The 56,170-nt window shown below is 63.0% G+C and carries 53 protein-coding genes (1 of these 53 cut by a window edge); 36 read left to right on the top strand and 17 right to left on the bottom strand.

The features are described 5' to 3' along the window. The 9 genes from H6B31_RS06495 to H6B31_RS06535 form a co-directional block, all read right to left on the bottom strand. Positions 1-608 (bottom strand): DUF2812 domain-containing protein (locus H6B31_RS06495; protein WP_204897813.1); only part of this gene is annotated, 608 nt, incomplete at its 3' end. Between the two features lie 15 nt (positions 609-623). After that, positions 624-1,916, bottom strand: a complete 1,293-nt coding sequence (locus H6B31_RS06500) for a DUF2812 domain-containing protein (RefSeq protein ID WP_204897814.1) — start codon at positions 1,914-1,916, stop codon at positions 624-626. A gap of 177 nt (positions 1,917-2,093) precedes the next feature. Then, positions 2,094-3,368, bottom strand: a complete 1,275-nt coding sequence (locus H6B31_RS06505) for a DUF2812 domain-containing protein (protein WP_204897815.1) — start codon at positions 3,366-3,368, stop codon at positions 2,094-2,096. A 56-nt stretch (positions 3,369-3,424) separates the two neighbouring features. Continuing rightward, a complete protein-coding gene (locus H6B31_RS06510; RefSeq protein ID WP_204897816.1) occupies positions 3,425-4,750 on the bottom strand; it encodes a DUF2812 domain-containing protein in 1,326 nt (441 codons plus the stop codon). 55 nt (positions 4,751-4,805) lie between these two features. After that, positions 4,806-6,059: a DUF2812 domain-containing protein gene (locus H6B31_RS06515; protein WP_204897817.1), complete on the bottom strand. Its 1,254-nt coding sequence runs from the start codon at positions 6,057-6,059 to the stop codon at positions 4,806-4,808. 44 nt (positions 6,060-6,103) lie between these two features. Next, positions 6,104-7,357 (bottom strand): DUF2812 domain-containing protein, encoded by a 1,254-nt coding sequence (locus H6B31_RS06520; RefSeq protein WP_204897818.1) that lies wholly within the window; start codon positions 7,355-7,357, stop codon positions 6,104-6,106. A 113-nt stretch (positions 7,358-7,470) separates the two neighbouring features. Continuing rightward, a complete protein-coding gene (locus tag H6B31_RS06525) occupies positions 7,471-8,682 on the bottom strand; it encodes a DUF2812 domain-containing protein (protein ID WP_204897819.1) in 1,212 nt (403 codons plus the stop codon). Beyond that, complete coding sequence (locus H6B31_RS06530; protein WP_204897820.1) at positions 8,679-8,993, bottom strand: PadR family transcriptional regulator; 315 nt, start codon at positions 8,991-8,993, stop codon at positions 8,679-8,681. The genes H6B31_RS06525 and H6B31_RS06530 overlap by 4 nt, the downstream gene beginning before the upstream one ends. 216 nt (positions 8,994-9,209) lie before the next feature. Continuing rightward, entirely contained in the window at positions 9,210-9,692 is a 483-nt protein-coding gene (locus H6B31_RS06535) for a DUF4830 domain-containing protein (protein ID WP_204897863.1), read from the bottom strand. A 177-nt stretch (positions 9,693-9,869) separates the two neighbouring features. Between H6B31_RS06535 and H6B31_RS06540 the strand changes: the two genes are divergently transcribed. The 6 genes from H6B31_RS06540 (at position 9,870) to H6B31_RS06565 (ending at position 16,185) form a co-directional block, all read left to right on the top strand. Continuing rightward, positions 9,870-10,586, top strand: coding sequence for a pseudouridine synthase (locus tag H6B31_RS06540; RefSeq protein ID WP_204897864.1), 717 nt, complete (start codon positions 9,870-9,872; stop codon positions 10,584-10,586). A 121-nt stretch (positions 10,587-10,707) separates the two neighbouring features. Then, positions 10,708-11,799 (top strand): PucR family transcriptional regulator, encoded by a 1,092-nt coding sequence (locus H6B31_RS06545; RefSeq protein WP_087291132.1) that lies wholly within the window; start codon positions 10,708-10,710, stop codon positions 11,797-11,799. Positions 11,800-12,109: 310 nt separating this feature from the next. Then, positions 12,110-12,799 (top strand): cell division ATP-binding protein FtsE, encoded by a 690-nt coding sequence (ftsE, locus tag H6B31_RS06550; protein WP_087291134.1) that lies wholly within the window; start codon positions 12,110-12,112, stop codon positions 12,797-12,799. Then, positions 12,783-13,673 carry a permease-like cell division protein FtsX gene (gene ftsX / locus H6B31_RS06555; RefSeq protein WP_204897821.1) on the top strand — a complete coding sequence of 297 codons (891 nt, stop codon included), beginning with the start codon at positions 12,783-12,785 and terminating at the stop codon, positions 13,671-13,673. The genes ftsE and ftsX overlap by 17 nt, the downstream gene beginning before the upstream one ends. A gap of 135 nt (positions 13,674-13,808) precedes the next feature. Further along, the gene (locus H6B31_RS06560; protein ID WP_204897822.1) at positions 13,809-15,044 is read left to right on the top strand and encodes a murein hydrolase activator EnvC family protein; all 1,236 of its coding nucleotides are present in this window, start codon (positions 13,809-13,811) and stop codon (positions 15,042-15,044) included. Between the two features lie 394 nt (positions 15,045-15,438). Next, the gene (locus H6B31_RS06565; RefSeq protein WP_346014043.1) at positions 15,439-16,185 is read left to right on the top strand and encodes an MBL fold metallo-hydrolase; all 747 of its coding nucleotides are present in this window, start codon (positions 15,439-15,441) and stop codon (positions 16,183-16,185) included. Positions 16,186-16,239: 54 nt separating this feature from the next. Here the strand turns inward: H6B31_RS06565 and rpsI are convergent, their stop codons facing one another. Next, positions 16,240-16,644 (bottom strand): 30S ribosomal protein S9, encoded by a 405-nt coding sequence (gene rpsI, locus H6B31_RS06570; RefSeq protein ID WP_087291347.1) that lies wholly within the window; start codon positions 16,642-16,644, stop codon positions 16,240-16,242. A 17-nt stretch (positions 16,645-16,661) separates the two neighbouring features. Continuing rightward, positions 16,662-17,093 carry a 50S ribosomal protein L13 gene (gene rplM / locus H6B31_RS06575; protein ID WP_087291349.1) on the bottom strand — a complete coding sequence of 144 codons (432 nt, stop codon included), beginning with the start codon at positions 17,091-17,093 and terminating at the stop codon, positions 16,662-16,664. A 270-nt stretch (positions 17,094-17,363) separates the two neighbouring features. On the opposite strand from rplM, the gene H6B31_RS06580 reads away from it, so the two are divergent. The 5 genes from H6B31_RS06580 (at position 17,364) to H6B31_RS06600 (ending at position 21,936) form a co-directional block, all read left to right on the top strand. After that, on the top strand, positions 17,364-18,140 hold the full coding sequence (locus tag H6B31_RS06580) for a tRNA 2-thiocytidine biosynthesis TtcA family protein (protein ID WP_204897823.1): 777 nt from the start codon (positions 17,364-17,366) through the stop codon (positions 18,138-18,140). 120 nt (positions 18,141-18,260) lie between these two features. Beyond that, positions 18,261-18,965: a coenzyme F420-0:L-glutamate ligase gene (locus H6B31_RS06585; RefSeq protein ID WP_204897824.1), complete on the top strand. Its 705-nt coding sequence runs from the start codon at positions 18,261-18,263 to the stop codon at positions 18,963-18,965. 288 nt (positions 18,966-19,253) lie between these two features. Then, positions 19,254-20,624: an MATE family efflux transporter gene (locus H6B31_RS06590; protein ID WP_346014044.1), complete on the top strand. Its 1,371-nt coding sequence runs from the start codon at positions 19,254-19,256 to the stop codon at positions 20,622-20,624. Positions 20,625-20,664: 40 nt separating this feature from the next. Then, positions 20,665-21,489 (top strand): histidinol-phosphatase, encoded by an 825-nt coding sequence (locus H6B31_RS06595; protein WP_204897826.1) that lies wholly within the window; start codon positions 20,665-20,667, stop codon positions 21,487-21,489. Between the two features lie 15 nt (positions 21,490-21,504). Next, positions 21,505-21,936 (top strand): HAD family hydrolase, encoded by a 432-nt coding sequence (locus H6B31_RS06600; RefSeq protein ID WP_204897827.1) that lies wholly within the window; start codon positions 21,505-21,507, stop codon positions 21,934-21,936. Positions 21,937-21,986: 50 nt separating this feature from the next. Here H6B31_RS06600 and H6B31_RS06605 read toward each other — a convergent pair whose 3' ends face one another. Beyond that, positions 21,987-22,391, bottom strand: a complete 405-nt coding sequence (locus H6B31_RS06605) for a NifB/NifX family molybdenum-iron cluster-binding protein (protein WP_204897828.1) — start codon at positions 22,389-22,391, stop codon at positions 21,987-21,989. Positions 22,392-22,527: 136 nt separating this feature from the next. On the opposite strand from H6B31_RS06605, the gene H6B31_RS06610 reads away from it, so the two are divergent. The 6 genes from H6B31_RS06610 (at position 22,528) to yajC (ending at position 30,169) form a co-directional block, all read left to right on the top strand. Next, a complete protein-coding gene (locus tag H6B31_RS06610; RefSeq protein ID WP_204897829.1) occupies positions 22,528-23,661 on the top strand; it encodes a DUF4317 domain-containing protein in 1,134 nt (377 codons plus the stop codon). Between the two features lie 151 nt (positions 23,662-23,812). Then, on the top strand, positions 23,813-25,288 hold the full coding sequence (locus H6B31_RS06615) for a cobyric acid synthase (protein WP_204897830.1): 1,476 nt from the start codon (positions 23,813-23,815) through the stop codon (positions 25,286-25,288). Continuing rightward, positions 25,285-28,338, top strand: a complete 3,054-nt coding sequence (locus H6B31_RS06620) for a tetratricopeptide repeat protein (RefSeq protein WP_204897831.1) — start codon at positions 25,285-25,287, stop codon at positions 28,336-28,338. Before H6B31_RS06615 ends, H6B31_RS06620 begins: the two co-directional genes overlap by 4 nt. Positions 28,339-28,396: 58 nt before the next feature. After that, positions 28,397-28,648 carry a TfoX/Sxy family protein gene (locus H6B31_RS06625; RefSeq protein WP_204897832.1) on the top strand — a complete coding sequence of 84 codons (252 nt, stop codon included), beginning with the start codon at positions 28,397-28,399 and terminating at the stop codon, positions 28,646-28,648. Positions 28,649-28,658: 10 nt separating this feature from the next. Then, entirely contained in the window at positions 28,659-29,801 is a 1,143-nt protein-coding gene (gene tgt / locus H6B31_RS06630; RefSeq protein ID WP_204897833.1) for a tRNA guanosine(34) transglycosylase Tgt, read from the top strand. A 92-nt stretch (positions 29,802-29,893) separates the two neighbouring features. Further along, a complete protein-coding gene (yajC, locus tag H6B31_RS06635; RefSeq protein WP_087291372.1) occupies positions 29,894-30,169 on the top strand; it encodes a preprotein translocase subunit YajC in 276 nt (91 codons plus the stop codon). Between the two features lie 102 nt (positions 30,170-30,271). Here the strand turns inward: yajC and rpoD are convergent, their stop codons facing one another. The 3 genes from rpoD to H6B31_RS06650 form a co-directional block, all read right to left on the bottom strand. Next, complete coding sequence (gene rpoD / locus H6B31_RS06640; RefSeq protein ID WP_242972819.1) at positions 30,272-31,618, bottom strand: RNA polymerase sigma factor RpoD; 1,347 nt, start codon at positions 31,616-31,618, stop codon at positions 30,272-30,274. Next, positions 31,615-33,381 (bottom strand): DNA primase, encoded by a 1,767-nt coding sequence (gene dnaG, locus H6B31_RS06645; RefSeq protein WP_204897834.1) that lies wholly within the window; start codon positions 33,379-33,381, stop codon positions 31,615-31,617. Before dnaG ends, rpoD begins: the two co-directional genes overlap by 4 nt. 1,006 nt (positions 33,382-34,387) lie before the next feature. Continuing rightward, positions 34,388-34,594 carry a helix-turn-helix domain-containing protein gene (locus H6B31_RS06650; protein ID WP_207752269.1) on the bottom strand — a complete coding sequence of 69 codons (207 nt, stop codon included), beginning with the start codon at positions 34,592-34,594 and terminating at the stop codon, positions 34,388-34,390. Positions 34,595-34,673: 79 nt separating this feature from the next. Here H6B31_RS06650 and H6B31_RS06655 point away from each other — a divergent pair, with 79 nt between their 5' ends. Then, positions 34,674-34,937, top strand: coding sequence for a DUF6809 family protein (locus tag H6B31_RS06655; RefSeq protein WP_204897835.1), 264 nt, complete (start codon positions 34,674-34,676; stop codon positions 34,935-34,937). Positions 34,938-35,001: 64 nt separating this feature from the next. Here H6B31_RS06655 and H6B31_RS06660 read toward each other — a convergent pair whose 3' ends face one another. Together H6B31_RS06660 and H6B31_RS06665 are read right to left on the bottom strand one after the other, a co-directional pair. Continuing rightward, positions 35,002-36,006, bottom strand: a complete 1,005-nt coding sequence (locus tag H6B31_RS06660; RefSeq protein ID WP_204897836.1) for a deoxyguanosinetriphosphate triphosphohydrolase — start codon at positions 36,004-36,006, stop codon at positions 35,002-35,004. A gap of 105 nt (positions 36,007-36,111) precedes the next feature. After that, positions 36,112-37,296 carry an FtsW/RodA/SpoVE family cell cycle protein gene (locus H6B31_RS06665; RefSeq protein WP_204897837.1) on the bottom strand — a complete coding sequence of 395 codons (1,185 nt, stop codon included), beginning with the start codon at positions 37,294-37,296 and terminating at the stop codon, positions 36,112-36,114. A 125-nt stretch (positions 37,297-37,421) separates the two neighbouring features. Here H6B31_RS06665 and tsaE point away from each other — a divergent pair, with 125 nt between their 5' ends. From tsaE to H6B31_RS06755, 18 genes are all read left to right on the top strand, one after another. Continuing rightward, positions 37,422-37,853: a tRNA (adenosine(37)-N6)-threonylcarbamoyltransferase complex ATPase subunit type 1 TsaE gene (gene tsaE / locus H6B31_RS06670; protein ID WP_204897838.1), complete on the top strand. Its 432-nt coding sequence runs from the start codon at positions 37,422-37,424 to the stop codon at positions 37,851-37,853. Between the two features lie 710 nt (positions 37,854-38,563). After that, entirely contained in the window at positions 38,564-39,274 is a 711-nt protein-coding gene (gene tsaB, locus H6B31_RS06675) for a tRNA (adenosine(37)-N6)-threonylcarbamoyltransferase complex dimerization subunit type 1 TsaB (protein WP_204897839.1), read from the top strand. Positions 39,275-39,310: 36 nt separating this feature from the next. Beyond that, positions 39,311-39,952, top strand: coding sequence for a uracil phosphoribosyltransferase (gene upp / locus H6B31_RS06680; RefSeq protein WP_087288124.1), 642 nt, complete (start codon positions 39,311-39,313; stop codon positions 39,950-39,952). 240 nt (positions 39,953-40,192) lie between these two features. Beyond that, positions 40,193-41,242, top strand: coding sequence for a D-alanine--D-alanine ligase (locus H6B31_RS06685; RefSeq protein WP_204897840.1), 1,050 nt, complete (start codon positions 40,193-40,195; stop codon positions 41,240-41,242). Positions 41,243-41,248: 6 nt separating this feature from the next. Continuing rightward, a complete protein-coding gene (locus H6B31_RS06690; RefSeq protein WP_204897841.1) occupies positions 41,249-42,643 on the top strand; it encodes a UDP-N-acetylmuramoyl-tripeptide--D-alanyl-D-alanine ligase in 1,395 nt (464 codons plus the stop codon). A gap of 201 nt (positions 42,644-42,844) precedes the next feature. Further along, positions 42,845-44,764, top strand: a complete 1,920-nt coding sequence (locus H6B31_RS06695; protein ID WP_204897842.1) for an ABC-F family ATP-binding cassette domain-containing protein — start codon at positions 42,845-42,847, stop codon at positions 44,762-44,764. 31 nt (positions 44,765-44,795) lie between these two features. Next, on the top strand, positions 44,796-45,434 hold the full coding sequence (locus H6B31_RS06700; protein ID WP_204897843.1) for a YdcF family protein: 639 nt from the start codon (positions 44,796-44,798) through the stop codon (positions 45,432-45,434). Between the two features lie 37 nt (positions 45,435-45,471). Continuing rightward, complete coding sequence (locus H6B31_RS06705; protein ID WP_204897844.1) at positions 45,472-46,167, top strand: MBL fold metallo-hydrolase; 696 nt, start codon at positions 45,472-45,474, stop codon at positions 46,165-46,167. 794 nt (positions 46,168-46,961) lie between these two features. Continuing rightward, the gene (gene prfA, locus H6B31_RS06710; RefSeq protein ID WP_204897845.1) at positions 46,962-48,026 is read left to right on the top strand and encodes a peptide chain release factor 1; all 1,065 of its coding nucleotides are present in this window, start codon (positions 46,962-46,964) and stop codon (positions 48,024-48,026) included. A gap of 117 nt (positions 48,027-48,143) precedes the next feature. After that, positions 48,144-48,401 (top strand): hypothetical protein, encoded by a 258-nt coding sequence (locus H6B31_RS06715; protein ID WP_204897846.1) that lies wholly within the window; start codon positions 48,144-48,146, stop codon positions 48,399-48,401. 11 nt (positions 48,402-48,412) lie between these two features. Beyond that, positions 48,413-49,066 carry an HAD family hydrolase gene (locus tag H6B31_RS06720; RefSeq protein ID WP_204897847.1) on the top strand — a complete coding sequence of 218 codons (654 nt, stop codon included), beginning with the start codon at positions 48,413-48,415 and terminating at the stop codon, positions 49,064-49,066. Then, positions 49,059-50,606 (top strand): L-threonylcarbamoyladenylate synthase, encoded by a 1,548-nt coding sequence (locus H6B31_RS06725; RefSeq protein ID WP_204897848.1) that lies wholly within the window; start codon positions 49,059-49,061, stop codon positions 50,604-50,606. The genes H6B31_RS06720 and H6B31_RS06725 overlap by 8 nt, the downstream gene beginning before the upstream one ends. Before the next feature lie 653 nt (positions 50,607-51,259). After that, positions 51,260-51,613 carry a DUF4180 domain-containing protein gene (locus tag H6B31_RS06730; protein WP_204897849.1) on the top strand — a complete coding sequence of 118 codons (354 nt, stop codon included), beginning with the start codon at positions 51,260-51,262 and terminating at the stop codon, positions 51,611-51,613. A 104-nt stretch (positions 51,614-51,717) separates the two neighbouring features. Further along, the gene (locus H6B31_RS06735; protein ID WP_204897850.1) at positions 51,718-52,281 is read left to right on the top strand and encodes a helix-turn-helix domain-containing protein; all 564 of its coding nucleotides are present in this window, start codon (positions 51,718-51,720) and stop codon (positions 52,279-52,281) included. Positions 52,282-52,285: 4 nt separating this feature from the next. Further along, positions 52,286-52,900 carry a dephospho-CoA kinase gene (gene coaE, locus H6B31_RS06740; protein ID WP_346014045.1) on the top strand — a complete coding sequence of 205 codons (615 nt, stop codon included), beginning with the start codon at positions 52,286-52,288 and terminating at the stop codon, positions 52,898-52,900. A 3-nt stretch (positions 52,901-52,903) separates the two neighbouring features. Next, positions 52,904-54,313 (top strand): aminopeptidase, encoded by a 1,410-nt coding sequence (locus H6B31_RS06745; RefSeq protein ID WP_204897852.1) that lies wholly within the window; start codon positions 52,904-52,906, stop codon positions 54,311-54,313. 492 nt (positions 54,314-54,805) lie between these two features. Then, positions 54,806-55,903: an SLC13 family permease gene (locus tag H6B31_RS06750; RefSeq protein ID WP_204897853.1), complete on the top strand. Its 1,098-nt coding sequence runs from the start codon at positions 54,806-54,808 to the stop codon at positions 55,901-55,903. Between the two features lie 87 nt (positions 55,904-55,990). After that, positions 55,991-56,170, top strand: partial view of a helix-turn-helix domain-containing protein gene (locus tag H6B31_RS06755; RefSeq protein ID WP_204897854.1) — the 5' portion only. The gene runs 558 nt beyond the window's last position; only the first 180 of its 738 coding nucleotides appear in the window; it begins with the start codon at positions 55,991-55,993; the stop codon falls past the right edge of the window.

Genomic DNA, 56,170 nt, shown 5'->3' on the forward strand with positions numbered 1-56,170 from the left:
GAGAAGGGGCCGGGGCGGGGCGGGAGGGGATCTCCCTCCTGCAGCCGCCGGCGCAGGTCCTGAAGCACCCGGTTTGCCCGTTTAGCGTCCCAAAGATCCAGAAGGGCCAGGGGGATGAAGCCCACAAAAAGGATAGGGATGCCGTTCTCCCAAATCCGGGGCATGAAACAGGGGAGCTGCAGGATACATAGAAACAGGACAAAAATCCCGAATGACACTTCCAACCGCAGGTTTCTGACTGCGGTACGGACAAGGGGCTCCAGGGCCAGCTCCAAGGTCTGGGGGTCCGGATTTGGCTCCGGGGCCTCCGGATCGTCGGTGGAAAAGAGGACCAGGGAGGAGGAGGCCCAGCCCTCGCACTGCCAGCCGAAGCTGGCGAACAGCTCCACCAGGTCCTCCGGCGGCTTTTGGAGGAGAAACTCCCGCTCACGGCCGCAGCAGGGCTGAATGCGGAAACGCCGGGGCCGGGGCTCCCCCCGCCGGAATCGGGCGGTCCAAGATTTCAGCCGCTCCAAATACAGTCCCTTGCCGGCCATCTCCTCCAGCCACCCCTCTATACCGGGCAGGTCATAGGTGGGGACAGGAAGCCATTTTCGGACATGCTTCATGGAGAAATACACCTCCTACGAGTTTGGCGTGAGCATGGCGGCAATTTCGTCGTACCAGTCTGTCAGGTCCAGGGCCCCATTGTAAGTCAGCCGCAGCACCCGGTTCCCCTCCAGGGCGACCACGTCCCAGTTTGCTTCCTCCCGATGAACCAAAAATTCCTCCGCGCCGGGAACCGTTTCCCGCTGGAAGTCCAGTTGGTCCGGGGCGGAATCACCGATGTTCCGATCCCGTGCGATCTGCTGGGTGAGGTCGGCCAGCTGGGCCCAGGCCTGTTCCGAACCGGCCGCTATGTAGTAGTACAGGTCCATCTGCCCGTGCCCCGCGGCTCCGGTGCCCCCCTGCTGAACGATGTAATAGGTCTGAATGGGGGAGAAGATCGGGTTGCGCTTCATAGTTGCCGCATTGTAGTAGATGGTGATGTCGGCCTGCTCGGCCATCTCAGGGGAGAGGTCTACGTGTTCGCTGGCGGTCCAATCCTCCCAAGGCGTCCAGCCGCCGTCCCCCGCCATCTCCTCCAGGGTGAGCAGAGAGAAGTCCGGCTGAAATTCCTCCAGAGGGATGTTCTTCTCCACTTTGTCGGTGAGAGAGGCCAGCAGGGCTGCGGACATGCCCGTCAGCAGCAGGACCGCGGCGGCGCGGGCAAATAGCCGCTGGAGCCGGTAGGGCCAAAGGGGGAGGCTGGGCCGCACCGTCTGGTCTCTGCGGGCCCGGCGGCGGAGCAGGACCACAGTCAGGAGATCGCTTCCCAGGATCAGCACCTGCAGGACCCACAGCAGGGCCAGGAAGACCCGGAATAGGGTGACCAGGGGGGCGGCCAGGTGGGGGGATTGATGGAGGTCCATATCCATAACCGCGATGGCTGTATACAGCCATAGATTCAAGGCGAGGAGGAAAAGATAGGAGAGCAGGTTGCCTTTTGGAAAGCGCAGGGCGTACCGTAAGGAGTCCGGGTCGGTGTAGGGCTCCTGGGCCTCCGGATCGTCGGAGGAAAAGAGGTACAGGGTGGTCCAGGACCGGCCGAAGCTCCCCTCGTAAGTCCACCCCGCGCCGGCGTACAGTTCCAGCAGCTCCTGGGACGGCTCCTCCCGCGCCTGCTGCTGCCCCTGGGCGGGACACACCCGGTACCGGCGGTGGGGGTGGGGCTCGTCCCGGCGGAATTTGACTCGGGCCAGGGAGAACAAGTTCTGCTGAACGCGGTGCACCAGAAACCCCTTCCCGGCCATCTCCTCCAGCCAGGACTCAAAGCGGGGAAAGTCCATGGGGCTCACCGGGGACCACTTGGTGACCCGATTCTTTTGTTTCCCCATCGTTCGTCACTCCTTATTTCAATTTTGATGTTTGCCCGTAGCATGTTTCCCAAGGTAGAGGTTCGGGGCGCGGCGGCCCGGCGCGCCCTTGGCAGGGGTGTCTCTGGCGGCCGCCTATGGCCGAACTCTTTGGGATAAAACGAGCTGGGCAGGGCGGGGGCTTGCCCCTTCCGCCTGTCATTCCTCCGGCGTGAGCATGGCGGCAATCTCATCGTACCAGCCGGTCAGATCCAGCGCGCCGGAGTACCGCAGGGCCAGCACCCGGTCCCCCTCCAGGGCGACTACGTCCCAGTTTTCTCCTGCCCGGCGGACCAGAAACTCCTCCGCGCCGGGAACGGTTTCCCGCTGGAAGGGGAGCTGGTCGGGGAGGTAGGAGAGGAGGTCGCCGTCTGGGCTCTGGAGGTCCTGAACCAGGCTGGCCAGGAGCTCCCAGGCGGCCTGGGCGTCGTCGGAGACAAAGTAGTTCAGGTCCATGCTGGAGTCCCCGCTGGTGCCGTAGCCCGCCTGGCTGACGTCGTACCACATCTGGACGCCCCGGCCGGGGTCCTGGTACACGTCCGCCGCATTGAAGCGGAGGAGCTGGTCCGCGACCTCCAGGTCGGGCTCCGGCGTCCAGCTCCCGTCCCCCTCCATCTCCGACAGGGTGAGCAGGTCAAAGTCGGGGTCGAACTGCTCCAGGGGCAGGTCGCTGTTGATGCGAAAGAGCGTGAAAATCAAGGCGAGAGCCACAGCCAGGAGCCCCGTCTGGAGGAGGGATAGAAGGGAGGAGAAGAAACAGCGGGCGGCGAACAGGGCGGAGGGCGGAGCGGGCCGTACCGTGTCCCGCCGCCGGATCTCCTGCCGAAGGGCCAGAACGGTGAGCCAGTCGATCCCATTCAGAAGGAGGGAGATCAGCCAAAGGGCGATCAGCAGTGCCGCGGCCGCGGCAAAAATCCAGTTGGGCAGGAAGGAGAGCTGGCGGTCCAGGATTCGTGTGGCGCGTAGGATAACGGTGGAGGTATACAGCACCCCGCCCAAAAGCAAATCGTTGAGCACATCTTTCTTCGGGGGCCGGAGGGCCTCGTAGAGGGAGTCCGGGTCGGTGTAGGGCTCCGGGGCGGCGGGGTCGTCGCTGTAGAACAGGAAGTAGGACACGCATGAGGTGCCCCAGTACCGCAGAAACTGCCAGCCGGCCTGGGCGTACAGCTCCAGGGTCTCCTGGGAGGGCTCCGCCTCCTGGGGTCGGGTGGGGCACAGGCGGTACCGGCGCTCCGGCCTGGGGGCGTCCTTCTGGAACAGCACAATCCAGAGGGGGCCGGGGGCCAGGATACTCCACCCGGAGAAGTCGTGGAAGAACAGCCCCTGGGCGGCCATGTCCTCCAGCCAGGTTTCTGTGCGGGAGATGTCCTTGGCGTCCACCACGGCCCATTTTCGGATCAAATTGCCGGGGGCTTTTTTCTCAAATTGGTTCATAGGATCAGCTCCTTATGGAAAAAGTCTGTGCCCTGTCTTGCCAAAAAAGAAACCACTCACCCCTCCGGTGTGAGCATGGCGGCGATCTCGTCAAACCACTCACTCAGATCCAGAGTGCCGTCGTAGCGCAGCTCCAGCAGCCGGTCCCCCTTCCGGGCCAGGACGAACCAGGCGGGGGAGACATCCTCCTCGGGGGTGAGTCCCACGGAATCGCACCAAAATTCCTCGGCCCCGGGGACCTCAATGGGCTGGTAGTCGTAATATTCAGAGGAGGTCCGTTCCCGCTCCAGCCTGGCCTGGGCCGCCTCATCGTCCCGGGCCAGGTAGTAGGAGATGGATAGAGAGGAAGTTCCGCTGTTCCCCGTGCCGTCCTGGCTGATGGTATACCAAGTGGGGATAGGCTGTTCGGGGGCCTCGTGCAGGTCCACTACGTTGTAGTGGATTTCCTTTTCCATAGAGGGTATGCCGGCGGCAAAGGTGAAGTCCTCGCTGGGGACCCAGCTTCCGTCTCCCTCCATCTCCGCCAGAGTGAGCAGGTCGAAGTCGGGCTCCCAGTCCTCCAGAGGGACGTCCTCTGTGACCTGCTCCTGGGGAACCACGGCCTGGACCTCGTGCCGGGCGTCCAGAAGGCGGTCCATCCGCCGGAAGAAGGAGCCGCCCGGCAGCAGTACCGCCGCCAGAAAGGAAACCGTCTCGATCACTGCCAGGACCCGCTGGGCCATGAGCAGCCACCTGGGCAGGGAGGGATGGGTGGTGTGCTCCTCCTTGATCTTGCGGCGGAGGAGGAAGTAGGTGAGCCACTGGAAGCCGCCGGAGATCAGAAGACTCAGCAGCAGGGCCAGCAGGAGGAGCCCAAACACCTGGAGGGCGGGGGAGAGCTGCTGGGAGGACTCCAGCCCGCCCCAGGACCCGGAGAATATGATCCCGTACACAAGAATCAGTATCAGCGTCGGAAATGCCAGGATCAGCAGATTCCGAACGGGGAAGCGCAGGGCCCGGTAGAGGGACTCTGGGTTCGAATTGGGCTCTGCCGCGCTGGGGTCGTCGGTGGCAAAGAGAAAGTAGGAGATACAGCTGGAGGGGATGTAGTCCACATAGGTCCAGCCGTATTGCCGGTACTGCTCCAGCAGGTCGGCGGGGGGCTCGGTGAGCATCTCCGGAGCGGGGTACAGGTGGTAGCGGCGGTTGGGGTCGGGGGCCTTCACCTGGAACCGGACCATGGGGAAGCCGCCCGGACTGAATCGTATGACCTTGTTGGAGTACCAGTGGTAAAAGAGTCCCTGGCGGGCCATCTGGTTCAGCCAGTCCTGGAACCGGGCCCTGTCCATCAGATTCACCGGGCTGAACTTCCATTTGTATGAGGCGTTTTTGAGTGTTTTCATGGGAGAATCCTCCTCAGTAATAAAGTAAAAGGGAAGGCGCGGGAGCCGCTGATACTTATGAGACTGCGCCCATCCGCTCCAGCAGCAGGTCCAGGGCCTCCTCCGGCGGGACGGTGCCCCGCACCGTCAGGCGGAACACCTGGTCCCCCGCCTGACCCAGCCAGGAATACGTGTCTGCAAACTGATTGACCGTGACGGTGTGGTTTCCGTCTGTGTAGGAAGACGGACCCTCCGGGACCTGGATGCGGGTATACAGGCGGTCCAGGCCGGGGCGGCTGGCCTCCTGCCAGGAGACGCCGTTCTCCGCCTCGTCAGTGCGCTTCCAGCTGTCCAGCACCCACCCGGCGCAGGTGGAGGAGACCGCGTCCACATAGTCGACGGAGATGGAGGCGGTGGGGTCGTCCGGCTCCTCCCAGTCGGTCCACTGGCTCAGGGTCTGCTTGACAGCCAGAGGGGAGGAGGAGGTCTCCACCAGATTGGAGCGGAATTCCGGGTCCTGGATGGCCGGGTTCAGCTCCAGGTCGTACAGGGAGACCAGAGGAGCGGGGGTGGGCTGGTCCGGGGTGAGAGACGCTTTCTCGGACGGGGGGAGAAGGATGCCCAGGAAGCTGAGGAAAAACAGAACGACGGGGACGGCGAAGAAGGCCACCGTGCTGGCTGTGGAGCGGGGGTACCGCTGCCCCGCGTCCAGGGGGACCCCGGCCGCCAGCTGATTGCGCAGCTTCCAGATCTTCAGAAAGCGGAAGTAGTAGATGGGGGTGATCACCAGCAGGGCCCACAGGTCAGCCAGAAGAAGGGGGACGATATACTGGGTGTCCAGCACCAGGTCCTCCAAAAAGCCGGACAGGGAGAGGGTGAGGGCGCTGCGGTCAAAGCCCAGGGTGTAGGCCGCCTGTCCCAGCAGAATGACCACTCCGGCGCAGAAGAACCGGAAAAAGTACTTCAAATAGTGGTCGAACACATAGCTCTGAGTCACCGGGTCGGTGTGGAGCTCCTCCGTCTCCGGGTCCGCCGCCCGGTAGATGTAGTAGTAGCGGGTGACGGTGTCCACAAACTCCCAGCCCATCTGGGCGTAAGCCTCGTTCTTCTCGTAGTCGATGGAGGTGTCCCAATAGCTCTGGGGCTCCAGGCGGTAGCGCACCCCGGGGGCGGGCTTGTCCTGGTGAAAAACAGCTGTGCGGATGCCGAAGCCGTCCAAGATCCACCCCTTGGCGGACATCTCCTCAAACCACTGCTGCAGGCCCGCTATGTCGTAGAGCTGATAGGGGATGGCCCGGCGGATCAGTTTGTTTCCGTATTGGTCGTACATAAACCAGCGCTTCCTTTCTCGTTTTATTTCTATTGGGGGCGGCGTCAGGCGGCCTCCGCCGCCAGCCGCTCTGTCAGCAGGTCCAGGGGTGTTTCCAGGTCGGGACCCCGGAGATGCAGTACGAACACCTGGCTGCCCAGACGGCCTACATAGCAGGCCCGGGACCAGTCCTCACCCCAATACTGGTACGAGAAGCGGGTCAGCTGGTCCAGGCCCGGGTAGGAGATCGTTTCCTCCGCACCATATTCAGAGACCAAGGCGTTCAGCCGCTGCCGCCACTCCTGGACCTTTCCGGCGTACACCCACTCTGCCAAAAAGGGGGCGCGGGTTTTGGTGTAGTCCTGAACCAGCTGGACCTGCCGGGAGATCTCGCCGGGCAGGCGAGCCAGGCCGGACTGGGTGACGTAGTACTGCTCCGGGGCCAGCCAGGAGGTGTACGCCCGGTCGTAAAAGAACACGATTTGACCAGGCCGGCTAGGGAGCGTCACCGTTTGACGGGCGTTCTCCCGCAGCTCCGTCCCGGCGGGCACCGTCTCCGAGAGGGTGATGTGGGGGAAATCCCACTCCGCCGGATTCTCCGGCAGGGGCCGCTCCCGCCAGCTGTTGACCCAGTTGAAAAAGAAGAAGTACCCCACCAGAAAGACCACCAGGAACAGGGTCAGCAGAAATTGCCGCAGCTGGGGATAGGTCCGCTTCTGCACCGGGGGCAGCTCCCCCTGGGCCAGGCGGCGGCGCAGGCCGGTGAATCGAACCGTCTGATACAGGACGCCCAGCACCGTCCCGCCCACCACGACCAGCAGCGCCAGAAGCAGAGGGGCCAGGCGCTCAAAATCCAGGACCAGCTCCATGGCAAGGACAGCGGGGGCGGTGAACAACTGGGCAAGCATGTCCCGCAGCAGCATGCCGGCCCAGAGCAGGACGGCCGCTGCCCCCAGCCACTGCCGCAGGATGAGCTTTTTCATAGCCCAGCCTAAGCTCTCCGGGTCGGTGTACAGCTCCGGGGCCTCCGGGTCGTCACAGCGGTAGACGGCGTACAGCTTGCCGATCTGCTCCACAAAGCGCCAGCCCGGCTCCCGGTAGTTGGCCGCCCGCTCCCGCAGCTCTTTTGTCCCCTTTCCAATGGGCTCCAGGCGGTAGCGGCAGTGTTTAGCCTCCTCCGAGGGCTGAAATTCCACCCGGCCTATGGACCAGAAGTGGGAAAAGCGTTTCAGTTCATAGCCCTGGGCGGCCAGATCGTTGAGCCACAGCTCGATCCCCTGGATGTCCCACAGGGAGTAGGGGAGCCAGAACTTTTTCATAGAGGCACCTCCAAGATCAGAAGTGAGAGGACCGCGCGGTGCGGGCCCCATTGGACCGCGCAGTGTTTTATCCAAAATACCTCCGGAGAGATTTGAGGGGGGCGGTGTCCCCGCTATGCGACCATCGCGGCGATTTCCTCCAGGTGGTCCGCCAGATGGGCGGAGCCGGTGTAGCGCGCCAGCACGACCTTGTCGCCGGCCGCGGCCACGGCGGCCTGGAAGGTGCCGCCCTCCCTCTGGGCGATGGCCAGCAGCTGGACGCCCTCCCGCGGGAAGTAGGTCACGTCCCAGGTGACCGGCGCTCCGCTGGACCACCAGATGTCGTCGTCCAGCTTCATGGCCTGGTCCAGCAGCTCCCGGGCTGCGGGGGCGGACAGGAAGGACAGAGGGGCGGGCAGATCGTACCACAGGGTCTCCAGATGTACCCAGTCCTCTCCGTCAGGGGCCCAGCGGCTGCTTTGGACAACCTCCCACCGGGTGGACAGCAGGTACTGCTCCCGCTGGGAGAAATTGGCGTAATCGGTAGTGCTGCCAGAGGAGATAGAGTAGGGACGGTAGTTCTCCTCCTCCAGATCGGCCAGAGACAGGGGAGAAAATGCTGACTCCGCCGCCGCCACCGGCTGCAGCGCGCCGCCGGCAAAGGGGAGGACATACTGGGCGGCCAGGAACAGCACCAGCAGCACACTGGAAGCCAGGAACGAGACGAGGTAGCCTGGGCGGCTCTTGGGATAGGGAGCCCGGTGGGGGAGAGACTCTCCCGCCTCCAGCTGCCGGGTGAATTGGGTGACCGCCTGCAGCTCACCCCACTGGGAGGCCAGGGAGAACAGGGCGAGGACCAGATAGAGGGGCAAGATGGGGATGGCTGAGGTGAGCAGGACCAGGACGGGCGTCCCCTCTTCGAACAAGGACCAGGCGCAAAAGACGGTGATCAGCAGAAAGCAGAACAGCGAGAGGAAAAAGCCTCGGCGCAGCCGGCGCACCAGCTTCCGCCACTGCTCCCCCTGGAGTTCCGGGTCGGTGTGAAGTTCCGGGGCGTCCTCCTCCTGGGTGGCGAAGATCAGCAGCTCCCGGCCGATCTCTCCCACGCACGTCCAGCCGTAGGATTCGTATAGCTCCAGCATGGACCGGGGCAGGTCATCGTCCAGCCGCCGGTGGTGGGGCTCGATGCGGTACCGGGTCCGTTTGGCGGCGTCTGAGTAGAAGGTACAGAACAGGGGGCGGAACTGCTCCAGATAGAGCCCCTGGAGGGCCAGATCCTGGAGCCAGCTCTCCAGCCCTTGGATGTCATAGGAGGACACCGGGGTCCATTTTCTTACGTATTTCATATCAAACCCTCCTCCTCCGCGTCCATGAGGCAGGACCGCAGGCGGTCCACCTCCTCCTGGTACACCGCCCGCCCCTTGGGGGTGATGCGGTAGGTGCGCTTGCGGCCGTCCACCTCGGTCTCCTGGATGAGCTTCTCATCCTGAAACTTGCCCAGCAGGGTGTACAGGGTGCCCGGGCCCAGCTTGACCCGGCCGCGGGTCTTTCGTTCGACAAATTCGGTGATCTCTGTGCCGCACATGTCCCGGCGCAGGAAAGACATCAGGACATAAAACATAGGTTCGGTCAGAGGACCGCGGCTATTTCCGCCCATCTGAACACCTCCTTGGGATGCAATATCGCGAGTCGATATCGTCTAATGATATTGTAATATCGCCTGGCGATATTGTCAATCCTGTGGGAAATATCCTGAAATATTCGGGAAATGATACAACTTTTTGAGGGGCTTTTTGTGGAGACTGACCGGCCGGAAGGGCAGAAAAAAAGCAGCCCCGGCGGGGGCCGCATGGATATGGGGGAGAGGGGGCTGTCACGACCCGGCCGGCATGGACAGCCCGTGGAGAAATCCGTCCATCTGGGGGGAGAGGACCTCGCCGCCGATGACCGTGTTCCGGTAAATCATCAGATTGGCCTGGACCCCCGCCTCGCCGGTGGGGTAGTTGGTGATCTCATAGGTGTACCGCTTCACCCGCTTGCCGGCGTACTGCTCCAGGTCGAAGCCCTGGCTGGCCTGGAGGGCCAGGTAGTCGTCGTAGCTCTCATCCATCTCCTCCGGGATGAGCAGCTCCTCGGTGGCCAGGGGCTCCTCCAGCACCTGCCAGCTGTAGCCCTCCAGATAGGCCACCCGGTCTTCGTTGGACTTCACGCCCTTGGGGCTGGGGAGGCCGGAAGCGGAGGCCGAGGCGGCTTGGAACGCGCCGCCCCCCAAATTCAGCGCCAGAGCCGCGCAGCACACCAGCGCGGCGGCGGCCACGCTGAAGGCCAGCTTTCTTCTGGGCAGCTTTGCGGTCATAATCAACACAGCGCATATCTCCTTCCCGTTCCTGGTCTTTGCTTCATTCTTATGCGCCCCGGGACAGGGGTATGCCGGAGAGAGAACAAAAAAGTATTGAATTTCCTGGTGCCTTTTGGTACAATAGACCGACGTGTGAAAAAACAGTCCGAATTTTCAGGAAACGGGGGCGGCGGTATGGCGCTGGAGCGGCTGGACAAGCTGCTGGCCTCCACCGGGCACTGGTCCCGGCGGGAGGTGAAGGATCTGGTCCGGCAGGGCCGGGTACTGGCGGACGGCCGCCCTGCGGCCCGCCCGGAGGACAAGTTTGACCCGGAGCGGGTTCGGCTGTCCGTGGACGGCCGGGAGGTGGACTGCGCACCCTTTGTGTATCTGATGCTCCACAAGCCGGCGGGGCTGTTGTCCGCCACCGAGGACCGGAACCAGAAAACGGTGCTGGATCTGCTGCCGGAGCACCTGCGCCGCCGGGGTCTGTTTCCCGTGGGGCGGCTGGACAAGGACACCGAGGGCCTGCTCCTCCTCACCGACGACGGACCCCTGGGCCACGACCTGCTCGCCCCGAACAAGCATGTGGACAAGGTGTACTACGCCCAGGTGGACGGGACGGTGGACGCGTCCGACGCGGAGGCCCTGGCCCAGGGGATGGTGCTGGGGGACGGCCTTGCCTGCCTGCCCGCAGGTCTGGAGCCCCTGGGGGACGGCTCGGAGTGCCTGGTCACCCTCCGGGAGGGGAAGTACCACCAGGTGAAGCGGATGCTGGCCGCCCGGGGGAAGCCGGTGCGGTACTTGAAGCGCCTGTCCATGGGGCCCATCCGGCTGGACCCGGCCCTGGGACCGGGGGAGTGGCGGCCCCTCACCCAGGAGGAGGTAGCAGCTCTGCGAAGGGGACAGTGAGTTTCTCGCAAGGTTTTGGTTGTTTTTCACAAAAAAATTGGGAAACCCTCTTGCCAAACCGGGGGGTAAACCGTTATAATGTCAATAGTTGTTTCAAGAGTTTTACTTGGGAGGGATCCATGTGTCCAGCAGGATGTTTCAGGGAGTGGTACTCCAGATGAAAGACAGCGTCGACCGCACTGTGGGTGTGATCGATGCAGACGGGATCGTGGTGGCGTGCAGTGAACTGACCTGCATTGGCGAGCATTGGTCCGGCGCAGTGACCGCCGTCAATGCCGCGGACCACGCCGCCGCCCATTTTGAGGGAAAGACCTTCAAGCCCCTGGCGGGCTGGGGGGCTCAGTTCGACTATGCCGCCTTTGTGCAGGGGGAGGACGAGATGGCCGGCTCCCTGTGCGCCATGGCGGTGGTGGCCTTCAACGGGGCCAAGGCCTACTATGAGGAGAAGCACGACAAGGCCACCTTTGTGAAAAATATCATCTCGGACAATATTCTTCTGGGTGATATTTATACTCAGGCCAAGGAGCTGCACTTCGTCTCCGAGGCGCCCCGGGCCGCCTTCCTGGTGCGCCAGCTGGGCCCCGCCGACGTGAGCACCATCGACGTCATCCAGAACCTGTTCCCGGACAAGCAGACCGACTTCGTCATCTCCATCAACGAGACCGACGTGGCTCTGATCAAGCAGCTGCCCGAAGGGGCGGACGCCCGGGAGCTCCAGCGCATCGCCAAGCAGATTGCCACCGCCGTCACCCAGGAGCTGGGCATCAAGGTGGTCATCGGCATCGGCACCGTGGTCAACCACATCCGGGATCTGGCCCGGGCCTACAAGGAGGCCGGCGTGGCCATTGATGTGGGCAAGGTGTTTGACACCGAAAAGACGGTCATCAACTACGAGAACCTGGGCATCGGCCGGCTGATCTATCAGCTGCCCACCATCCTGTGCCAGATGTTCCTCCAGGAGGTTTTCAAGAAAAACCCCATCGACGCCCTGGACCAGGAGACCCTGCTTACCATCAACAAGTTCTTCGAGAACAACCTGAATGTGTCCGAGACCGCCCGGAAGCTCTTCGTCCACCGGAACACCCTGGTGTACCGCCTGGAGAAGATCAAGAAGCTCACCGGCCTGGACCTGCGGGAGTTTGACGACGCCATCACCTTCAAGGTGGCTTTGATGGTCAAGAAGTACCTCATTTCCCGGGGAATCGAGTCCTGACAATTCTACAGAGTGCAAAAGGGGGCCTCTGTCTGCCGCGAGGCGGACAGAGGCTCTTTTTCTTGTGGAATCCGGCGGCCAAAAAAGGTGACATAAAACCGAAAATTGCCATTGACAAAGAAAGGTTACGGGTGTAACCTAATAGGGCACAGGATTTCCCGGGAAAACATTTCCACTTGTTGCTTTGGGAAACTGTGAGAAGCGCATTTTCGTTTTGAGGGAAGGGCCGCCGGCGCGCCCCGCCTCAGGACTGACTTTATTTGGGCGCATGGCGCGCCCCTACATAACTATATCGTGAGGACTATCTTACATGATACGCTTTATTGACGTTTATAAGGAGTACGACAACGGAACCAAGGCTCTGAAGGGCATCAACCTGCGCATTGACGACGGGGAGTTCGTCTTTCTGGTGGGACCCTCCGGGTCCGGCAAGTCCACCATCATCAAACTTATCACCGGGGAGATCGGCCTCACCGAGGGCAAGCTCATGGTCAACGGGTACAGCCTGAACAACATCAGCCCCCGGCAGGTGCCCCTCATGCGGCGGACCCTGGGCATCATCTTCCAGGATTTCCGCCTTATCGACAAAAAGACGGTATATGAGAACCTGTCCTTCGCCATGCGGGCCATCGGGGCCTCCCCCCGGGACGTGAAGCGGCGCATTCCCTATGTGCTGCAGCTGGTGGGGCTGGAGCACAAGGCGGACCGGTACCCCGGCCAGCTCTCCGGCGGCGAGCAGCAGCGTGTGGCCATTGCCCGGGCTCTGGTGAACAACCCCAATATGATCATCGCCGACGAGCCCACCGGCAACCTGGACCCCCACCGGTCCCTGGAGATCATGATGCTGCTGGAGCGCATCAACGATCTGGGCACCACCGTGCTGGTGGTCACCCATGAGAAGAGCCTGGTGAACCGGTTCACCAAGCGGGTGGTGGCCATCGAGGACGGCCGCATCATCAACGACGAGACAGGCGGGTATTACAATGGCGAGAAGGTTTGATTTTCAGTATTATTGCAGCGAGGGCTTCCACTCCATCTTCACCCACGGCTTTATGTCCTTTGCCGCCGTGTGCATGATTGTGGCCTGCCTTCTGATTATGGGCTCCTTTTCCCTGGTGGCAGTGAACTTAAACCACATGCTGGGGGACCTGGAGGACGACAATCTGTTTTTGGCCTATGTGGACGAGAACTACACAGAGGAGGAGGCCCGGGCCCTCCAGAGTCAGATTGAGGCGGTGCCCAATGTGGGTCAGGTGGCCTTTGTCACCCGGGCGGAGGCTTTGGACGACTTCCGGGCGGGCCGGGAGGACAACCCCCTGCTGGCGGATCTGCCTGATGAGGTGCTGCGGGACCGCTTTGAGATCCATGTGGACGACATCGAGCAGCTCCAGGCCACCTCGGAACAGGTGGATGGGATCACCGGCATTGTCGATGTGAACGCGGCCTACGACATCGCCCAGGGATTCGTCATGGTGCGGAACATCGCCGCCGGCGTGGCCATTGTGCTGGTGACCATGCTGGCCGTGGTGTCCCTGTTCATCATCGCCAACACCATCAAGCTGGCCTTCTTCTACCGCCGGGAGGAGATCGCCATTATGAAGATGTGCGGCGCCACCAACGCCTTTATCCGGTGGCCCTTCGTGGTGGAGGGCATGATTTTGGGCATGACCGGCGCCCTGGTGGCCTTCTTTGCCCAGTGGGGCATCTATGAGCTGGTGAGCAAGGCCATTATCCAGAACAACGGCCTGTCCCTCATCACCGTTCTGCCCTTTACCTCTCTGGCGTGGCAGTTTTTGCTGGTATTTATCGTGGCCGGTCTGCTCATCGGTGTGGTGGGCTCGGTGCTGGCCATTCGGAAGTTTTTGCAGGTATAAGGTTTCGTGGGAAAGGAGCGCAAGGCATGAGACCGAAGAAGCAGCGGATTGTAATGGGCATTTTGGCCGTGGTGATGGTGATTGCTCTGATCCTGCCTATGGTGAGCACCTTCTGGATGCGGTGAGGTGGCCGGCATGAGACAGTGGTGGAAAGAACACGGAAGAAAGTGGGCGTTTCGCCTGTGCGGCCTGGCCCTGACAGCGGCGGTGGCGGTCTCTCTGCTGCCCGAGACAGTGGTGGTTCCCGCCTCCGCCGTGACCCAGGCGGAGATCGACGCAATGAAGGAGGAGGCCAACAGCCTCAAGCAGCAGCAGGAGGAGATTCAGGACCAATTGGACTCCTTGGCGGCGGATCGAGAGAATGCTATGGCACGCAAAACACTGCTGGAACAGCAGATCAACGCCACCCGGGCGGAGATCAATACCATTGCCGCCCAGATCGCCAAATACGATGAGCTCATCGCCCAGAAGCAGGAGGAGCTCAGTCAGGCGGAGGCGGAGGAACAGGCCCAGTACGAGCTGTTCTGTGAGCGGGTGCGGTACATGGAGGAACAGGGGGAGGTCTCCTACTGGTCCATTCTGTTCTCCTCCAAGGACTTTGCGGACCTGCTGGACAACGCCATGATGGTGGAGGAGATCATGGACTATGACAACCAGGTCATGGACCAGCTCATCGCCCTGCGGGAGCAGATCGAGGAGGACAAGGCGGAACTGGAGACCGCCCGTCAGGAGCAGCAAGATGCCAAAGCAGAGCAGGAGGCCGCTCAGGCGAACCTCCAGGCTCAGGAGTCTGAAGTGGATGCCCTGCTCAGCCAGATCAGTAACCAGGAGGACGAACTGGAGGCCCGAGAGGCTCAGCTGCGGGCTGCCTCGGATGCGGCCACTGCGGAGATCGCCGCCGCCGAGCGGGAGCTGGCCGCACAGATTGCCAACGTGCCCAGCGAGTCCGGTTTCCTTTGGCCCCTGCCTGGCCGGTATAATCTGTCATCCTTGTTTGGCAGCCGGAAGCACCCCATCACCGGAAAGGCCAACAACCATACGGGAATCGACATCCCGGCCTCCAGCGGCACCAGTATTTTGGCCGCCAAGAGCGGCGTGGTGACCACCTCCACCTATAACAACTCCTACGGCAACTATGTGGTAGTCAGCCACAGCGACGGCACCTCTACCTTGTATGCCCATATGGTCCGCCGGAACTGCTCCAAGGGAGACACTGTCTCCCAGGGACAGGTGATCGGTTACGTGGGCACCACCGGTTCCTCCACCGGCAACCATCTCCACTTTGAAGTCCGGGTGAACGGCAGCCGTGTGGACCCCATTAACTACTTTACCGACCTGCCTCTGACCATCTCCGGGGTGTCCCTGTTCTGAGGCGTCTGACGGCCTTCAAGGAAAAACGAAAGCCGGGCAGAGCAGTCCTTTTTGGGCTGTGCTGCCCGGCTTTTTTCATTGAGCTCACTATGCGGAGGAAAAGAGCGTGCGCACAGCCGGTATGAGCGGTGCGGGCAGCGGGCCGTGAAAAGGGGGGCGGGCTGGATTGACAAATCGCCCGGAGCACCTTATAGTGGTAGAATAACCAGTCAGATCAGGCGGGAGGATTCTGAACCCGCACGAAAGAGAGGGGAGCGCATCATGTACGAACTGATCCAGGTCACAGACAGAAGCTGTTATATCCAGTGTCCGGCTAAAATCGGCTTGGTTCGCCTGGAGAGGGACCGTGTCTGCCTGATTGACAGCGGGAGCGATAAGGGACGCCGGGCGCAAGGTGCGGCAGATTCTGGAGGCCAACGGCTGGCGTCTCACCGCGATCTACAACACCCACTCCAATGCCGACCACATCGGAGGGAATCAGTATCTCCAGAGGCAGACAGGGTGCAGGATTTTCGCCCCCGGAGTGGAGCGTGACTTTACGCAGCACACAGTCCTGGAGCCGTCCTTTTTATACGGGGGCTATCCCTTCCGGGAACTTCGGCACAAGTTCCTGATGGCCCAGGGGAGCGATGCCGAGGAGCTGACGCCCGGCTGTCTTCCGGAGGGCTTTACGGCTATCGACCTCCCCGGACACTTCTTTGATATGGTGGGGTACCGGACGCCGGACGATGTGGTGTATCTCGCGGACTGCCTCTCCAGCCGGGAGACGCTGGACAAATATCAGATCGGGTTTATCTATGATGTGGCCCGGTATCTGGAGACCCTGGAGAAGGTCAAGGGGATGCGGGCGGCGTGCTTTGTTCCGGCCCATGCGGAGGCCGCGGAGGACATCGCGCCGCTGGCGGACTACAACATTGCCAAGGTCCATCAGGTGGCGGAGCAGATCCTCCATGTCTGCGCGCAGCCGCTGTGCTTTGAACAGATCCTCCAGCGGCTCTTTACAACATACGATTTGACCATGACCTATGAGCAGTATGTGCTGGTGGGCAGTACAGTGCGCTCCTACCTGTCCTGGCTGAAGGATACCGGCCGGGCAGCCGCCTTCTTTGAGAATAACCTGCTGCTGTGGAAGCGAGCATGAGATTAAAAAAATGCCGCCCGACTGGGCGGCATTTTTGACGTATGTCTGAAAAAATCAGCGCTTGGAGAACTGGGGCGCGCGACGGGCAGCCTTGAGGCCGTACTTCTTGCGCTCCTTCATACGAGGATCGCGGGTGAGGAGGCCGGCGGCCTTCAGGGCGGGGCGGTACTCCTCGTTGGCCAGCAGCAGAGCGCGGGCCACACCGTGGCGGATGGCGCCGGCCTGGCCGGTGACGCCGCCGCCGGTGACGGTGGCCACGATGTCCACCTTGCCCAGCTGCTCGGTGGTGACCAGGGGCTGACGGACCAGGAGCTTCAGGGTCTCCAGGCCGAAGTAATCGTCGATGTCACGGCCGTTGATGGTGATGGAACCAGTGCCGTTGGGGAACAGATGCACGCGGGCCACGGAGGACTTCCGACGGCCGGTGCCATAGAAATAAGGCTTCTTGCTCTTATACATGATCGTCTACCTCCTGCTTACTCGGCGGCCCAAATCTCGGGCTTCTGGGCGGCGTGCTCGTGCTCGCCGGCGCGATAGACACGCAGACGGGTGAGGGCGCTCTTGGCGATGGTGTTCTTGGGCAGCATGCCCTTGACAGCCAGCTTCATGGCCAGCTCGGGCCGCTCCTGCATCAGGGTGCGGTACTTGACTTCCTTCAGACCGCCGATCCAGCCGGAGTGACGGCGATAGTACTTCTGATCCAGCTTCTTGCCGGTGAGCACGGCCTTCTCCGCGTTGATGATGATGACAAAGTCGCCGCAGTCGGCGTTGGGGGTGAACTCAGGCTTGTGCTTGCCCCGCAGCAGGGTGGCGGCGGCAGCAGCGGTCTTGCCCAGGGGCTTGTTCGCAGCGTCCAGGATATACCACTTACGCTCGATGTTCCCCTTGTTGGCCATAAAAGTGGACATAGGTGAAACCTCCATTTTCCTCTACTTCTTATGCGAACTGTTGATTTCAAATAAAATCAGCCGCTCCACTGTACAAGCGGAGCGTTTTGTATTATAGTATTTAGGCGGCTTTGTGTCAACAGCATTTTTTTAATTTTTTAACTCAGCTTTTGAAATCTCTTGTTTTCAAGCAAATTCAAAGAAAATCTCTTGAAATCTCGCGTTCGATTTTCTTTTTGTTTGGGCGGAAAGGTTGTGCTTTTCCGCTGTTTTTCTCGAAAGGAGGCCAAAATGAACCGGATCTTATCCCTGGTCCGCCGGTGTGTGGAGGACTATGAGATGATCGCCCCGGGCGACCGGATCGCCGTGGGGGTGTCAGGGGGGAAGGACTCTCTGCTGCTGCTGGCGGCCATGGCCCGGCTGCGGGAGTTTTACCCCGTCCCTTATGAGGTGGAGGCCATCACCCTGGACATGGGACATGCGGACGGACTGCCCGGCATGGATTTTTCAGGCATCGCCGCTTTCTGCAAGGAGCTGGACGTGCCCTATACCATATTAAACAGTGAGATCCAGCACATCATCTTCGACCTGCGGAAGGAGAAGAACCCATGCTCCATGTGCGCCAAGATGCGCCGGGGGGCCCTCCACAGCGCCTTGCAGGAGCGGGGGCTGAATAAAATCGCCCTGGGCCACCACTACGACGACGCGGTGGAGACCTTTTTCATGTCCCTGATCTTTGAGGGGAGACTGTCCTGCTTCCAGCCGGTGACCTGGCTGGACCGCACCCAGATCACCCAGATCCGCCCGCTGCTGTACTGCGGGGAGAACCTGATCCGCCACACGGTGGAGCGGCTCCAACTGCCCGTGGTACACAACCCCTGTCCCGCCAACGGCAGCACCAAGCGGCAGGAGATCAAGGAGCTGATCTACGAGCTCAACGGCCGCTACCCGGGACTGAAGGCCCGGACCTTTGGGGCCATGCAGCGGCTGCCCCTGCCGGAGTGGGGGCCGGTGGAGCACCGCCGCCGCCCCCTGCCCGAGGACCCGGAGGATATTTCGGCAGTTTGACGAAAGAAAGTTCAAAAATGTTATGGAAACCCGGGGAACCGGGTGCTATAATGGGAGCCAAAGCCTGACATTTTACTTTATAGAAAGGGCGGCCAGGCCGCCTGAGAGGAGACGATCCCAATGAGCGAGGAGACTGTATACAGCGCAAACCCGGGCAAGCAGCTGGTGCGCACCGTGGACGGTGTGGAGTACCAGCGCATCCCGGTAAAGACGCACCTGATTACCAAGGCCGATAAGATGGAGGATGTGGTCCTCCAGTATGCAAAGGACAAGATGCAGGCGGGGGACATCCTGTTCATCTCGGAGAAGGCGGTGGCCTGCACCCAGAACCGGGCCATCCCCATGGAGGACATCAAGCCCCGGAAGCTGGCCGTCACCCTGAGCCGCTATGTGACCAAGACCCCCGCCGGCATCGGCCTGGGCATCCCCGAGACCATGGAGATGGCCCTCCAGGAGTGCGGCACCCTGCGCATCCTGTTTGCCGCCTTCTGCAGCGTCATCGGAAAGATTTTGGGCAAGAAGGGCTGGTTCTACATCGTGGCCGGCCCCAAGGCCCGGGGCATTGACGGCCCCACCGAGGGGACCATTCCGCCCTACGACCACTACGTGGTCCTCACCCCCGCCGACCCCATGGGCACCTCCAAGAAGCTGGCCCAGGCCCTGGGCCACCCGGTGGCCATCGTGGACATCAACGACCTGGGGGCCAACATTCTGGGCTTCTCCGAAAAGGAGCCCTCCATGGACCAGATCGCCAAGATCCTGGGGGACAACCCCCTGGGCCAGTCCAGCGAGTCCACCCCCATGGGGATCATCCGGAAGGCGTAACACAATACGTTCTCAATGCAGCCCGCCGCGAAGCATCTGTTTTGCGGCGGCTGTTTTTATTTTTGACCAAGTGAATTGTCAAACTAAGTGCAACAGGAATTGAGTTCAAAGTCCCATAATTCCTGTGCGGAATGGGAATCCAAAACTTTGCGAGGCCTGGCGTTAATTAACGCCAGGTTGCGTTTTAGAGCGGCGGACGATGAAATGTCCCCGCAAGAATACATCTTGCCCAACGGCGGAAAAAGGGTGTACAATATACCATCAAGGTACACCAGAGGAGGCGGGCCGGTGGCGCAGCAGACAAACGACTTTTCCCAGGGGAGCATCCCCAAAAACATTCTGGCACTGGCCCTCCCCATGACGTTGGCCCAGCTCATCAACGTGCTGTACAGCGTGGTGGACCGCATCTATCTGGGGCTGCTGCCCGGCCACCTGGCCCTCACCGGGCTGGGACTGACAGTGCCGGTGATCTCCATTATCATGGGCTTTGCCAATCTGTGCGGCACCGGCGGCGCGCCGCTGAGCTCCATGGAGCGGGGACGGGGAAACCGAGAGGAAGCGGAGCGGGTCATGGGAAACGCCTTTACCCTGCTTCTGATCTTCGGCGCAGCGGTCACCGCCCTGTTTCTGGTCATCAAGCGGCCCATGCTCTATCTGTTCGGGGCCAGCGACGCCACCTACCCCTACGCCGACGCCTATATGACCATCTACCTGATGGGCACCCTCTTTGTGATGATCGGCCTGGGGATGAACCCCTTCATCAACGCCCAGGGGTTTGGAAAGGTGGGCATGATGACGGTGGGGCTGGGGGCGGTTGTGAACATCGTCCTGGACCCGGTATTTATCTTTCTCTTTGACATGGGCATCCAGGGGGCGGCCCTGGCCACAGTGATCGCTCAGGGGTGCTCGGCGGTGTGGGTGATGAAATTTCTCACCGGGAGAAGGGCCATCCTCCGCCTGCGGCTGGAGTATTTGCGGCTCAGTGCCGCCCGGGTGCGGAAGATCATCGCCCTGGGCCTGTCCGGCTTCTTTATGAACCTGACCAACAGCCTGGTGCAGATCGTGTGCAACGCCACCCTCCAGAGCTATGGCGGGGACCTGTACGTGGGGGTTATGACCATCATCAACTCCCTGCGGGAGGTCTTTACCATGCCCATCCAGGGCCTGTCCAACGGCTCTCAGCCGGTGACCAGCTATAACTATGGGGCGGGCCAGTACAGCCGGGTGTGCGCCTCCATCCGGTTCACCATGGGGGTGGCGGTGGCCTGCACCGCCGTATTCTGGGCGGCGGCCATGCTGTTCCCCGGCCCCCTCATCCAGATCTTCAGCCGGGAGCCGGATGTGGTGGCGACGGGCATCCCCGCCCTGCGCATCTACTTCTGTATGTTCATTCCCATGTCCCTCCAGATGGCCAGCCAGGGCATCGTGGTCAGCCTGGGCCGCTCCAAGCAGGCAGTGTTCTTCTCCCTGCTGCGCAAGGCCATCATCAACGCCCCGCTGACGGTGATCCTGCCCATCTGGATGGGGACCACCGGGGTGTTCACCGCCGAGGCGGTGTCCCAGCTTTTGGGCGGGTTGGCCAGCAGCATCACCATGTATTTCACGGTCTACCGCCCCTACCGCCACCGGCCGGACAAGCTTCGGGAGGCGGCCCCATGAGCAGGGGAGGAGACGTTCTGATCAAAATAGAAAAGGAGCGATGACCATGTGGCAGGGCGATTATCACACCCACTCCACGCTGGATGACGGAAAGAGCACGCTGGAGGAGATGGCGGCGGCGGCCCACGCTCTGGGCCTGCCCCGGTTCGGCTTCTCCGGCCACAGCTGGTGCCCCTGGGAGGCGGATTACTGCATCCCAAAGGACCGGATAGAGGAGTATCTGAGCACAGCCCAGGCCCTCCGGAACCGGTACGCTGGGGAAATGGAGATCTTCCTGGGGCTGGAGCTGGATTTTTACGGAGAGCGGCCCCAGGGATTAGATTATGTAATCGGTTCGGTCCACGGCCTGATGCAGGACGGGCGCTTCTACGCCGTGGACGAGAGCCCGGAGGTCACCCGCCGGGCGGTGGAGGAGGGCTTCGGTGGGGACTGGTACCGGTACACCGACGCCTACTTCGACCTGGTGGCCCAGCTGCCCGAGAAGACCGGCTGCGACTGGATCGGCCACTTTGATCTGGTGAGCAAGTTCAACCAGCAGGATCCCCAGTTCGATGAGGAGAGCCCCCGGTATCTGCGCCGGGCTCTGGAGGTGCTGGAGCATCTGGCCCGGCAGGGGCAGTGCCTGGAGGTGAACACCGGGGCCATCACCCGGGGGTACCGGAGTGTGCCCTACCCCGCGGAACCGCTGCTCCGCCGCTGGAGGGAGCTGGGGGGAGAGATCATCCTCAACTCGGACGCCCACCACGTCTCCCACCTGTGCGCCGGTTTCCGGGAGGCGGAAAAACTTGTGAAGGAACTAGGCTTTACATATGTTAATATTTGGACCAGGGACGGGCTCCGGCCGGCGCCCCTCTCCCAGGGATAAGGAGGTGTGCCGCCCATGCGGCTACAAGGCGCGATTTTTGATTTTCACGGGACGATCTTGGATGACAAGGGGAATCCTTTGCCGGGCGTGGACCGGGTCCTCTCCATGATGAAGATGGAGGATGTGTGGATGTATCTGGTGTGCGACGGGGACCCGGCCCCGGTGCGCTCCGCCCTGGAGGGGGCCGGGCTGTGGGGCCGCTTCCGGGGGCTCATCTCGGCCGCCGAGCACGGGGGAGACCCCCTGGACCCGGAGCTGTACGAGAAGACGGTGCGCCGCCTGCGCACCGCCAAGCAGGCCACTCTGGTGTTTACCGCCCGGGAGGAGCTGCTGGAGGTGCTGAAGAAAAACGGCTTCTTTGTGGCCCTGGTGGGGGAGGGGCACTCCCCGGAGGCGGCCGCTCTGGCCGACGAGACTATTCTCGATTACGAGTCCTTGATTCAATAAAAACAGGGGACCCCGCCGGAACAACCGGCGGGGTCCCCACTTGCATGTGCTCACTGGTTTCCGGTGCAGCCGTGCTTGTCCTCGCCGCAGGAGCCGCTGCGGCACTGGTGACCCTCCTCGTGGTGGTGGGCGCACTGGGTGTCCGGGTCGTAGGAGAGCGTCCCCTTCAGCAGGGCCTCCACGCTCTCGTCCGCCCCGCCGGACACGCCGGGGTAGAGCTGGATGCCGGCCTCCGCCAGGGCGGTGCGGGCCCCGGCGCCGATGCCGCCGCAGATCAGGGTGTCCACCCCGTGGCTCTGGAGGAAGCCCGCCAGGGCGCCGTGGCCGCTGCCCACCGCGCTGACCACCTGGGAGGAGGTCACCGCGCCGTCCGCCGCGTCGTACAGCTTGAATTGCTCACAGTGGCCGAAGTGCTGAAACACCTGGCCGTTTTCATAGGTTACCGCGATTTTCATGGAACACACCTCGCATGTTATAGTACCTATATTGTACGCCGATTTTGGGAAAAAGCAAGCCGCCCCTCCGCTTGTAAAAGAGAAAACCCCTGTGTTATAATGGGATTCGGCAAACTGTGCAAGAGGGAGTAGAGACATGAACGAGAGAGAAGTTGCCGAGCTCCGCCGCCGCTTCCGTCAGGACCGCAGCGGCATTTCCCATGTGCGGGGCTGTTATGTGAACGAAAACCGGGAGATTGTCTCCCGGTTCGACCAGTCCCTGGGGGTGCTGACCCAGGAGGAGAACGAGAAGCTGCTCACCCTCCTCCGGCGCACCCTCACCGGGACCCTGGGCAAGAATTTATTGGATATCACCTTTGCCACCCAGCAGGTGGTCCACGGCGCGGAGCACAAGCGGCTGATGGATCTGCGCGCCTCGGAACTGAGGGACGAGGAGGCGGTGAGCGCCCTGTTCCAGGCGGTCATCCAGTCGGTCAGCCTGGAGGGAAACTACATGATCCTCCTGGCCCACGACGCCTACGACGTGCCCTACCGGGGCAAGGACGGGGAGGAGCAGGAGGACGCGTCCTCCGAGGTGTTCTCCTATCTGATCTGCGCCATCTGTCCGGTGAAGCTCACCAAGCCCGCCCTGAGCTACCGGGTCCAGGAGGGGGTCTTCTGCACCAAGACGGCGGACTGGGTGGTGGCCCCGCCCGCCCTGGGCTTCCTGTTCCCCGCCTTTGACGACCGCAGCGCCAATATCTACGACGCCCTCTACTACACCAAGGACATCCAGGACGTGCAGGAGGCTCTGGTGGCGTCGGTGTTCGGGGCGCCGGCCCCCATGCCCGCCGCCGCCCAGCAGGAGAGCTTCCGGGCGGTGCTGGGGGAAGCCCTGGAGGAGGACTGCTGCCTCCAGGTGGTCCAGGCAGTCCATGACCAGCTGTGCGGCCTGATGGAGGACCACAAGGAGAGCCGCGACCCGGAGCCCCTGACCATCGGAAAGGGGGAGGTGCGCCAGGCCCTGGCCGCCAACGGGGTGTCCCAGGCGCACATTCAGACCTTTGAGCAGCAGTACGACGAGGCCTTTGGGGCGGACGCCCAGCTCAGCCCCCGGAATCTGGTGGACCCCAAGAAGATCGAGGTGAAAACCGCCGACGTGACCATCAAGGTCAGCCCTGACCGGGGCGATCTCATCGAGACCCGGATTCTGAACGGGGTGAAGTACATCCTGGTCCGAGTGGAGGAGGGCGTGGAGGTCAACGGCGTGCCGGTACAGATTACGGAGTGAGTGGATGCGGGCGTTTCGCCGCCTGACCGATTCCAGTTAAGGCCGCTCCAGGCGGAGAAAGGCCTGGAGCAAACGCGAAGCTCCGACGCAACATAGCGCGCGGCGGGAAGCAGACGCCGGGAAACAGAACCAAGAGAAAGAAGGGAACCTTATGCCAGCCAAAGCCATTATGATCCAGGGCACCATGTCCAACGCGGGGAAGAGCGTCCTCACCGCCGGCCTGTGCCGGATTTTCAAGCAGGACGGCTACTCCGTGGCCCCCTTCAAGAGCCAGAACATGGCCCTGAACAGCTTCATCACCAAGGAGGGCCTGGAGATGGGCCGGGCCCAGGTGATGCAGGCGGAGGCCGCCGGGGTGGAGCCCTCGGTGCGCATGAACCCCATTCTCTTGAAGCCCAACAGCGACACGGGCAGCCAGGTGATCGTCAACGGCGAGGTGCTGGGGGACATGCGGGCGGCGGACTACTTCCGCTATAAGAAGCGGCTCATCCCCCAGATCATGGAGGCCTACCGCTCTCTGGCGGCGGAGCACGACATCATCGTTCTGGAGGGGGCGGGCAGCCCGGCGGAGATCAACCTGAAGTCCGACGACATTGTAAACATGGGCATGGCCAAGCTAGCCGGGGCTCCGGTGCTGCTGGCGGGGGACATCGACCGTGGGGGCGTGTTCGCCTCTCTGTACGGTACGGTGGCCCTGCTGGAGCCGGAGGAGCGTTCCATGGTCAAGGGGACCATCATCAACAAATTCCGGGGGGACGTGGAGATTTTAAGACCGGGCCTGGCCCAGCTGGAGGCGCTCACAAGCGTTCCGGTGCTGGGGGTGGTCCCCTGGCTGGACCTGGACCTGGACGACGAGGACAGCCTGTCCTCCCGGTTCTCCGCCCGGCGGGCGGGGGCCCCTCTGGACGCGGCGGTGGTCCGGCTGCCCCGCATCTCCAACTTTACCGACTTCAACGCCCTGGAGCGCCACCCGGCGGTGGGACTGCGGTACGTCGCCCGGGCAGAGGAGCTGGGACGGCCCGACTTGGTACTCCTCCCGGGTACCAAGAGCACGATGGCCGATCTGGCCTGGCTGCGCCAGAGCGGCCTGGAGGCGGCCATTCAGAAGCTGGCCGCCGGGGGTACGCCGGTCATCGGCATCTGCGGGGGCTATCAGATGCTGGGGGAGAGCCTGTCCGACCCGGAGGGGGCGGAGGGGGGCGGCCAGATGGCGGGGATGGGCCTGCTGCCCGTCTCCACCGTTTTCCGGCGGGACAAGACCCGCACCCAGACTGCCGGGACCTTCCCGAACTGTGGGGGCTTTTTTGCCCCCCTGTCCGGCGCGCCACTGGAGGGGTACGAGATTCACATGGGGACCGGCGGCGGGCTGTTTTCTATCCGGGACCGGGTACTGGGCACCTACCTCCACGGGCTGTTTGATTCCCCCGCCCTGCTCCAGAGGCTGACCGCCCTGCTGCTGAGGGAGAAGGGGCTGCCGGAGGACGCGGCGGGGGAGCCGGAGGACATTTGGACCTATAAGCAGCGGCAGTATGACAAGCTGGCCGCCGCGCTGCGGGAGAGCCTGGATCTGCCGGCCATCTACCGCATTCTGGACCGGGGACTGGAGAAAGGGGGCGCTGCCCGATGATTTATCACTGTGTGAAAGATGACTGCCGCTTCTGGGGGGAGGGGGACGCCGTGCCCCAGCGCTGCCCTCAGTGCGGCGCGCCCCTGGTCCAGGCGAAGGAGGACGAGCTCACCGGAGACGCCTGGTCGGCCCTGGGGGTGTTCTGGGTGGAGCAGGACGGCCACGAGGCGCGGGCGCTGGAGTGCTTCCGGAAGTCCGCCCAGATGGGCAGCGGCTGGGGCACCTGCAACCTGGGGCTGTGCATGGAGCAGGGGATCGGCGTGAAGGCCGATCCTCGCCAGGCCGTTTGGCTCTACCAGCAGGCGGTGGAGATGGGCAGCCTGTCCGCCCTGTGCAATCTGGGTGTGTGCTATGAGGACGGTATCGGAACCGCTCCAGACCCCAAGCAGGCGGTGGAGCACTACCGCCGGGCGGCCGATTACGGCTCCGCCCGTGCCCAGCGGCTGCTCTCCCACTGCTATGAGCAGGGTATTGGGGTGGAGCGAGACCTGGAGCAGGGCTTCCGGTGGGTACGGATGGCCGCCCTCCAGGGCGACCCCCTGAGCCAGACGATTTTAGGCAAGCACTATGAGTTTGGGGTAGGAGTGGACCCGGACCCGGAGCTGGCGGTGGCCTGGTACCGGACGGCCGCCCAGGCGGGGGACCCGGAGGGGCAGTGCTGCCTGGGCTGGCTTATGGAGCAGGGCAAGTGGGTGGAAGCGGACCCGGAGGGAGCGGTGGAGCTCTACCGAGAGGCCTGCCGGCAGGGGTCCGCCCGGGGGCTTCTGCTGCTGGCCGACTGTCTGATGCGGGGCATCGGGACCCAGCCCGACCCGGAGAAGGCCGTCCAGTGCTACCAGGAGGGGGCACGGAACGGAGACGGGAGCGCCATGTGCTGTCTGGGCTTCTGCTATGAGCGGGGGACCGGCGTGGAGCAGAGCTGGGAACAGGCCGCCCGCTGGTACCGCCAGGGGGCGGAGCACGGCAGCGGCCGGGCCATGGGCAATCTGGCCTGGTGCTATGACAACGGCAAGGGCGTGGAGCAGGACGTGGAGGAGTCCACCCGCTGGTACAAGCGGGGGGCGGAGGCGGGCGACGCGCGCTCCATGTACTGCTACGCTTTCTGCTGTGAGTACGGGGACGGCATGGAGCCCGACATGGAGCAGGCCCTCCACTGGTACCGCCGGGCGGCGGAGGAGGACAACCCGGAGGCCATGTACCGCCTGGGCCGCTGTTATGAGCGGGGCCAGGGGGTGGAACAGGACTGGGAGCAGGCCGCCGCCTGGTACCAAAAGGCAGCGGAGGACGGCAGTCTGGCCGGGATGGGCAGCCTGGCCTGGTGCTATGAGCACGGCAGAGGGGTGGAGAAAAACCTGGAGGAGTCCACCCGCTGGTTCAGACAGGGGGCGGAGGGGGGCAGCCCCCGGTGCATGTGCGACTACGGACTGCACCTGCTCCACGGTGTGGGCGCGGAGCGCCGGCCGGAGGAGGGCGTGGAATGGCTCCTTCAGGCGGAGGAACAGGAGTACCCCTACGCCATCTTCGCCCTGGGCTGGTGCAGCGAGATGGGCGAGGGCCTGCCCCAGGACTGGGGGAAGGCGGTGGAGCGGTATCAGAGAGCCGCTGACTTGGGTGAGACCGCCGCCATGAAAAACCTAGGGATCTGCTATGAGAACGGCGCCGGGGTGGCCAAGGACCCGGAGCGGGCGGTGGAGTGGTATGAGAAGGCCGCCCAGCTGGGGCACGCCTCCGCCATGTGCTGCCTGGGCTTCTGCTACAAAGACGGCGTGGGCGTCCCCAAGGACGAGGAAAAGGCGGCGGAGCTGTTCCAACAGGCCGCCGAGCAGGAGGACCCGGACGCCATGTGCACCCTGGGCTGGTGCTATGAGACGGGCTGCGGCGTGCCTCAGGACTGGGGACAGGCGGCGGAGTGGTATCGCAAGGCCGCCGGTGCGGGCAGCGGCCAGGCCATGGGTAACCTGGCCTGGTGCTATGAGCACGGGAAAGGGGTGGAGCTTGATCTGGACGAGGCCCGCCGGTGGTACCGGCGGGGGGCTGAGGCCGGGGACCAGCGCTCCGCCAGCCAGCTGGAACGCTGGCAATACCAGATCGGAACCCAGTTAGAGCCGGAGCGCGCCGCGGACCGTTGCCGCCAGGAGGCGGAGGGGGGAGACCCCGCCGCTATGCACCGGCTGGCCCTGCGCTATGAGACCGGGGACGGCGTGCCCCAGGACTGGTCCCAGGCAGTCCACTGGCACCGCCTGGCCGCCGGGCGGGGATATGCCGCCGCCATGAGCAGCCTGGCCTGGTGCCTGGAGCAGGGAAAAGGCGCGGACAGAAGCCCGGAGCAGGCCGCCCGCTGGTATCAGAAGGGGGCCGAGGCCGGAGACCGACGGGCCATGGTCCGCTGGGCCCGGTGCTGCCAGGAGGGGAGTGGAACGGTCCAAAACCTGGAGGAGGCCGTCCGCTGGTACCGCTCCGCCGCCGAGGCGGGGGACGGAACCGCCATGTACTGCCTGGGCCGGTGCTATGAGACCGGCTCCGGCGTGAAAGCGGACGCAAAAGAGGCCCAGCACTGGTACTACAAGGGAATGAAAGCCGGGGACCGGCAGGCCATGCAGGCCTTTCTGAGGGACGGCCCGGAGGAAACGGCCGGGCTGGATGCCGGAGAGCTGGAAAACCTCCGGGAGGCGGCCCGGAGCGGAGACGTGGACGCCATGTACCGCATGGGCCTGCACTGTGAGGAAGGGACGGGGACACGCCCGGACCCGGAGCAGGCCCTGCATTGGTACCGGCAGGCGGCCGCCGGCGGGCACATCCCGGCCCTGTATCGTATGGGGCGGTGTTACGCCCAGGGAATCGGCGTGGCCAGAGACATGAGCCAGGCGGCGGAGATCTATCAGGCGGCCGCCCAGCGGGGGGACCCGGACGCCATGGTCAGCCTGGCCTGGTGCTATGAGCACGGAGAGGGGGTCCCCCAGGACAAGGCGGAGGCCGCCAAGTGGTACCAGCGGGGGGCCCAGGCCAAGGAGGCCAAAGAAAACGGGCGGAGCGGCCCCGCGCCCCGTTGACAGAACGGCCCCGGTCCGGTACAATATGCTCCGCGAAACACACAAGGAGGCGGCAGAGATGGAGCTGACAGACCTGCCCAACATCGGTCCGGTGCTGGCTGGAAATCTCAAAAAGATCGGGGTGGACACTCCGGAACAGCTGCGGGAGCTGGGGGCCGAGAGGGCTTTTCTGAAAATCCGCGGTCAGGTGGACCCGGGGGCCTGCCTCCACCAGCTGGAGGCCCTGGCCGGGGCGGAGGCGGGCGTGCGGAAAAGCCTGCTCCCGCCGGAGCGCAAGGCCCAGCTGAAGAGCTGGTATCAAACACTTTGAGGAGAATGTTATGTTTCAAGTGGTAAAAACGGAGGGCCGGGCCCGCCGGGGGGTATTTAGCTGCCCCCACGGCACGGTTCAGACCCCCGTCTTTATGAACGTGGGCACTCAGGGGGCCATCAAGGGGGCGGTGTCCGCTCTGGATTTGAAGGAGATCGGCTGCCAGGTGGAGCTGTCCAACACCTACCATCTGCACCTGCGCCCCGGGGACGGGGTGGTCAAGGAGATGGGGGGCCTGCACAAGTTTATGGGCTGGGACGGCCCCATGCTCACCGACAGCGGCGGGTTCCAGGTGTTCTCCCTGTCCGGCCTGCGGAAAATCACTGAGGAGGGGGTCACTTTCGCCTCCCACATCGACGGCCGACGCATCTTTATGGGGCCGGAGGAGTCCATGCGCATCCAGTCCAACCTGGGCAGCGACATCGCCATGGCCTTTGACGAGTGCATTGAGAACCCGGCCCCCCGGGAGTACGTCCAGCAGTCGGTGGAGCGCACCTACCGCTGGCTGGAGCGGTGCGTGGCCGAGCACCAGAGGCTCAACCAACAGCCAGACTGCGTGAACCCGGGCCAGATGCTCTTCGGCATCAACCAGGGGGGCACCTACCCGGACATCCGGCAGTGGCACATGGATCAGATCGCCCAGCTGCCCTGTGACGGCTTTGCCATCGGGGGTCTGGCAGTGGGGGAGTCCACCCAGACCATGTACGACATCATCGACGCGGTGGAGCCCCACATGCCCGGGGACAAGCCCCGGTACCTGATGGGGGTGGGCACCCCCTCCAACATCATCGAGGCGGTGGCCCGGGGGGTGGACTTCTTCGACTGCGTCATGCCTGCCCGGAACGCCCGCCACGGCAAGCTGTATACCTGGCGGGGGACCATCAACATCAAAAACGAGAAGTACAAGCTGGACCCCCTGCCCATCGACCCGGAGTGCCAGTGCCCCGCCTGCCGGTCCTTCTCCCGGGCCTACCTGCGCCACCTGGTGACGGCGGGGGAGATGCTGGCCATGCGCCTGGCGGTGCTGCACAACCTGCACTTCTATAACGAGCTGATGGCCCGCATCCGCAGGGCCCTGGACGAGGGGACCTTTGAGGAGTTCCGGAAAAAATATTCCGGCATGCTGGACCGAAAAATCGAGGACAACCAATAAAATTTCCAGAAGGGCTTGCCAACAGCCTGGAAAACAGGTATAATTACAAAAGCGCGTTTTTGCGGAATTTTTGACTTCTTGGAGGGACGAACATGGAAGTTTGGATTATGATCATTGCGATGTTCGCATTGATGTATTTCCTGATGATCCGCCCGGAGAACAAGCGGAAGAAAGAGGCCCAGAACATGCGGGACTCTCTGGCTGTGGGGGACGAGATCACCACCATTGGCGGCATCACCGGCACCATCTGCGCGGTGAAGGAGAACACCATCGTCATCGAGAGCGGCGCCGACCGGGTGCGCGTGGAGCTGACCAAGTGGGCGGTCTCCACCAAGAACGCCCAGGGTGCTGAGCCCGCCACCAAATAAAAAGGGCAAACCTAAAAAGAGCCGGAACAGAAGCCTCTGTTCTGGCTCTTTCTTTGTACAAGAAAATGGATGGCCGCCGTAGGCGGCCATCCATTTTTGTGGTTAGTTCAGGAAGTCCTTCAGCTTTTTGGAACGGGAAGGATGGCGCAGTTTTCTGAGAGCCTTGGCCTCGATCTGGCGGATGCGCTCACGGGTGACGTTGAATTCCTTGCCCACTTCCTCCAGGGTGCGGGTGCGGCCGTCCTCGATGCCGAAGCGCAGCTTGAGCACCTTTTCCTCCCGAGGGGTGAGGGTGGAGAGCACCTCCACCAGCTGCTCCTTGAGCAGGGTGAAGGAGGCGGCCTCGGCGGGCTCGGAGGCGTCCTCGTCGGGGATGAAGTCGCCCAGATGGCTGTCCTCCTCCTCGCCGATGGGGGTCTCCAGGGAGACGGGCTCCTGGGCGATTTTCAGAATCTCCCGCACCCGCTCCACGGGCATGGACATCTCCTCGGCGATCTCCTCGGGGGTGGGGTCGTGGCCCAGCTCCTGGAGGAGCTGACGGGAGACCCGGATGACCTTGTTGATGGTCTCCACCATGTGGACGGGGATACGGATGGTGCGGGCCTGGTCGGCGATGGCCCGGGTGATGGCCTGACGAATCCACCAGGTGGCGTAGGTGGAGAACTTATAGCCCTTGGTGTAGTCGAACTTCTCCACCGCCTTGATGAGCCCTAAGTTGCCCTCCTGGATCAGGTCCAGGAACTGCATGCCCCGGCCCACATACCGCTTGGCGATGGACACCACCAGACGCAGGTTGGCCTCGGCCAGGCGCTGCTTGGCCCGCTCGCCCTTTTTGATGGCCTTGTCCAGCTCGGCCTGGACCTCCGCGGGGATCTCCTCTCCGGCGGCCTGGAGCTCAGCGAGCTGCTCCTTGGCGGCGTTGCCCGCGTCCATGGCCTGGGCCAGCTCGATCTCCTCGTCAGAGGAGAGCAGGTTCACCTTGCCGATCTCCTTTAAATACATGCGCACCGGGTCGTCGGTGCCGAAGGAGTCCACCATGGAGTTGGGGTCCACGATCTCCTCCTCACTGATGTCCTCCATGGCCTCCAGAGGAGGGTCCGCGTCGTCGGGCAGGTCGGGGATGTAGTCCTCGCCCACCGTGTCGATGCCCAGGTTCTCCAGGGTGTCATAGATTTTATCCATCTGGTCGGACTCCAGATCCATGTCCTCCAGCACGTCCATCAGTTCCGAGGAGGAGAGGCTGCCCTTCTTCTTGCCCCGCTCGATGAGCTCGGCCAGCTTCTCAGAGCCGGGAACGCCCTCCACCACCTTCATGATCTCCGCCTTACCGGCCTCCAGCTTGGCCTGGATGTCCGGACTGGCTTTCTTGGTCTTTTTCTCCAGGATCATGGTCACGCCGTCGCGCTGGGTCATCTGGACGGGGGTCGTGTCTTTCTTTTTGGTACTCATGGTGTCTCCTCCATATATGCTTTCTTCTGAAAATTCTTTTGCTGTGCGGCCAGCAGCAGGTCGTCCCCGCTGACGCCGCTTCGTTTCAGCGCCTCTCCCCGGATGACCGCTATGTAATCCGCCAGGGAGCGGCGGCTGTTGGCCAGGGATTCGGGCTGCCCGGCCACATAGGCCAGGTGGTCCATCTCCTCGCCGGTGAGCTCCCCCGCCAATAGGGGAAGCTGGGTGGAGAGTCCGTCCCGGGCCCTCCGAAACAGCAGGGCATAGGCCTTGCCCAGCAGGGGGGAGGAGAAGTCCTCCTCCCGCAGCTGCTCCATGTCTCCCGCCAGAGAGGGGTCCAGCAGCAGCAGCCGGATCACGCCCTCCTCCGCCCGGGCGGAGCGGATGTTCTCGTACCGCAGCCCCCGCTGTTTGGGCTGGAGCTGGACGGCGGGGGTCAGGTCCCGGCGCTCCTGCTGCTTCTGCTGTTTGCGCACCCGGCGGGAGAAGGCCTTTTTGACCTCCTGGGCCATCACCTCCGGGGACACCCCCGCCGCCTGGGCGGCGTGTCCTCCGTAGATCTCCCGCTCCACCGGGCTGGACAGGGTGGACAGCAGCTGGGCCGCGTCCTGGAGGAAGGCCACCCGCTGGGCGTCGTCCTCCAGATTGTACTGGGCTCTCAGCTGGTCCAGGCGGTAGTCCACCTGGTTCTCGCTCTGGTCCAGCAGCCGGGCAAAGGCGTCCCGGCCGTAGGCCTTGATGAACTCGTCCGGGTCCTTGGCCCCGGTGACCCGCAGCACCCGTACTTTCAGCCCCGCCTTCTCCAGCAGGGGGATGGCCCGCTGGGCGGCAGCGATACCCGCGCCGTCTCCGTCGTAGGAGATGATGGCCTCGGGGAAGTACCGGGAGAGCAGCTGGGCGTGCTCCGAGGTGAGGGAGGTGCCCAGGGAGGCCACCGCGCTGTCAAACCCCGCCTGGTGCAGGGAGATGGTGTCCATATACCCCTCGGTGAGGATGACCCGCCCCGCCTTGGACTTTTTGGCGATGTTCAGGGCAAACACGTTGCGGCTCTTGTTGTACACCGGGGTGTCCGGGGAGTTCAGGTACTTGGGGGTGGAGTCGTCCATCACCCGGCCGCCGAAGCCGATGACCTCCCCCCGGATGTCAATGATGGGGAACATGACCCGGTTGCGGAACCGGTCGTAGATGCGGCCGTCCTTGTTGTTTACCGCCAGCCCCGCGTCCAGCAGGTCCCGCTTGTCGTACCCCTCCTGGGCCAGCGCCTCGATGAGGGCGTCCCACCGGTTGGGGGCAAACCCCAGGCCGAAGCGGGTGAGGGTCCGCTGGGACAGCCCCCGCTTTCGCAGGTAGGCCAGCCCCTGGGCCCCCTCCGGCTCATAGAGCCATTTGTGGAAGGTACGGGCGGCCTGCTTGTTGATGGCCAACAGCTTCTCCCGGCGGGCCCTGGCCCCGGCGGAGGGGCCGCCGGTGTCGGCGGGCATCTCCAGCCCCGCCCGCTTGGCCAGCACCTCCACCGCGTCCCGGAAGGGGAGGTTCTCCATCTCCATGACAAAGTTGATAGCCCCGCCCCCCTTGCCGCAGCCGAAGCACTTGAAAATCTGCTTGTCCGCCGACACGGAGAAGGAGGGGGTCTTTTCGCTGTGAAAGGGGCACAGGCCCCAGTAGTTGCGGCCCTTTTTCGTCAGCCGCACCGACTCGGACACCAGGTCCACAATGTCTGTCCGGGCGATGAGCTCGTCCAAGAATCGTTCTGGAATGGGCAAAAGACTTCCTCCTTTCCGGTTTATTTTGTTGGGGGTTCGCCGCCCTCATTTGGTTTTTCACCTGTAGGGCCCGATGCCCTCATCGGGCCGCTGGCTGGTTTTTGTGCCGGGGGATTTCGCCGCTTCATCCCATCTTAGCCTTCCCCCTGGGGGGAAGGTGGCACGGCGAAGCCGTGACGGATGAGGGGGCAGGGTTTCGCCCTGCGGGGCGAGTGACTTTCCCAGCGATGGGAAAGTCACCAAAGGATCGCCGGGGACGGCTCAGATGAGCGCTGACGCGCTCATATTCGCCTACCCTACCCCCTCTGTCGCTTCGCGACATCTCCCCCTGACAGGGGGAGTCGGCCCCGGACCCCTTTTTACGGGGGACGCACTACTGTTTCACGTTGCTGGATTTCCGGCGCGCAAAATCTGAGTGACTTTTATCGTTTCATTCCGGGCCACTGGGCCCTGGGTTTGCAAAAATTGCCGCTGTTGCGGTTTATGAACTGCGCCTGGCTTTGCCGAGCCAACGCTTCTGGCCCGTTTTCCACTGTAGGGGCGGCTATCAGCCGCCCGCAAAGCCTTCCCCCTAGAAGGGGGAAGGTGGCTGGCCGTTAGGCCAGACGGATGAGGGTGACCTCTTAAGATGCGGTACGTTCCCGGCGGGAGCCCCAAGGAGCTCCCCTACCCAAACTCGGAAGGTGTCCTTGAAACCCGTAGGGGAGGGGCTGAAGGTGAATCGGCCGAAGGCCGAGAGAAGCCACCCTGGGGTGTGCCCCTCCCGCGGGCCGGTCTGGGACCGGCCCCTACGAAAGGATAGGTACGTTTCTACATCCGCCGTAGGGGCGGGTGTCCTCACCCGCCCGCTCTGGAGGTGGCCCCTTTTGTAGGGCGCGGCCTCCTGGACGCGCCGTTCCACTTGCCCGCAAAATACCGTAGGGGCGACCCTTGCGGTCGCCCGCTGTGGGGAAGCCGTTCCATCCGTAAGGGCGGCACACCTGGGCCGCCCGCCCGCAACAGGATTCTATTCCCGCTCCTCTGACCGTCCAACCAGATAGTCAATGGTGACACCGTAAAAATCAGCCAGAGCCGTCAGCATTTTAATATTGGGTTCGTTGTCCTCGCTCTCATAAAACTGATAGCCTCGGATACTGATTCCAAGATATTCTGCCAACTCTTTCTGACTGACCTTGCGCTCTTTCCGCAGGGCTTTCAAACGTTCTCCAAACAAAATGCGGAACACCTCTTGACATGTATAGTTTATTCGTGTTATAACATGTATAAATTATACATGTTAAGGGAGCGATACTATGACTGACTTAATGAGAACTCTCTACGACTACGTCCTGACCCAGTCGGAGTCCTACTTGGCGGTCTATCCGGAGTACCGCGATTTCTGCCGCCGGGCGGCGGAGAAGGAGCGGTCCCTGCGGGCAAACTTGTCCCAGGAAGAGGAGCAGCTTTTAGAGGACATGCTGGGGGAACTGTGGCTCCGGCATCAGGCGGAGCAGGAGGCCGCATTCCGTGCCGCCCTGGCGCTGTGCCGGGAGCTGAATCAATCCGTCTTGGCGTAAGAACTGCCCATGTGGGCTTATTGTACGCCAAAATCCCCATATTTTATCCCAAAACTATGTAAAGCTATTTTACCGTCCACGCCATGGGAATAAACAGTTTTGAAAACTGTTCAATAGCAAAGGGATCTGTCATGCCGGCGATGTAGTCGCACACGGCCCGGTCCACGCCCTCCTCCAGGCGGATCTCCTGAAAGTCGGGGGGGAGGTCGTCCGGGTTTTTCTGGTAATGCTCGAACAGCCGCCGGAGCATCTCCTGGGCCTTGCCCTCCTCGCCCTTGGCCAGGGGGTTGGTGTATACGCTCTCGAACATAAACTCCCGCAGGGCGGCCATAGCCTCTCCCACCTCCGGGGACTGGCAGATGGTGTCCTGGTCCCGGCTGGCCGTAATTACGTCCTCCACCAGGGCGTTGATCCGCTCCCCGTGGGTGAAGCCCAAAATTTTAGAGATGGCCAGGGGAATGTCCATGGGGTAGATGATTCCGCCCCGGAGGGCGTCCTCAATGTCGTGGTTGATGTAGGCGATCTGGTCGGCCAGACGGACCACCTGGCCCTCCAGGGTGGCGGCCTGCTGACCCCTGGTGTGGCAGACGATGCCGTTGCGCACCTCCCAAGTGAGGTTCAGCCCCTCGCCCTCCTTCTCCAGCCGGTCCACCACCCGCAGGGACTGCTGGTAGTGGGCGAAGCCCCCGGGCATGATGGAGTTGAGCAGCCGCTCTCCGGCGTGGCCGAAGGGGGTGTGGCCCAGGTCGTGGCCCAGGGCGACGGCCTCAGTCAGGTCCTCGTTTAAGGAGAGGGCCCGGGCGATGGTCCGGGCGATGCGGTTGACCTCCAGGGTGTGGGTCATGCGGGTGCGGTAGTGGTCCCCCTCCGGCTGGAGAAACACCTGGGTTTTGTGCTTCAGCCGCCGGAAGGCTTTGCTGTACACGATGCGGTCAATGTCCCGCTGGAAGCAGGTGCGGATGGAACACTCCTCCTCCGGGCGCTGGCGGCCGCGGCTGTCTTTGGCCTGACAGGCGCGGGGGCCCAGAAGGGACGCCTCCACCTGCTCCCGGTGTTCCCGGGGCGTCATAGGCAGAACCTCCTTTCCCACGGGCAAAAACCCTTCTATTACAATATACGAAAAAACAAGGGAATTTCCTTCTTGGTTCCGAAAAAATTTTGAAAATTTTTCGCCTCACTGACCTGAGCGGTCCCGCAGCCAGCTGGGCAGGTTTCGGGCCTTGATGCTGGAGACGATGCCCATGGCGGCGTACAGGGTGATAATGGAGGAGCCGCCGTAGCTGAAGAAGGGGAGGGTGAGGCCCATTACGGGGAAGACGAACAGGCACATCCCCACGTTGGCCGCCACCTGAATGAGCAGCATGCCCGCCATCCCCATGGACACATAGGCGTGAAAGGGGGAGCTGGCGTTCCGGGCCACCCAGATGCACCGGAGGATGATGAGGGAGAGCAGCAGCAGGAGGAGAAGGCAGCCCACCATGCCCAGCTCCTCGCCGCACACGGCGAAGATAAAGTCGGTGTGCCGGGCGGGCAGGGCGCCGGTGGTGGAGTGGGTCATGCTGCCCTGCAGGTAGCCTTTTCCGAAGATCTGCCCGGAGCCGATGGCCAGGACAGAGCGGGTTTGCTGGAGGCCCACCCCCAGGGGCTCAAAGCTGTGGTCAAAGATCACCCGGATGCGCTTGATGAAGTATACACTGTTCCAGGCCGCAGTATTGGGCAGCACGAAAATCCAGAGCACCGCGAAGCCAATGACGACAGCGCCGATTGCCAGCACGAACCAGCGCAGCTTCACCCCCGCACTCCATGCCATGGTGGCAAAAATAAAGGTGTACACCACGCACATGCCCATGTCGCCGCACACGGCGGCGATGAGCCCCAGCATGAAGGCGGCGTAGGCGCCGATTTGGAGGACCGAGAGGACCGAGCCGATGTCCCGGCCCTGGCTTTGGATTTTTGTGATCAGAAGAGCGAGCAGGAGAATGAACGGGAGCTTATCAATCTCGTTGGGCTGTATCTCCATGGGAAAGCCGGGAATATCCAGCCAGTTCAGATTGCCTGCGTCATGGTCGGTGCCCAGCGGGGTGAGCAGCAGGAGGATAAACAGGACGCTGACCCCAAACACCAGCTTCCAGTTTTTCTCCACGAACAGCTGAAAGTCGATGAAGGTGCACAGGATATAGATGACGGCCCCCAGAAGAATGGCCACGCATTGGGTGATTACAGCCCGGTTGTTCCCGTTGTACCGGGTAGCCGAGAAAATCAGCGCCACGCCATAGGCGCTGGCCAGCAGGCACAGGAGCAGAAGGAGCTTGTCCCCTTTTTTCCAGAACTCCTGAAGGGGGGAGAACAGGGTGTTCACGGGTTCACCTCCGGTCAAATGGAATACGGCCCTATATTTTATCACTTTTTTGTGGAAAGGGGAAGGGTATCTGTGTTATAATCAAAAAGATTCTGAAAACATTTTGTGAACGCGGGGGAGATCCCATGGAGTATATTTCCAACAGCGCCCAGGAGACCGAGGCCCTGGGGGAGCGCCTGGCCGCCCGGCTGCGGCCGGGGGACGTGATCGCCTACACCGGCGACCTGGGGGCGGGCAAGACCGCCTTTACCCGGGGACTGGCCCGGGGCCTGGGGGTTGCCGACCGGGTGACCAGCCCTACCTTTACCATTGTCAACGAGTACGAGGGGGGGAGGCTGCCCCTGTTCCACTTCGACCTGTACCGCATGAACTCCCCGGAGGAGCTCTTTGACATCGGCTGGGAGGACTACCTGGCTCGGGGCGGCGTGTGCGCTGTGGAGTGGAGCGAACACGCCGAGGGTGCCTTTGAGGAGGAGCCCATCTGGGTGGACATCCGGCGGGGGGAGAGCGATGATCAGAGGATTATCTCCATCCGCAATGTTCCAGACTTTCTTTAAAAAGAGAGTTCGTAAAGAAATTTTGTGCGGGAGTGGGTTTTGCCTTTGAGGCGGAAATTCGTTGCGGCGGGCGGCTGATAGCCGCCCCTACAGAAGGGTGGCTACCCACGGGCGGATGGGGACACCCGCCCCTATGCGGATGCAGGGACGGTCCCGTTCTCCTGGCAGGGGCCGGTCCCAGACCGGCCCGCGGGCGACCGCAAGGGTCGCCCCTACGGCGGAAACCGGCCCCGGAAACGTTGGTTCGGCAAACTCAGGCGCAGAAATGGGACCGCGCTAATCCCAATTTTCTTCCAGCGCAGGCCCCCAGTGGGGCCGGACGGAATGGCACCCAAGCACTCCTGGTCTTGCGCGCCGGAAGGGTTGTGCCCACTTTAAGGGGTAACTCCCGTAAACAGGGGTCCGGGGAAAGGCGACTATGAGCACGAAGTGCTCATCCGGAGCCGTCCCCGGCGGCGTTTTGGTGACTTTGCCGCCGCGGGCAAAGTCACTCGCCGCCCGCAGGCGGCGAAATCCCCTGTATTCAACGTCCCCTATTTCATTATTTTCATTATCGCCCCCTCATCCGGCCCTTCGGGCCACCTGTCCCTATCCCCTCTGTCGCTTCGCGACATCTCCCCTTGACAAGGGGAGTCGGCCCCCAGGGGGAAGGTTTATAAAAAGCAAACGGCAAAACTCCCCCTTGAAAAAGACAAAGAAGGAATATAACCATGAAAATTTTAGCCTTAGAATCCTCCGCCACCGCCTGCTCGGCGGCCCTGTGGGGGGAGGATGGACTCATCGCCCAGAACTTTCAGAACAGCGGCCTCACCCACAGCCGCACCCTGCTGCCCATGGCCCGGGACCTGCTGAAAAACTGCGGGACCTCCCTGGAGGAGGTGGACGTGATCGCGGTGGCGGCGGGCCCGGGGTCCTTCACCGGACTGCGCATCGGGGTGGCCACCGCCAAGGGGTTATCTTGGGGAGCGGACAAGGACTGCGCGGCCTGCTCCACCCTGGAATCTATGGCCTGGCCCCTGGCCTTTTATCAGGACGCGGTCATTGTATGCGCCATGGACGCCCGGCGTAAGCAGGTGTATAACGCCCTCTTCCACACCGACGGGGAGAAGCTGGAGCGGTTGACCCCCGACCGGGCCATCTCCCTGGAGGAGCTGGGGGAGGAGCTGAAAAAAATCCAAAAACGGAAAATTGTCGTTGGAGACGGGGCCAAGCTGTGTTATAATACCCTTCGAGAGGCCGGGCTTCAGCTGGAGCTGGCCCCCGAGCCCCTGCGCATGCAGAGCGCGTGGGGGGTGGCCCGGGCGGCGGTGGAGCTGGCCCAGGCCGGAAAGCTGGTCAAAGGACAGGACCTGGTCCCGGTGTACCACCGCCTGTCTCAGGCGGAGCGGGAACGGCTGGAACGGGAGCGGCAGGGCCGCTGACCCAAGAAAATGAACCAAAGAAGGGGCTTGATTGCAATGTATGAAAATGACAGCAAAGTACATGTGTTAGACCATCCGCTGCTGCAGCACAAGCTGAGCATCCTCCGGGACGAGCGCACCGGCGTGAAGGAGTTCCGGGAGATCGTCTCCGAGATCGCCACCCTGGAGTGCTATGAGGCCACCCGGGACCTGCCCACGGAAGAGGTGGAGATCAAGACCCCCGTGGCCACCGGGACTTTCCGGGTGCTGGCCGGCAAGAAGCTGGCCATCGTCCCCATCCTGCGGGCCGGCCTGGGCATGGTGGAGGGCATCCTGACCCTGATCCCCTCGGCCAAGGTGGGCCACATCGGACTATACCGGGACCCGGAGACCCTGGCTCCCGTAGAGTACTACTGCAAGATGCCCAACGACATCGCCGAGCGGGACGTGATCGTCCTGGACCCCATGCTGGCCACCGGCGGCTCCGCCGTGGCGGCCATCCACTTTATGAAGAACTACGGCTGCAAGCACATCAAGCTCATGAACATCCTGGCCGCCCCTGAGGGCATCAAGGCCGTGCGGGAGGCCCACCCCGACGTGGACATCTACGTGGCCGGCGTGGACGAGAAACTCAACGACCACGGCTACATCGTCCCCGGTCTGGGGGACGCCGGCGACCGGATCTTCGGCACCAAGTAAATTGCTTTGGACAACTACCAGCGGGGCGGACTTCTGCTCCGCTGGTAGTTTCTGCGTTTGGAGGGGCGCGCCCGGGGGCAGGACGCCCGCTCTTCTTCCAAAAGCAGGCGGTCCAAAATGCGCCTGTTGTCTTGAGTATTTCAAAGGAATGTGATAAAATACATGGTCAGCGTGTAGACTGTGAGAAGAAGGAATTCCAAATTTCCCAAGAACCAAATCAGGTATAAGGTGGTTGATACCATGAAAATTGTCGTACTGGCCGGCGGCCTGAGCCCGGAGCGGAACGTCTCCCTGTCCTCCGGCGCCATGGTGTGCGAGGCCCTGCGGTCCAAGGGGCACCAGACGGCCCTGGTGGATCTGTTTTTTGGCATGGAGGGGCGCGACCCCGCCGTGGACCCCTACGAGGCCCCCGTTCCCCAGGAGTTTAAAAAGGTGAGCCTCCAGGCTCCCGACCTGAACGAGGTGCGCCGGAGCCGGAAGGACCAGAGCCCCTCCGCCATCGGCCCCGGGGTGCTGGAGCTGTGCGCCGGAGCCGACGTGGTGTTCCTGGCCCTCCACGGCTCCTGCGGGGAGGACGGCCGCATCCAGGCCGCCCTGGACCTGCTGGGCGTGCCCTACACCGGGGCGGGCTGCATGGCCTCCGCCATCGCCATGGATAAGGATATGACCAAGCGCCTGGTGTCCGGCCTGGTGACCACCCCACGGTGGGAGACGGTCACCGTCACGGCGGACAACCTGGAGGAGCTGGTGGAGCAGACTCCTCTGCCCTCGGTGGTCAAGCCCATCGCCAGCGGCTCCTCCATCGGGGTGACCATCGCCCACGACCGGGCGGCCCTGCGCCGCGGCCTGGAGGAGAGCATGGCCCTGGGCGGCCGCACCGTCCTGGAGCAGTACATCAAGGGACGGGAGATCCAGGTGGCCGTGCTGGACGGCAAGGCCCTGCCCTCCATTGAGATCATCCCCCAGGCGGACTTCTACGACTACGAGAACAAGTACCAGCCCGGCGCCGCCAAGGAGGTGTGCCCCTCGGAGATCCCCCCGGAGTGGGAGGAGAAGGTGGGCCAGGCGGCCCAGGCGGTCTTCCAGGCCATCGGGCTGTCGGTGTACGCCCGGGCGGACTTCATCGTCACCCAGGACGGCACCCCCTACTTTTTGGAGATCAACACCCTGCCCGGCATGACCCCCACCAGCCTGGTGCCCCAGGAGGCGGCGGCGGTGGGCATCGACTACGCCGCGCTGTGCGAGACCATCGTGGAGGTCTCCCTCCGGGTGCGGAAGGAAGGAGCGTAACGGCCCATGGAAGCCATTACTCTGCGGGAGCTGCTGGAGGCGGTGGGGGGGACCCTCATCGGTCCGGCGGCCGGACTGGAGCAGACGGTCTCCCATGTGGACACCGACAGCCGGAATATCCACCCGGGCTCCCTGTTCATCCCCCTGGTGGGGGAGCGCTTTGACGGCCACGCCTACATCAACTCCGCCCTGGAGGGAGGCGCGGCGGGCTGCCTCACCCAGCGGGAGCGGGAGAGCTATCGGGAGGACCGCTTCTATATTAAGGTAAAGGACACCCAGCGGGCCCTTCGGGACCTGGCCGCCTGGTACAAGGACCGCTTCCCCATCCCCTTTGTGGGGGTGACGGGCAGCGTGGGCAAGACCACCGCCAAGGATATGATCGCCGCCGTGCTGGGGGTGAAGTACAAGGTCCTGAAGACCGAGGGCAACTTCAACAACAACATCGGCCTGCCCCTGACCCTGCTCCGCCTGGACCGCACCTACCAGATGGGGGTGCTGGAGATGGGGATGGACAAGTTCGGGGAGATCGACTACCTGGGGGACATCGTCCGGCCCGAGGTGGGGGTCATTACCAACATCGGCGACGCCCACATTGAAAAGCTGGGCAGCCGGGAGAACATTTTTAAGGCCAAGTGCGAGCTGCTGCCCCACATCCGGAAGGAGAACGGCCTGCTCGTTCTCAACGCCGACGACGAGATGCTGGTCACTCTCCGGGGGAACACCCCGGTAAAGACCGTCTTCTGCGGCAAGTGCGAGGGGGCGGAGTACCGGGCCCAGGTCACCGGCGGGGACGGGGTGAGCCACATCCACTGCCACCTCACCACCCCGGCCATGGACCGGGAGGTGAAGATCCCCGCTCTGGGGGAGCACATGATCTACCCCACCCTTATCGCCGCGGCGGTGGGGGAGCACTTCGGCCTCACCGCCTGCGAGATCGAGAAGGGAATCTCCCGCTTTGTACCCACCCGCATGCGCATGAACCTGGTGCAGCGGGGGGAGAACATCACCATTCTGGACGACACCTATAACGCCAACCCCCAGTCCATGCGGGCGGCCATCCGGGTGCTCTCCGACAGCCACAGCAGCTATAAGGCCGCTGTGTTGGGGGATATGTTCGAGCTGGGGCCCTACTCGCCCGCCCTCCACACCGAGGTGGGGGAGTGCCTTGGCAAGCAGAACATCCACTGCCTGGTGGCGGTGGGGGACGAGGCCAAGCACATCGCAGAGGGGGCCAAAGCCACCGGCGTGCCCCAGGTCTACTACTGCAGAGACAAGGCGGAGGCCAAGGCCGTCCTGCCTGAGATCGTCAAGCCGGACAGCACCATCCTGGTCAAGGCCTCCCGGGGCATGAAGATGGAGGAGCTGGTGGCCCGGCTGGTGGAGCTGACACCTGAAGGGTAAATCAATGCCTTCCCCCTTTCAGGGGGAAGGTGGCACGGCCGAAGGCCGTGACGAATGAGGGTGAGGCCGTTCGAGAAGCCGCCGCCCCCTCATCCGCCCCTTCGGGGGCACCTTCCCCCCACCGGGGGGAAGGCTTATCAATGTGGACCCTTGCGATGAGCGGCTGAACGGAAAGACAAGACTGAATCAGACGAGGACACTATGATCGACATTTCAGTTTCCAACCTGGTGAAGGAGTTTGAGGTTGGACATAAAATTTTAGACGGACTTACCTTCCAGGTGGACACTGGGGAGCGGGTGGGTCTGCTGGGCCCCAACGGCTGCGGCAAGACCACCCTGCTCCGCATTCTCACGGGGGTCATGGACTATGACGAGGGGGATGTGGTCATTGCGCCGGGCAAGCGCATGGGCCTCATCTCCCAGATCCCCGTCTACCCGGCGGGGTACACCGTGGAGGACGTGCTGGCCACCGCCTTTGAGCCCCTGCGGGAGATGGAGCGGGAGATGGCCGCCCTGGCGGAGCAGATGGGGGAGGGGACCGACCCCGCCCTCCTGGCCCGGTACGACAAGCTCACCGCCGCCTTTGAGGCCGCCGGGGGCTATGAGACGGACACCAAGACCAACAAGGTGTGCAACGGCCTGACCATCCCCCAGAGCATGAGGGAGCAGCTCTTCGACAAGCTCTCCGGCGGGGAGAAGACCCGGGTGAACCTGGCCCGGCTCATTCTGGAGGATACGGACATCCTCCTGCTGGACGAGCCCACCAACCACCTGGACCTGCGGGCCACCGAGTGGCTGGAGGAGTACCTGGACAAGTTCAAGGGGACGGTGCTCACCGTCTCCCACGACCGGTACTTCCTGGATAAGGTGGTAAACCGCATCGTGGAGATCCAGGGCGGAAAGGCGGAGTTCTACTCCGGCAATTACAGCTTCTACGTGGTGGAGAAGGAGCGCCGGTATGAGGAGAAGCTCCGCCAGTACGAGAAGGAGCAGGCCAAGATCGAACAGCTGGAGAAGGCCGCCGAGCAGATGCGCGTCTGGGCCTACTCCGGCATGGACAAGACCTTCAAGCGGGTCAAGTCCATGGAGAAGCGCATCGAGCGCATGCGCACCACCGACCGCCCCACCAAGGAGCGGAAGATGGAGGTCCGCTTCGGGGAGCGGGAGTTCCGGGGGGACGAGGTGCTCACCATCAAGGGGCTGACCAAGTCCTTTGGAGACCGGACGCTGTTCTCCAACCTGGGTCTGGAAGTGGTGGGCGGCGAGCGCATTGCCCTGCTGGGGGACAACGGCAGCGGCAAGACCACCCTGCTGAAAATTCTCCTGGGGGAGGAGGAGCCGGACGCCGGAAAGGTCCGCATGGGGCCGACGGTAAAGGTGGGCTACCTGCCCCAGCACGTCCACTTTGACCACCCGGAGCGGAACCTGGTGGACACCCTCATTTACGAGCAGGACTGCACCGCCCAGACCGCCCGGAACCGGCTGGCGGCCTTCAAGTTCCGGGGGGAGGACGTGTTCAAGCCCGTGTCCGCCCTGTCCGGCGGAGAGCAGAGCCGCCTGCGGCTGTGCATGCTCATGGACGAGAAGATCAACCTCCTGATCTTGGACGAGCCCACCAACCACCTGGACATCCAGAGCCGGGAGTGGATTGAGGAGGCCGTGGAGGAGTACGAGGGCAATCTGCTCTTTGTCTCCCATGACCGCTATTTTATCGACCGCTTTGCCAGCCGCATCTGGATGCTGGAGGACGGGCACATCACCGATTTCCGGGGAAATTATCAGGAGTACCAGGCGGCCCGGGCCCGGGGGGCGGCGGGCAAGTCCGCCTCCGACGTGCAGGTTTCTATGGAGAAGGCCCCGGAGCCCAAGGAGAAGAAGGAGAAGCCCAAGCGCCCCGGCGGCACCAAGAACCTGGAGAAAGAGGTGACCGCCGCCGAGCGGGCGGTGGCCAAGGCGGAGGAGCAGATGTACGACCTGGAGCAGCAGATCCAGGAGGCCGCCGCCGACTATTTAAAACTCCAGGAGCTGTATGAACAGCGGGAGGCCCTGGAGGAGGAAATTTTGAAGCTGTACGGCACCTGGGAGACCCTGTCCGCCCAGCTGGAGGAGGCCCGGGGCTGAACAAGGCCCCAGGCCGCGGAGGGATGAGCCGATGAAATTACAGAGAAAACGTCCCTATGCCTATCGGGGCAAGCGCCGCATCACCTGGTGGAAGGCCCTGGCCGCCCTGGTGCTGGCCGGAATTTTGGCGTTTGCCGGGCTGTTCGGCGCGGTGATGTACGGCTCCTACGACCACATCCAGGACGACCCTCAGGTGATGGTCATTTTGGGCTGCCGGGTGATGCCGGAGGGACATCCCTCCATTCTGCTCCAGGACCGGCTGGATACCGCACTGGACTACTGGGTGGAACACCAGGACATCACCATCGTCACCTCCGGGGGCCAGGGGAGCAACGAACCGGTCTCCGAGGCCCGGTGTATGGCCGACTATCTGATGGACGGCGGCGTGCCGGAGGACCAGATTCTCCTGGAGGACCAGTCCCACAACACGAAAGAGAATTTCCTTTACAGCAAAGAGCTGTTAGCGGATGAGGGGATCGACGTGGGGGAGACCGACGTGCTGGTGGTTTCCAACGGCTTCCACCTCACCCGGGCCCGGATGCTGGCGGAGCGGTTTGGATATGGGGAGGTCTCCACCCTGGCCGCCCCCACCTCACACATCCCGTCCAGGATTCAAATGTACATCCGGGAGCCGCTGGCCCTGGTCAAGTCCTTCTTCCTGGACCGATAGGAGAACAGGACCAGGTTAAAGCGAACAGGAGAAAACGATGGAACGCTATCATATACTGCCCATAACAGAGTGTTACGGCGGGATGAAGCACCGCCTGTACCTGGTGGTGCTGTTTGGTCCGGAGGACGTGGTCCTGGTGGACTGCGGCTATCCCGGATGCTCCCCTGTTCTGGAGGGGGCGCTGGCTGAGGCTGGCATCCGGCCGGAGCAGCTGACCAAGCTGCTGCTGACCCACCAGGACGACGACCACATGGGGGCGGCCTTTGAGCTGGTCCAAAAATATCCCCAGATTCGGGTGGTCGCCTCCCGGACCGAGCGGCCCTATCTCACCGGAGAGAAGAAGAACCTGCGCCTGGCGCAGGCGGAACAACTCCAGGAGCACCTCCCGGAGGAACAGAAGGCCTTTGGACTCCAGTTCTGCCAGCAGCTTCGGGCGGTCCGGCCGGTGAAGGTGGACCTGGAGGTGGAGGAGGGGGACTGGTTCCCATGGGCCGGCGGGTGCCGGGTCCTGGCCACACCGGGACACACCCCGGGGCACATCTCCCTCTATCTGGAGGAGGAGCAAGCGCTGATCACCGGGGACGCCGCCGTGGCGGAGGGGGGACGGCTGGAGCTGGCCAATCCCCAGTTCTGCCTGGATTTGGAGCAGGCGGAGCGCTCCCTGGAGCGGCTTCGGGGCATCCCCTGTGTCCGGTATATTTGCTACCACGGAGGCGTGCTGGAGAAGGGGTGACGTTCTCTTTCCGTTGGGGATTTCGCCGCTGCGGACGGCGGGCGGCCCAGTGTGCCGCCCCTACGCCGTTTTGCGGGTAGGCGGAACGGCGCATCCGGAAGGCCGTGTCCTACAAAAGGAGTCCCCTCCAGAGCGGGCGGGTGAGAACACCCGCCCCTACGGCGGATGTAGAAGCGTTTCTCTCCTTTCGTAGGGGCCGGACACTGGCCGGCCCGCTGAAGGGCTTTTGCCATTCCGGCCCCTACTCTCATCCGCCTCGCATATGCTCGGCACCTTCTCCCTAGAAGGGAGAAGGCTTTCGGGCGGCTGATAGCCGCCCCTACAGCGGAAAACGGACCAGAAGCGTTGGCTCGTCAAAGCTAGGCGCAGTTGCAGAACCGAACCATTTGAAATTTTCCACCCCAATAGGCCGCCGAAGGCGGCCCCCAACGCAAAGCCCAGCGAAGCGGGTTTGCGTTGGAGAGGAGGAGCGATGGAGTGAGCGAGCTTTGCCAAATCGGGCGAAGCGAGGGATACGGAATCCGCGACGACGAAGTGGCCCGGAAGGAATTGCGAAAAGCCACTCAAATTTTGCGCGCCGGAAATTTTTGCCCATCCCAAGGGGTAACCCCCGTAAATGGGGTCCAGGGGCGGCGAATATGAGCGCGAAGCGCTCATCCTGAGCCGCGCCCTGGTGCCTCTTTGGTTTCTTTCTGGGCATCCAGAAAGAAACTCGCCCCGCAGGGCGAAACCCCGCGCCTCCGCCCGCAGGCGGCGAAATCCCCCGCAAAGAATCAAAGGAAAGGAACAAGCCTATGCTGGACAAGCTGGCCGCCATTGAGGCCAAATACAGTCAAATCGAGGCCCGCCTGGCCGCTCCGGAGACCTATGACGACCCCGCCCAGGTGGCCAAGCTGAACAAGGAGCAGAACGAGCTCGCCCCGGTGGTGGAGACCTACCGGCAGTACCTGCGGGCCCAGGAGCAGAAGGAGGAGTCCGAGGCTCTTCTCTCCGACCCGGAGATGAAGGAGCTGGCCCAGGAGGAGTTCCACCAGGCCAAGGCCGACCTGGAGCGGCTGGAACAGGAGCTGCAAATTTTGCTTCTCCCCAAGGACCCCAACGACGGGAAAAACGTCATCATGGAGATCAGGGCCGGGGTGGGGGGCGAGGAGGCCGCCCTGTTCGCCCACTCCCTATACCGCATGTACTCCATGTACGCCGAGGCCCGCCGGTGGAAGACTGAGATCAACAGCGTCAACGAGACGGAGCTGGGCGGCATGAAGGAGATCTCCTTTACCATCGAGGGAGACGGCGTGTACTCCCGCTTGAAGTTTGAGAGCGGGGTCCACCGGGTCCAGCGGGTGCCCGAGACCGAATCCGGCGGCCGGGTCCATACCTCCACCGCCACCGTGGCGGTGCTGCCCGAGATGGAGGAGGTGGACGTGCAGCTCAACCCGGCGGACGTGGAGATGCAGGTGTTTCGCTCCTCTGGGGCGGGAGGCCAGCACGTGAACAAGACCTCCTCGGCGGTGCGCCTCATCCACAAGCCCACCGGCATGGTGGTGGAGTGTCAGCAGGAACGCAGCCAGTTCCAGAACCGGGACAAGGCCATGCGCATCCTGGCCTCACGGCTGTACGAAGCGGAGCAGGAGAAGATCGCCGGGGAGTTCACCGCCGAGCGGCGCAGCCAGGTGGGCACCGGAATGCGCAACGAGCGCATCCGCACCTACAACTTCCCCCAGGGCCGGGTGACGGACCACCGCATCGGCTTGACGCTGTACAAAATTGAGAGTATCATGGACGGCGGCCTGGACGAGGTCATCGACGCCCTGGTCACCGCCGACCAGGCGGAGCGGCTCAAGTCGGAACAAACCCAGTAAGTCTGCATTGTTCCGGTCTGATTTGGACCAGTTTATAAGCAATCGTCAGACTATCGACACAGAAAAACTGTCAATTGTCCATTGTCAATTGTCAATTGAAAGGATTGGAGCGAAATTATGGACCTTTACATTCACTATACAGAACTGCCCCAGGGCAAGGAACTGGCCGACATCGTGGGCGAGCTCAACGAGGTGCTGGACGAGCACGGGGCCGTGTGTGGCGGCACCGCCGGGCGCATTGACCTGGACCTGGAGGACGAGCGCATCAACCCCAAGTACGCCCAGATCGCGGTGAAGAGCTACCTCCAGCGCTCGGGCTTTTCTAAGGAGACCGCCATCGAGATCGGCGGCATGGAGATCGGCATTTACGAGTGAGGTTTTCTCCCATGTATTCCTACGTGATTTTTGATCTGGACGGCACCTTGCTGAACACTATCGACGACTTGGCGGACACGGGGAACCACGTGTGTGCCCTTCACGGCTGGCCCACCCACTCCGTGGAGGAGTATAAGCACATGGTGGGCAACGGCATCCCCAAGCTGGTGGAGCGGTTTGCCCCGGCGGGGACAGACCAGCCCACCTTGGACCAGGCGTTTGGGGAGTTCATGGCCTGGTACGACCTCCACAAGGAGGACAAGACCGCCCCATACCCCGGCATGAAGGAGGCCGCCCTGCGGCTGAAGGAGGCGGGGGTGTCCATCGCGGTGCTGTCCAACAAGGCCGACGAGATGGCCGGGCCGGTGGTGGAACACTACTACCCCGGGGTGTTTCCCCTGGTGCAGGGGGCCCTCTCCGGCGTCCCCACCAAGCCGGACCCCACCCTCCTCTATAAGCTGATGGAGCGGATGGGGGCCAAACCGGAGCAGACCCTCTTTGTGGGGGACAGCAACGTGGACATCCGCACGGCCAAAAACGGGAATCTCACCAGCTGCGGCGTGCTGTGGGGCTTCCGCTCCCGGCAGGAGCTGGAGGCCGAGGGAGCCGACTATCTGGCCGAGACCCCGGCGGAGCTGATAAAGGTGGTGCTGGGAGATGGCTGAGAACATCTTGGAGACCGACCGCCTGGTGCTGCGGGAGATGACCGAGGGGGATTTTCCCGCCCTGTGCCGGATGCTCCAGGACGGGGAGGTCATGTACGCCTATGAGCACGCCTTCTCGGACCAGGAGGCCTGGGACTGGCTCCGCCGCCAGCAGGAGCGCTACCGGACCGACGGCTTTGGGCTGTGGGCGGTGGTGGAGAAATGCTCCGGGGAGATGGTGGGCCAGTGCGGCCTCACCTGGCAGAAGCTGGGGGACGGAACGCGGGTGCCCGAGGTGGTCTACCTGCTGGAAAAGGCTGTCTGGCACAGGGGCTACGCCGCCGAGGCGGCCCGGGCCTGCCGGGACTATGCCATGGACCGCCTGGGCTTCGGGGAGGTGTACTCCATCATCCGGGACAACAACCTGGCCTCCCAAAAGGTGGCACGGCGCAATGGGATGAAAGAGCGGGGCTCCTTTGTGAAGCACTACTACGGGATGGACATGCCACACATCGTGTTCTCTGTCCGCCGGGAAGAGCGGCCCAGACTGGAGACCCGGGACCTGACCGCAGGAGAGGCGGACCAGGCGGCCCAAATCCTCCGGGAGGGCGGTCTGGTGGGCATCCCCACCGAGACGGTGTACGGCCTGGGGGCCAACGGTTTGAACCCGGACGCGGTGGAGCGTATCTTTGAGGCCAAGGGCCGCCCCCAGGACAACCCGCTGATTCTGCACATCCCCTCGGCGGACCACCTGGAGCGGTACTGCCAGGAAATTCCGGACAGCGCCTACGCTTTGGCGGAGGCCTGCTGGCCGGGACCCCTCACCATGATTTTGCGGCGGAAGCCCATCGTCCCCGACGTGGTGACGGCGGGGCTGGACACGGTGGGTATGCGATGCCCCTCCCATCCGGTATGCCATGCCATTTTAGAGGCGGCGGACGTGCCGGTGGCGGCCCCCTCCGGGAACACCTCCGGACGGCCCAGCCCCACCACCGCCGCCCACATGTGGGAGGACATGGACGGGAAGATCGACGCCATCGTGGACGGCGGCCCCTGCACCGTGGGGGTGGAGTCCACCATCATCGACCTGACCTGTACGCCGCCCCGGCTCCTGCGGCCGGGGGGAATCACCCTGGAGCAGCTTCAGGCCGTCCTGGGGACGGTGGAGGTGGACCCGGCGGTGACCCGGCTCATGGGGGCGTGGGAGAAGCCCAAGGCCCCCGGCATGAAGTACCGCCACTACGCCCCCAAGGCCCCGGTGACGGTGGTAGCCGGGGAGCCGGCCCAGAGCGCCGCGTACATCCAGGCCCACGCCCAACCGGAGGACGGGATCATCTGCTTTGACGAGTTTGCGCCCCTCTTTGGGGCACACTATGTGGAGAAGCTGGGGCCCGCCGCCGACAAGGGGGAGCAGGCCCGGCACATCTTCGACGCCCTCCGGGCCTTCGACCACACCCCGGTGAAGGCCATCTGGGCCCAGTGCCCGGACCCCTCCGGGCTGGGGCTGGCCATCGCCAACCGGCTCAATAAGGCGGCGGGGTTTCATATCGTGCGTGTTTGAGTGCGGCCTTTTTTGTGTGTAGGGCGCGGCGACCTCGGCGCGCCGTTTTGCAGGGTTTCGCCCTGCGGGGCGAGGTACTTTCCCAGCGATGGGAAAGTACCCAAAGGATCGCCGGGGGACGCCGCAGAGGCGAACTTCGTTCGCCAATGACGGCTTACCCCCGGACCCCATTTACGGGGGACGCGTACCTGAAAGATGGAGAAGTATTTCCGGCGCGCAAAATCTGAGTGGCGGTCTAAATTCCCGCCGGGCCACTGGGCCCTGGGTTTGCAAAAATTATAGCGACTGCGATTTTATACCTGCGCCTGGCTTTGCTGAGCAGGTGATAGCTGGTGCTGGGCTGTAGGGCGCGGCCTCCTGGACGCGCCGCGTACATCTGCGGGCCGGCCAGTGTCCGGCCCCCTACGAAAGGAAGGACGGCTTCTCTACAAGCCGTAGGGGCGGGTGTCCTCACCCGCCCGCCAGGGTTCAGACACGTGGATGTAGGGGCGACCCTTGCGGTCGCCCGTGCCGGATACGGAATCAGGTATTGCTCCCCTTTGTAGGGGCGGCACACTGGACCGCCCGTCGTATCCCGCCGCCGCTGCGGAACCCGCCCCTCGCAATTTCAAAACAACCAACTTCAAATCCAAAAGAAATGAGTGTAGAATACTATGGTAAACATTGAGATCAAGGAAAACGTGGCCATTGTCCGGCCTGCCCGCCCCATCGCCGACAGCAAGGACGCCCTGGACGTGATTCACTCCGTCCGCTTCCAGACGGGTCGGAACAACATGCTCCTGGAGCGCAGTGCCTTTGTGCCCGAGATGTTCGACCTGTCCACCGGCGTGGTGACCCAGGTGCTCAAGGCTTTTGTGGACGAGAAGATGCGTCTGGCCATCGTGGGCGACCTGTACGACTGCTACCAGTCCTCCATGCGGGACATCATCTTCACCTGCAATCGGAGCAACCAGGTGAGCTTCTGGGAGACCGAGGCCGAGGGCCTGGCCTGGCTGAACAAAAAGTAAGATTCCCGCAAACGCCTGAGCTCCAAGGGGCGCAACCTCACGTTGCACGGGAAGTGCTTTACAAGATACGTGGCTTCCCTTACCATGGAGATGAGGTGAGCAAGATGACCTTGGGTGAAAATTTGCGGCTCCTGCGCAGAGAAAAGGGCCTCTCCCAGGAGCAGGTGGCCCAGACCCTGTTCGTAGCCCGCCAGACGATTTCCAAATGGGAGAACGGCCAGGCGGGGCCAGGGGTGGAGAGCTTGAAGGCTCTGGCTAAACTGTACGGGGTAAGTCTAGACCGACTGGTGGGAGCGGAGTCTTCGTCCGTACCGGAATCCCATCAACCAGATATGAAGCGCGCCGAACTCGCCGACTGGTATTGGATGCTGGTACTGGGGTTCGGAATCAACGCCGCAGTCTGGCTTCTCTTTCTGGCGGCGGCCTTTAGCCGTACAGGGATTCCCCTGGCTTCGCTGGCTCTGGTGGCTGGAATTTGGCGAAAAACTCCGGGGATGTGGCTGGTGACCCAGCTGCTTCTGGTGCTGGAGATTCTATGGATTTTTGGCGGCCTGTTTCAGATAGCCACTCTAGCGGCGCTGTTGGGCCTGGTCCGGTGCTTGGTAAATGTAGCATGCCTACTTGCCCTGCGCCAAAAGCGTATGCGGATGCGGTTTCATGTTGCGTAGTGAGGTGAGCATTACGAAAATCATCGGCATCACCGGCCCCACCGGGGCGGGGAAGACCACCGCCCTCAATGAGGTGGAGAAGCTGGGCGGCGCGGTCATTGACTGCGACGCGGTGTACCATGAATTGCTGGAAAGCGATATTCCTTTACAGAGTAAACTGGAGGAGCTGTTCGGCCCCCTGCGGGGGGAGGACGGGGCCATCGACCGGAAGAAGCTGGGGGCCATCGTCTTTGGCGATCCCGAGAAGCTGGAGCTCCTCAACACGGTGGCCCAGAGGGCCACGGTGGCGAAAACCCGGGAGCTGGTATACGGATGCGAGCGCGAGGGGAGACCCCTGGCGGCCATCGACGCCATCGCCCTGCTGGAGAGTGGCCTGAAGGAGCTCTGTCACGCCACTGTCGCGGTGATCGCGCCCCCGGAGGTGCGGGTGCGGCGCATCATGGCCCGGGAGGGCATTTCAGAGGACTACGCCTGGGCCCGGGTGCGGGCCCAGAAGCCGGACGATTACTTTATAAAGGGGTGCGACTACACCCTTTGGAACGACTGTGCCGGCCCGGAGGAATTTGGAGCCCGGGTGCGGGCGCTTTTGGAGAAACTATTTGCGGACAAGGAGGTCTGAACCATGAAGGACAAGGAAAAGAGCCGGGGCGATCAGCTGCGGGAGGCTCTGTGCTATGACAAGAAGAACGGCTATGACCGGGTGAACCGGGAAGAACTGGAGGCCATGGAGGCCTACTGCACCGGCTACAAGCAGTTTTTGGACGCGGGCAAGACCGAGCGGGAGTGCGTGGACCGGGCTGTGGCCCTGGCGGAGGCCGCCGGCTTCCGGGAGTACAAGCGGGGCATGGACCTGAAGGCCGGGGACAAGGTGTACCGGGTGAACCGGGGCAAGTCCGTCATGCTGGCGGTGATGGGCCGGAAGGGCCTGGAGGAGGGCGTGAACATTGGGGCCGCCCACATCGACTCCCCCCGCCTGGATTTGAAGCAGAACCCCCTCTATGAGGCGGACGATCTGGCCTTTTTGAAGACCCACTACTACGGCGGCCTGCGCAAGTACCAGTGGGTGACCATCCCCCTGGAGCTCCACGGGGTGGTGGCCCTGAAAAACGGCCAGGTGGTCCGGGTGTCCATCGGCAACGGGGAGGGGGACCCCCTGTTTACCATCGACGACCTGCTGCCCCACCTGGGGGTGGAGCAGTCGAGAAAACCCCTGGGGGAGGCCATCCCCGCCGAGAGCCTGAATATCCTGGTGGGCAGCCGCCCCCTGCTGGACGACGAGGGCAAAGACCGGGTGAAGCTGTCCGTTCTGGAACTGCTGAACCGGAAGTACGGCATTGTGGAGGAGGATTTTATTTCCGCCGAGCTGTCCGCGGTGCCCGCCTTCAACGCCAGCGACATCGGCTTTGACCGCTCTCTCATTGGGGCCTATGGCCACGACGACCGGGTGTGCGCCTACGCCTGCTTTGCCGCCCTGCTGCAGCTGGGGACTCCGGAGCGCACCGCCGTGTGCATGCTGGCCGATAAGGAGGAGATCGGCTCCGAGGGTGTCACCGGTATGAAGTCCGCCGCCTTCGACACCTTTATGGAGGACCTGTGCGCCGGGCAGAACGTGCCCCTGCGGGTGTGCTACGAAAGATCCTTCTGTCTGTCCGCCGACGTGACGGCGGCCTACGACCCCAACTTCGCCGACGTGTACGAGAAGCGCAACAGCGCCCTGGTAAACGGCGGCGTGGGCCTGTGCAAGTACACCGGCTCCCGGGGCAAGTCCGGGGCCTCCGACGCCTCCGCCGAACTGGTGGCCTATGTTCGGAAGGTGCTGGATGAAAACGGCGTGATCTGGCAGATGGCCGAGCTGGGCAAGGTGGACGCCGGAGGCGGCGGCACCGTGGCCATGTTTATGGCCGAGCGGAACATTGACACCCTGGACGCGGGGGTGCCCGTGCTCTCCATGCACTCCCCCTTCGAGACGGTGGGCAAGCTGGACTGCTATATGACCTTTAAGGGCATGAAGGCCATTTACGAGGCCCGGTAAGGGCCGTCAGAGGCGCCCCTCTGTTCTTTCGGGCCGCCTCCCCTGCGAAATATGGGGACTCTCTCCGGATTTTTTTGTAGGGACCCCACAGGCGCACCCTGTGTGCTCCTACGGCAGTGACCACCCGGGCAGCATGGATCGGAAACCCAGGCGCAGAAATTAGATTGCATCAGCCCCAATTTTGGGAAGATCAGGCCCCCAGTGGGGCCGGGGTGAATTCAGATTGTCACACAGATTTCCACGCGCCGGAAGGGTTATCGCGAGCTTAAAAGAGAATACCCTCGTAATAGGGGGATCGGGGGAAAGCGGCCTATGGACCTAGGCGGAGCCGTAGTCCATCGGACGCGTCCCCCGGCGATTCTTTGGTTCCTTTCTCATCGATGAGAAAGGAACTCGCCGCCCGGGACACGTCCCGAAGGAATGAGAGGGAATTTTCGGCGGCGAAATCCAGCCCTCTCATTCCAAAAAGATTCCATATAGGGAGGAAACACTGTGGGGAAACGAATTCTGGATCTGTTCCGCCGGGATGTGGTGCTGACGGTCTCGCTGGTGCTGGCGGTGCTGTCCTGTCTCATTGCGCCGCCCAGTCCGGCATATGTGGGGTATATTGACTTCAATACCCTCATTGTGCTCTTCTGCCTGATGCTGTTGGTGGAGGGGCTGCGGGAGGAGAATTTCCTCCAGTACATCGCCGCCAAAGTGCTCTCCCGGGTGGGGACTATGCGTGGGATGGCGGCTACCCTGATCTTTCTCTGCTTTTTCAGCAGCATGTTCATCACCAACGACGTGTCCCTCATTACCTTCGTCCCCCTGGGGGTGATGATGCTGCGGATGGCCTCCCTGCGCCGGAAGCTGTGCTATACCGTCACGCTGATGACCATTGCCGCCAATCTGGGCAGCATGTTTACCCCCATCGGCAATCCCCAGAACCTGTACTTATTCGCCCTGTCCGGACTGAGCCTGCCGGAGTTTCTGCTCCTCACCGGTCCCTACGCCGCGGGGGCGGCTCTGCTGCTGGGTGTGTGCGTGCTCTTTGGATACCGCCACCGCCAGCTGTCCATCCGCATGGGGGAGACCGCTCCTCTGCGCCGGGGAAACATCGCCTTTTATCTGGTCCTCTTTCTGCTGTGCGTGCTCACGGTGGCGGGCTTCCTGCCCCACCCGGCACTGCTGGCGGTGGTGGGAATTCTGCTGCTGTGGCGGAACCGGGGACTGTTTGTCCGCATCGACTACTCCCTGATTCTCACCTTTGTGTTCTTTTTTATCTTTGTGGGCAATTTGAAGCAGCTGGATGCGCTCCAGACCTGGATCGGCGGGGCTATGGCCGGCCGGGACCGGCTCATCGGGGTGCTGGTCAGCCAGGTCATCAGCAACGTGCCCGCCGCCATGCTCCTGTCCGGGTACAGCAGTGATCTGCGGGAGCTCATCGTGGGGGTGAACGTGGGAGGCCTGGGGACCCTGATCGCCTCCATGGCCAGCCTGATCTCCTACAAGCAGGTGGCGGGACAGTACCCCAGTCTGAGAAAGCGGTATTTGATCCTGTTCACCCTCCTGAACCTGGGCTTTTTGGTGCTGCTGTATTGGATCTGAGGACATGCAACCCATAGTTGCCCCCGGGTTGATTGTGTTGCCCCGTCGGTTTGTGGTATACTGCATCCAGAACGGGAGGTGGGCAGCATGTCACTGGGGGAACGCATCAAAGCCCTCCGCAGGCGGGCCGGCCTGTCACAAGAACAGGTGGCCGAGCAGGTGGGGGTGAGCCGTCAGGCGGTGGCCAAGTGGGAGGCGGGACAGAGCGCTCCCAGCACAGAAAATTTGAGAAAGCTGGCACAAGTCCTGCAAGTGGGTCTGGAGGAG

It is taken from the genome of Pseudoflavonifractor capillosus, assembly GCF_016899775.1.
Classification (GTDB): domain Bacteria; phylum Bacillota; class Clostridia; order Oscillospirales; family Oscillospiraceae; genus Lawsonibacter.

What these genes read in the sequence shown, in the direction of transcription:
- H6B31_RS06500 (WP_204897814.1), bottom strand. Translation starts at nt 1,916, where the DNA reads ATGGGGAAACAAAAGAATCGGGTCACCAAGTGGTCCCCGGTGAGCCCC.
- H6B31_RS06505 (WP_204897815.1), bottom strand. Translation starts at nt 3,368, where the DNA reads ATGAACCAATTTGAGAAAAAAGCCCCCGGCAATTTGATCCGAAAATGG.
- H6B31_RS06510 (WP_204897816.1), bottom strand. Translation starts at nt 4,750, where the DNA reads ATGAAAACACTCAAAAACGCCTCATACAAATGGAAGTTCAGCCCGGTG.
- H6B31_RS06515 (WP_204897817.1), bottom strand. Translation starts at nt 6,059, where the DNA reads ATGTACGACCAATACGGAAACAAACTGATCCGCCGGGCCATCCCCTAT.
- H6B31_RS06520 (WP_204897818.1), bottom strand. Translation starts at nt 7,357, where the DNA reads ATGAAAAAGTTCTGGCTCCCCTACTCCCTGTGGGACATCCAGGGGATC.
- H6B31_RS06525 (WP_204897819.1), bottom strand. Translation starts at nt 8,682, where the DNA reads ATGAAATACGTAAGAAAATGGACCCCGGTGTCCTCCTATGACATCCAA.
- H6B31_RS06530 (WP_204897820.1), bottom strand. Translation starts at nt 8,993, where the DNA reads ATGGGCGGAAATAGCCGCGGTCCTCTGACCGAACCTATGTTTTATGTC.
- H6B31_RS06535 (WP_204897863.1), bottom strand. Translation starts at nt 9,692, where the DNA reads ATGACCGCAAAGCTGCCCAGAAGAAAGCTGGCCTTCAGCGTGGCCGCC.
- H6B31_RS06540 (WP_204897864.1), top strand. Translation starts at nt 9,870, where the DNA reads ATGGCGCTGGAGCGGCTGGACAAGCTGCTGGCCTCCACCGGGCACTGG.
- ftsE (WP_087291134.1), top strand. Translation starts at nt 12,110, where the DNA reads ATGATACGCTTTATTGACGTTTATAAGGAGTACGACAACGGAACCAAG.
- ftsX (WP_204897821.1), top strand. Translation starts at nt 12,783, where the DNA reads ATGGCGAGAAGGTTTGATTTTCAGTATTATTGCAGCGAGGGCTTCCAC.
- H6B31_RS06560 (WP_204897822.1), top strand. Translation starts at nt 13,809, where the DNA reads ATGAGACAGTGGTGGAAAGAACACGGAAGAAAGTGGGCGTTTCGCCTG.
- rpsI (WP_087291347.1), bottom strand. Translation starts at nt 16,644, where the DNA reads ATGTATAAGAGCAAGAAGCCTTATTTCTATGGCACCGGCCGTCGGAAG.
- rplM (WP_087291349.1), bottom strand. Translation starts at nt 17,093, where the DNA reads ATGTCCACTTTTATGGCCAACAAGGGGAACATCGAGCGTAAGTGGTAT.
- H6B31_RS06580 (WP_204897823.1), top strand. Translation starts at nt 17,364, where the DNA reads ATGAACCGGATCTTATCCCTGGTCCGCCGGTGTGTGGAGGACTATGAG.
- H6B31_RS06585 (WP_204897824.1), top strand. Translation starts at nt 18,261, where the DNA reads ATGAGCGAGGAGACTGTATACAGCGCAAACCCGGGCAAGCAGCTGGTG.
- H6B31_RS06595 (WP_204897826.1), top strand. Translation starts at nt 20,665, where the DNA reads ATGACCATGTGGCAGGGCGATTATCACACCCACTCCACGCTGGATGAC.
- H6B31_RS06600 (WP_204897827.1), top strand. Translation starts at nt 21,505, where the DNA reads ATGCGGCTACAAGGCGCGATTTTTGATTTTCACGGGACGATCTTGGAT.
- H6B31_RS06605 (WP_204897828.1), bottom strand. Translation starts at nt 22,391, where the DNA reads ATGAAAATCGCGGTAACCTATGAAAACGGCCAGGTGTTTCAGCACTTC.
- H6B31_RS06610 (WP_204897829.1), top strand. Translation starts at nt 22,528, where the DNA reads ATGAACGAGAGAGAAGTTGCCGAGCTCCGCCGCCGCTTCCGTCAGGAC.
- H6B31_RS06615 (WP_204897830.1), top strand. Translation starts at nt 23,813, where the DNA reads ATGCCAGCCAAAGCCATTATGATCCAGGGCACCATGTCCAACGCGGGG.
- H6B31_RS06620 (WP_204897831.1), top strand. Translation starts at nt 25,285, where the DNA reads ATGATTTATCACTGTGTGAAAGATGACTGCCGCTTCTGGGGGGAGGGG.
- H6B31_RS06625 (WP_204897832.1), top strand. Translation starts at nt 28,397, where the DNA reads ATGGAGCTGACAGACCTGCCCAACATCGGTCCGGTGCTGGCTGGAAAT.
- tgt (WP_204897833.1), top strand. Translation starts at nt 28,659, where the DNA reads ATGTTTCAAGTGGTAAAAACGGAGGGCCGGGCCCGCCGGGGGGTATTT.
- yajC (WP_087291372.1), top strand. Translation starts at nt 29,894, where the DNA reads ATGGAAGTTTGGATTATGATCATTGCGATGTTCGCATTGATGTATTTC.
- rpoD (WP_242972819.1), bottom strand. Translation starts at nt 31,618, where the DNA reads ATGAGTACCAAAAAGAAAGACACGACCCCCGTCCAGATGACCCAGCGC.
- H6B31_RS06655 (WP_204897835.1), top strand. Translation starts at nt 34,674, where the DNA reads ATGACTGACTTAATGAGAACTCTCTACGACTACGTCCTGACCCAGTCG.
- H6B31_RS06660 (WP_204897836.1), bottom strand. Translation starts at nt 36,006, where the DNA reads ATGACGCCCCGGGAACACCGGGAGCAGGTGGAGGCGTCCCTTCTGGGC.
- tsaE (WP_204897838.1), top strand. Translation starts at nt 37,422, where the DNA reads ATGGAGTATATTTCCAACAGCGCCCAGGAGACCGAGGCCCTGGGGGAG.
- tsaB (WP_204897839.1), top strand. Translation starts at nt 38,564, where the DNA reads ATGAAAATTTTAGCCTTAGAATCCTCCGCCACCGCCTGCTCGGCGGCC.
- upp (WP_087288124.1), top strand. Translation starts at nt 39,311, where the DNA reads ATGTATGAAAATGACAGCAAAGTACATGTGTTAGACCATCCGCTGCTG.
- H6B31_RS06685 (WP_204897840.1), top strand. Translation starts at nt 40,193, where the DNA reads ATGAAAATTGTCGTACTGGCCGGCGGCCTGAGCCCGGAGCGGAACGTC.
- H6B31_RS06690 (WP_204897841.1), top strand. Translation starts at nt 41,249, where the DNA reads ATGGAAGCCATTACTCTGCGGGAGCTGCTGGAGGCGGTGGGGGGGACC.
- H6B31_RS06695 (WP_204897842.1), top strand. Translation starts at nt 42,845, where the DNA reads ATGATCGACATTTCAGTTTCCAACCTGGTGAAGGAGTTTGAGGTTGGA.
- H6B31_RS06700 (WP_204897843.1), top strand. Translation starts at nt 44,796, where the DNA reads ATGAAATTACAGAGAAAACGTCCCTATGCCTATCGGGGCAAGCGCCGC.
- H6B31_RS06705 (WP_204897844.1), top strand. Translation starts at nt 45,472, where the DNA reads ATGGAACGCTATCATATACTGCCCATAACAGAGTGTTACGGCGGGATG.
- prfA (WP_204897845.1), top strand. Translation starts at nt 46,962, where the DNA reads ATGCTGGACAAGCTGGCCGCCATTGAGGCCAAATACAGTCAAATCGAG.
- H6B31_RS06715 (WP_204897846.1), top strand. Translation starts at nt 48,144, where the DNA reads ATGGACCTTTACATTCACTATACAGAACTGCCCCAGGGCAAGGAACTG.
- H6B31_RS06720 (WP_204897847.1), top strand. Translation starts at nt 48,413, where the DNA reads ATGTATTCCTACGTGATTTTTGATCTGGACGGCACCTTGCTGAACACT.
- H6B31_RS06725 (WP_204897848.1), top strand. Translation starts at nt 49,059, where the DNA reads ATGGCTGAGAACATCTTGGAGACCGACCGCCTGGTGCTGCGGGAGATG.
- H6B31_RS06730 (WP_204897849.1), top strand. Translation starts at nt 51,260, where the DNA reads ATGGTAAACATTGAGATCAAGGAAAACGTGGCCATTGTCCGGCCTGCC.
- H6B31_RS06735 (WP_204897850.1), top strand. Translation starts at nt 51,718, where the DNA reads ATGACCTTGGGTGAAAATTTGCGGCTCCTGCGCAGAGAAAAGGGCCTC.
- H6B31_RS06745 (WP_204897852.1), top strand. Translation starts at nt 52,904, where the DNA reads ATGAAGGACAAGGAAAAGAGCCGGGGCGATCAGCTGCGGGAGGCTCTG.